General features: G+C 29.1%; 61 protein-coding genes (1 of these 61 cut by a window edge). 22 read left to right on the top strand and 39 right to left on the bottom strand.

The annotated features are described in order from the left end of the window. A protein-coding gene (locus SY27_RS12170; protein ID WP_045970662.1) for a hypothetical protein crosses the window boundary here: on the top strand, positions 1-358 show its 3' end. It extends 422 nt beyond the left edge of the window; the window shows 358 of its 780 coding nt (coding positions 423-780); its start codon lies beyond the left edge, outside the window; it ends in the stop codon at positions 356-358. Between the two features lie 73 nt (positions 359-431). Here the strand turns inward: SY27_RS12170 and SY27_RS12165 are convergent, their stop codons facing one another. Continuing rightward, positions 432-1,577: a cystathionine gamma-synthase gene (locus SY27_RS12165; RefSeq protein ID WP_045970660.1), complete on the bottom strand. Its 1,146-nt coding sequence runs from the start codon at positions 1,575-1,577 to the stop codon at positions 432-434. A gap of 107 nt (positions 1,578-1,684) precedes the next feature. Between SY27_RS12165 and SY27_RS12160 the strand changes: the two genes are divergently transcribed. From SY27_RS12160 to SY27_RS12140, 5 genes are all read left to right on the top strand, one after another. Continuing rightward, positions 1,685-2,377, top strand: a complete 693-nt coding sequence (locus tag SY27_RS12160; protein ID WP_045970658.1) for a response regulator transcription factor — start codon at positions 1,685-1,687, stop codon at positions 2,375-2,377. 19 nt (positions 2,378-2,396) lie between these two features. Then, positions 2,397-3,773, top strand: coding sequence for a HAMP domain-containing sensor histidine kinase (locus tag SY27_RS12155; protein ID WP_045970656.1), 1,377 nt, complete (start codon positions 2,397-2,399; stop codon positions 3,771-3,773). Positions 3,774-3,941: 168 nt separating this feature from the next. Continuing rightward, positions 3,942-4,436 carry a hypothetical protein gene (locus SY27_RS12150; RefSeq protein WP_052705316.1) on the top strand — a complete coding sequence of 165 codons (495 nt, stop codon included), beginning with the start codon at positions 3,942-3,944 and terminating at the stop codon, positions 4,434-4,436. Between the two features lie 18 nt (positions 4,437-4,454). Continuing rightward, positions 4,455-4,916 carry a hypothetical protein gene (locus tag SY27_RS12145; RefSeq protein WP_045970654.1) on the top strand — a complete coding sequence of 154 codons (462 nt, stop codon included), beginning with the start codon at positions 4,455-4,457 and terminating at the stop codon, positions 4,914-4,916. 1 nt (position 4,917) lies between these two features. Continuing rightward, positions 4,918-5,676: a YoaK family protein gene (locus SY27_RS12140; RefSeq protein WP_045970652.1), complete on the top strand. Its 759-nt coding sequence runs from the start codon at positions 4,918-4,920 to the stop codon at positions 5,674-5,676. Between the two features lie 97 nt (positions 5,677-5,773). Here the strand turns inward: SY27_RS12140 and SY27_RS12135 are convergent, their stop codons facing one another. Beyond that, positions 5,774-6,229: a DinB family protein gene (locus tag SY27_RS12135; protein WP_045970650.1), complete on the bottom strand. Its 456-nt coding sequence runs from the start codon at positions 6,227-6,229 to the stop codon at positions 5,774-5,776. Between the two features lie 192 nt (positions 6,230-6,421). Here SY27_RS12135 and SY27_RS12130 point away from each other — a divergent pair, with 192 nt between their 5' ends. The 7 genes from SY27_RS12130 (at position 6,422) to SY27_RS12100 (ending at position 11,487) form a co-directional block, all read left to right on the top strand. Further along, on the top strand, positions 6,422-6,772 hold the full coding sequence (locus SY27_RS12130) for an arsenate reductase family protein (protein ID WP_045970648.1): 351 nt from the start codon (positions 6,422-6,424) through the stop codon (positions 6,770-6,772). Further along, positions 6,772-7,665, top strand: coding sequence for a DMT family transporter (locus tag SY27_RS12125; protein WP_045970646.1), 894 nt, complete (start codon positions 6,772-6,774; stop codon positions 7,663-7,665). Before SY27_RS12130 ends, SY27_RS12125 begins: the two co-directional genes overlap by 1 nt. A 66-nt stretch (positions 7,666-7,731) precedes the next feature. Next, positions 7,732-8,592 (top strand): YicC/YloC family endoribonuclease, encoded by an 861-nt coding sequence (locus SY27_RS12120; protein WP_045971137.1) that lies wholly within the window; start codon positions 7,732-7,734, stop codon positions 8,590-8,592. Positions 8,593-8,679: 87 nt separating this feature from the next. Then, positions 8,680-9,252: a guanylate kinase gene (gene gmk / locus SY27_RS12115; RefSeq protein ID WP_045970644.1), complete on the top strand. Its 573-nt coding sequence runs from the start codon at positions 8,680-8,682 to the stop codon at positions 9,250-9,252. A gap of 72 nt (positions 9,253-9,324) precedes the next feature. Further along, a complete protein-coding gene (locus SY27_RS12110; protein ID WP_045970642.1) occupies positions 9,325-9,690 on the top strand; it encodes a four helix bundle protein in 366 nt (121 codons plus the stop codon). A gap of 63 nt (positions 9,691-9,753) precedes the next feature. Continuing rightward, a complete protein-coding gene (nadD, locus tag SY27_RS12105; protein WP_045970640.1) occupies positions 9,754-10,335 on the top strand; it encodes a nicotinate (nicotinamide) nucleotide adenylyltransferase in 582 nt (193 codons plus the stop codon). 42 nt (positions 10,336-10,377) lie between these two features. Further along, the gene (locus tag SY27_RS12100) at positions 10,378-11,487 is read left to right on the top strand and encodes a hypothetical protein (protein ID WP_045970638.1); all 1,110 of its coding nucleotides are present in this window, start codon (positions 10,378-10,380) and stop codon (positions 11,485-11,487) included. An 85-nt stretch (positions 11,488-11,572) separates the two neighbouring features. On the opposite strand, the gene SY27_RS12095 is transcribed toward SY27_RS12100, so the two are convergent. The 15 genes from SY27_RS12095 to SY27_RS12025 all read right to left on the bottom strand — a co-directional run bounded on the left by SY27_RS12095 (position 11,573) and on the right by SY27_RS12025 (position 23,288). Continuing rightward, the gene (locus SY27_RS12095) at positions 11,573-13,021 is read right to left on the bottom strand and encodes a nicotinate phosphoribosyltransferase (RefSeq protein WP_082084356.1); all 1,449 of its coding nucleotides are present in this window, start codon (positions 13,019-13,021) and stop codon (positions 11,573-11,575) included. Between the two features lie 12 nt (positions 13,022-13,033). Further along, complete coding sequence (locus tag SY27_RS12090) at positions 13,034-14,104, bottom strand: adenylosuccinate synthetase (RefSeq protein WP_045970633.1); 1,071 nt, start codon at positions 14,102-14,104, stop codon at positions 13,034-13,036. Continuing rightward, positions 14,105-14,986 carry a hypothetical protein gene (locus tag SY27_RS12085; protein ID WP_045970631.1) on the bottom strand — a complete coding sequence of 294 codons (882 nt, stop codon included), beginning with the start codon at positions 14,984-14,986 and terminating at the stop codon, positions 14,105-14,107. A gap of 2 nt (positions 14,987-14,988) precedes the next feature. Beyond that, positions 14,989-15,324: a hypothetical protein gene (locus SY27_RS12080; RefSeq protein ID WP_045970629.1), complete on the bottom strand. Its 336-nt coding sequence runs from the start codon at positions 15,322-15,324 to the stop codon at positions 14,989-14,991. 126 nt (positions 15,325-15,450) lie between these two features. Further along, complete coding sequence (locus SY27_RS12075; protein ID WP_045970627.1) at positions 15,451-16,185, bottom strand: metallophosphoesterase; 735 nt, start codon at positions 16,183-16,185, stop codon at positions 15,451-15,453. A gap of 2 nt (positions 16,186-16,187) precedes the next feature. Beyond that, on the bottom strand, positions 16,188-16,730 hold the full coding sequence (locus tag SY27_RS12070; RefSeq protein WP_045971135.1) for an RNA 2'-phosphotransferase: 543 nt from the start codon (positions 16,728-16,730) through the stop codon (positions 16,188-16,190). 22 nt (positions 16,731-16,752) lie between these two features. Further along, positions 16,753-17,256, bottom strand: coding sequence for an O-acetyl-ADP-ribose deacetylase (locus SY27_RS12065; protein WP_082084360.1), 504 nt, complete (start codon positions 17,254-17,256; stop codon positions 16,753-16,755). Between the two features lie 77 nt (positions 17,257-17,333). Next, the gene (locus SY27_RS12060) at positions 17,334-18,023 is read right to left on the bottom strand and encodes an NAD-dependent deacylase (RefSeq protein WP_045970623.1); all 690 of its coding nucleotides are present in this window, start codon (positions 18,021-18,023) and stop codon (positions 17,334-17,336) included. Positions 18,024-18,037: 14 nt separating this feature from the next. Continuing rightward, positions 18,038-18,592 (bottom strand): 2OG-Fe(II) oxygenase, encoded by a 555-nt coding sequence (locus tag SY27_RS12055; protein ID WP_045970621.1) that lies wholly within the window; start codon positions 18,590-18,592, stop codon positions 18,038-18,040. A 2-nt stretch (positions 18,593-18,594) separates the two neighbouring features. Continuing rightward, positions 18,595-19,125, bottom strand: coding sequence for an NADAR family protein (locus tag SY27_RS12050; protein ID WP_045970619.1), 531 nt, complete (start codon positions 19,123-19,125; stop codon positions 18,595-18,597). Beyond that, the gene (locus SY27_RS12045; protein ID WP_045970617.1) at positions 19,109-20,083 is read right to left on the bottom strand and encodes an ADP-ribosylglycohydrolase family protein; all 975 of its coding nucleotides are present in this window, start codon (positions 20,081-20,083) and stop codon (positions 19,109-19,111) included. Before SY27_RS12045 ends, SY27_RS12050 begins: the two co-directional genes overlap by 17 nt. A 2-nt stretch (positions 20,084-20,085) precedes the next feature. After that, on the bottom strand, positions 20,086-20,733 hold the full coding sequence (locus tag SY27_RS12040) for a DUF4291 domain-containing protein (RefSeq protein WP_045970615.1): 648 nt from the start codon (positions 20,731-20,733) through the stop codon (positions 20,086-20,088). A 33-nt stretch (positions 20,734-20,766) separates the two neighbouring features. Beyond that, positions 20,767-21,612 carry an ADP-ribosylglycohydrolase family protein gene (locus SY27_RS12035; protein ID WP_045971133.1) on the bottom strand — a complete coding sequence of 282 codons (846 nt, stop codon included), beginning with the start codon at positions 21,610-21,612 and terminating at the stop codon, positions 20,767-20,769. Positions 21,613-21,689: 77 nt separating this feature from the next. After that, positions 21,690-22,520 (bottom strand): ribose-phosphate diphosphokinase, encoded by an 831-nt coding sequence (prs, locus tag SY27_RS12030; protein ID WP_045970613.1) that lies wholly within the window; start codon positions 22,518-22,520, stop codon positions 21,690-21,692. A gap of 72 nt (positions 22,521-22,592) precedes the next feature. Further along, positions 22,593-23,288, bottom strand: coding sequence for an NUDIX domain-containing protein (locus SY27_RS12025; RefSeq protein ID WP_045970611.1), 696 nt, complete (start codon positions 23,286-23,288; stop codon positions 22,593-22,595). Between the two features lie 647 nt (positions 23,289-23,935). Between SY27_RS12025 and SY27_RS19285 the strand changes: the two genes are divergently transcribed. Then, on the top strand, positions 23,936-24,151 hold the full coding sequence (locus SY27_RS19285) for an OmpA family protein (RefSeq protein WP_082084359.1): 216 nt from the start codon (positions 23,936-23,938) through the stop codon (positions 24,149-24,151). 62 nt (positions 24,152-24,213) lie between these two features. Here the strand turns inward: SY27_RS19285 and SY27_RS12015 are convergent, their stop codons facing one another. Both SY27_RS12015 and SY27_RS12010 read right to left on the bottom strand, forming a co-directional pair. Then, positions 24,214-24,738 (bottom strand): type II secretion system F family protein, encoded by a 525-nt coding sequence (locus SY27_RS12015; protein ID WP_082084355.1) that lies wholly within the window; start codon positions 24,736-24,738, stop codon positions 24,214-24,216. A 71-nt stretch (positions 24,739-24,809) separates the two neighbouring features. After that, complete coding sequence (locus tag SY27_RS12010) at positions 24,810-25,802, bottom strand: LysR family transcriptional regulator (RefSeq protein WP_235270970.1); 993 nt, start codon at positions 25,800-25,802, stop codon at positions 24,810-24,812. On the opposite strand from SY27_RS12010, the gene SY27_RS12005 reads away from it, so the two are divergent. The 6 genes from SY27_RS12005 to SY27_RS11980 all read left to right on the top strand — a co-directional run bounded on the left by SY27_RS12005 (position 25,801) and on the right by SY27_RS11980 (position 32,199). Next, on the top strand, positions 25,801-26,589 hold the full coding sequence (locus SY27_RS12005) for a type 1 glutamine amidotransferase domain-containing protein (RefSeq protein WP_045970607.1): 789 nt from the start codon (positions 25,801-25,803) through the stop codon (positions 26,587-26,589). The two genes, SY27_RS12010 and SY27_RS12005, sit on opposite strands and share 2 nt — an antisense overlap. A gap of 4 nt (positions 26,590-26,593) precedes the next feature. Next, complete coding sequence (locus tag SY27_RS12000; RefSeq protein ID WP_045970605.1) at positions 26,594-27,760, top strand: iron-containing alcohol dehydrogenase; 1,167 nt, start codon at positions 26,594-26,596, stop codon at positions 27,758-27,760. Between the two features lie 366 nt (positions 27,761-28,126). Continuing rightward, positions 28,127-29,119 (top strand): NAD(P)H-dependent glycerol-3-phosphate dehydrogenase, encoded by a 993-nt coding sequence (locus tag SY27_RS11995; protein ID WP_045970603.1) that lies wholly within the window; start codon positions 28,127-28,129, stop codon positions 29,117-29,119. 175 nt (positions 29,120-29,294) lie between these two features. Next, complete coding sequence (locus SY27_RS11990) at positions 29,295-30,272, top strand: TerC/Alx family metal homeostasis membrane protein (protein WP_045970601.1); 978 nt, start codon at positions 29,295-29,297, stop codon at positions 30,270-30,272. A gap of 186 nt (positions 30,273-30,458) precedes the next feature. Further along, the gene (locus SY27_RS11985) at positions 30,459-30,755 is read left to right on the top strand and encodes a hypothetical protein (RefSeq protein ID WP_045970599.1); all 297 of its coding nucleotides are present in this window, start codon (positions 30,459-30,461) and stop codon (positions 30,753-30,755) included. 112 nt (positions 30,756-30,867) lie between these two features. Next, complete coding sequence (locus tag SY27_RS11980) at positions 30,868-32,199, top strand: sigma-54 dependent transcriptional regulator (RefSeq protein ID WP_045970597.1); 1,332 nt, start codon at positions 30,868-30,870, stop codon at positions 32,197-32,199. On the opposite strand, the gene SY27_RS11975 is transcribed toward SY27_RS11980, so the two are convergent. The 6 genes from SY27_RS11975 to SY27_RS11950 form a co-directional block, all read right to left on the bottom strand. Next, positions 32,177-34,567, bottom strand: coding sequence for a hybrid sensor histidine kinase/response regulator (locus SY27_RS11975; RefSeq protein ID WP_045970595.1), 2,391 nt, complete (start codon positions 34,565-34,567; stop codon positions 32,177-32,179). The two genes, SY27_RS11980 and SY27_RS11975, sit on opposite strands and share 23 nt — an antisense overlap. Before the next feature lie 110 nt (positions 34,568-34,677). Beyond that, positions 34,678-37,455: a GH92 family glycosyl hydrolase gene (locus SY27_RS11970; protein ID WP_045970593.1), complete on the bottom strand. Its 2,778-nt coding sequence runs from the start codon at positions 37,453-37,455 to the stop codon at positions 34,678-34,680. Between the two features lie 55 nt (positions 37,456-37,510). Next, positions 37,511-37,918, bottom strand: a complete 408-nt coding sequence (locus SY27_RS11965) for a hypothetical protein (protein ID WP_045970591.1) — start codon at positions 37,916-37,918, stop codon at positions 37,511-37,513. Positions 37,919-37,991: 73 nt separating this feature from the next. Further along, a complete protein-coding gene (gene pheS / locus SY27_RS11960) occupies positions 37,992-39,011 on the bottom strand; it encodes a phenylalanine--tRNA ligase subunit alpha (protein WP_045970589.1) in 1,020 nt (339 codons plus the stop codon). A 98-nt stretch (positions 39,012-39,109) separates the two neighbouring features. After that, on the bottom strand, positions 39,110-40,072 hold the full coding sequence (locus SY27_RS11955) for a bile acid:sodium symporter family protein (RefSeq protein ID WP_045970587.1): 963 nt from the start codon (positions 40,070-40,072) through the stop codon (positions 39,110-39,112). A gap of 21 nt (positions 40,073-40,093) precedes the next feature. Next, positions 40,094-40,450: a hypothetical protein gene (locus SY27_RS11950; protein ID WP_045970585.1), complete on the bottom strand. Its 357-nt coding sequence runs from the start codon at positions 40,448-40,450 to the stop codon at positions 40,094-40,096. A 144-nt stretch (positions 40,451-40,594) separates the two neighbouring features. On the opposite strand from SY27_RS11950, the gene SY27_RS11945 reads away from it, so the two are divergent. Next, positions 40,595-41,128 carry a CvpA family protein gene (locus SY27_RS11945; protein ID WP_045970583.1) on the top strand — a complete coding sequence of 178 codons (534 nt, stop codon included), beginning with the start codon at positions 40,595-40,597 and terminating at the stop codon, positions 41,126-41,128. A gap of 19 nt (positions 41,129-41,147) precedes the next feature. On the opposite strand, the gene SY27_RS18270 is transcribed toward SY27_RS11945, so the two are convergent. The 10 genes from SY27_RS18270 to SY27_RS11895 form a co-directional block, all read right to left on the bottom strand. Then, entirely contained in the window at positions 41,148-42,518 is a 1,371-nt protein-coding gene (locus tag SY27_RS18270; protein WP_052705314.1) for a hypothetical protein, read from the bottom strand. Positions 42,519-42,558: 40 nt separating this feature from the next. Then, positions 42,559-43,320: a tetratricopeptide repeat protein gene (locus tag SY27_RS11935; RefSeq protein ID WP_045970581.1), complete on the bottom strand. Its 762-nt coding sequence runs from the start codon at positions 43,318-43,320 to the stop codon at positions 42,559-42,561. A 2-nt stretch (positions 43,321-43,322) separates the two neighbouring features. Beyond that, entirely contained in the window at positions 43,323-45,122 is a 1,800-nt protein-coding gene (locus SY27_RS11930; RefSeq protein ID WP_235270968.1) for a BatD family protein, read from the bottom strand. Continuing rightward, the gene (locus SY27_RS11925; RefSeq protein ID WP_045971122.1) at positions 45,106-45,921 is read right to left on the bottom strand and encodes a tetratricopeptide repeat protein; all 816 of its coding nucleotides are present in this window, start codon (positions 45,919-45,921) and stop codon (positions 45,106-45,108) included. Before SY27_RS11925 ends, SY27_RS11930 begins: the two co-directional genes overlap by 17 nt. Before the next feature lies 1 nt (position 45,922). Then, a complete protein-coding gene (locus SY27_RS11920) occupies positions 45,923-46,960 on the bottom strand; it encodes a VWA domain-containing protein (protein ID WP_045970579.1) in 1,038 nt (345 codons plus the stop codon). An 11-nt stretch (positions 46,961-46,971) separates the two neighbouring features. Then, positions 46,972-47,976, bottom strand: a complete 1,005-nt coding sequence (locus tag SY27_RS11915; RefSeq protein ID WP_045970577.1) for a VWA domain-containing protein — start codon at positions 47,974-47,976, stop codon at positions 46,972-46,974. Continuing rightward, a complete protein-coding gene (locus tag SY27_RS11910; protein WP_045970575.1) occupies positions 47,973-49,595 on the bottom strand; it encodes a BatD family protein in 1,623 nt (540 codons plus the stop codon). The genes SY27_RS11915 and SY27_RS11910 overlap by 4 nt, the downstream gene beginning before the upstream one ends. Position 49,596: 1 nt before the next feature. Further along, positions 49,597-50,463, bottom strand: coding sequence for a DUF58 domain-containing protein (locus tag SY27_RS11905; protein WP_045970573.1), 867 nt, complete (start codon positions 50,461-50,463; stop codon positions 49,597-49,599). Between the two features lie 83 nt (positions 50,464-50,546). Beyond that, the gene (locus SY27_RS11900) at positions 50,547-51,551 is read right to left on the bottom strand and encodes a MoxR family ATPase (protein WP_045970570.1); all 1,005 of its coding nucleotides are present in this window, start codon (positions 51,549-51,551) and stop codon (positions 50,547-50,549) included. Positions 51,552-51,829: 278 nt separating this feature from the next. Continuing rightward, the gene (locus tag SY27_RS11895; protein WP_045970568.1) at positions 51,830-52,924 is read right to left on the bottom strand and encodes a DUF3103 family protein; all 1,095 of its coding nucleotides are present in this window, start codon (positions 52,922-52,924) and stop codon (positions 51,830-51,832) included. Between the two features lie 235 nt (positions 52,925-53,159). Between SY27_RS11895 and SY27_RS11890 the strand changes: the two genes are divergently transcribed. Beyond that, the gene (locus tag SY27_RS11890; RefSeq protein WP_045970566.1) at positions 53,160-54,299 is read left to right on the top strand and encodes an ATP-binding protein; all 1,140 of its coding nucleotides are present in this window, start codon (positions 53,160-53,162) and stop codon (positions 54,297-54,299) included. On the opposite strand, the gene SY27_RS11885 is transcribed toward SY27_RS11890, so the two are convergent. From SY27_RS11885 to SY27_RS18890, 4 genes are all read right to left on the bottom strand, one after another. Next, positions 54,296-54,550, bottom strand: a complete 255-nt coding sequence (locus SY27_RS11885; RefSeq protein WP_045970564.1) for a hypothetical protein — start codon at positions 54,548-54,550, stop codon at positions 54,296-54,298. The two genes, SY27_RS11890 and SY27_RS11885, sit on opposite strands and share 4 nt — an antisense overlap. A gap of 86 nt (positions 54,551-54,636) precedes the next feature. Next, the gene (locus tag SY27_RS11880) at positions 54,637-55,314 is read right to left on the bottom strand and encodes a response regulator (protein WP_045970562.1); all 678 of its coding nucleotides are present in this window, start codon (positions 55,312-55,314) and stop codon (positions 54,637-54,639) included. A gap of 10 nt (positions 55,315-55,324) precedes the next feature. Continuing rightward, entirely contained in the window at positions 55,325-57,343 is a 2,019-nt protein-coding gene (locus SY27_RS11875; protein ID WP_052705312.1) for a sensor histidine kinase, read from the bottom strand. Between the two features lie 148 nt (positions 57,344-57,491). After that, positions 57,492-57,671: hypothetical protein (locus SY27_RS18890; RefSeq protein WP_161794155.1), on the bottom strand; the 180-nt coding region annotated here is incomplete at its 5' end.

Below are 57,671 nucleotides of genomic sequence, written 5' to 3'. Positions count from 1 at the left end.
ATTTACTAGTAGAAAAGGTGGCTGGGCTCCGTTTGTAGGTCTTGGTGCTCATTTTTCTTTTTTCCAAAATAATACTTATTCAGAATTAGGTCCTTTAGGAACTCCTGAAACTACATATTATAGATATTTACCTGATGGATATTCTTCTGAAGGAGGAAATACTTTTTCTGTTGTATCTAGTATAGGTACTCGTTACAAATTAACTGAATTATCAGATTTATTTGTAGAATTAAGGTGGCAATATTACTTTTCAGATTGGGTTGATGGTTTAAGAAAAAATCCTGATGTATGGCAAGAAAACAAATCTAATGATTGGAATGTTTGGTTAAACTTTGGATATATATATTACTTAGATTAATTATTATATTATTTAAAACATAAAAAAATGCCTCAATTAATATTGAGGCATTTTCATTTTTATATACTCACTATTATCTTAATGCTTGTTCTAAATCAGCTAATAAATCATCTATATCTTCTACTCCAACACTTAAACGAACTAAATCATCTGTAATTCCGATTTCAGCTCTTTTTTCTGCTGGTACAGAAGCGTGAGTCATTGTTGTTGGGTGATTTGCCAAAGATTCAACTCCACCAAGAGATTCAGCCAAAGTAAATACTTTAACCTTTTCCAAAAATTTCACAGCATCTTCCATTTTTCCAGAATTAAAAGTAAAAGTTACCATTCCTCCAAAACCACCAATCATTTGCTTTTTAGCAATATTATAATGTGGATGACTTTCCAAACCTGGATAATAAACTCTTTTAACTGCTGGATGAGTATTCAAATATTGTGCTACTTTTTCACCGTTTTCACAATGACGTTGTACTCTTAAATGTAAGGTTTTGATTCCTCTTAACACCAAATAACTGTCCATTGGACCTAAAGTTCCTCCTGTTGCAAATTGAGCAAAATGTAGTTTTTCACCCAATTCTTTATCTTTAACTATTAAAGCACCAGCAATAACATCACTATGTCCACCTAAATATTTTGTAGCCGAATGCATAACAATATCTGCCCCTAAATCTAATGGTTTTTGTAAATAAGGTGTTGCAAAAGTATTATCAACTGCAAAAAGTAGGTTGTGTTTTTTAGTAATTTTTGAAATTTCAGCAATATCAGCTAATTTCATTAATGGATTTGTTGGAGTTTCAACCCAAACTAATTTTGTATTTTCATTAATTAGAGATTCTAATTTTTGCAAATCAGTCATGTCCACAAAATGAAATTTAATCCCAAAATCTTGATAAATTCGAGCAAACATTCTATAAGTGCCGCCATACAAATCATCCATTGCAATAACTTCATCATTTGGCTTAAGCAACTTCATTACAGAATCTGTAGCTGCTAAACCAGAAGCAAAAGCTAATCCTCTTGTACCATTTTCTATACTTGCCAAAGCATCTTCTAAGGCCGTTCTTGTTGGATTTGCTGCTCTTGAATACTCGTATTCTCCAACAGGTTTTCCAGGACTTGTTTGTGCGTAAGTTGATGTTTGAAAAACAGGTGGCATAACAGAACCTGTTACTTTTTCATGATGTTGACCTCCGTGTATAGTTTTTGTATTGAATTTCATTTTTCTTAATTTTAAGTTACAAAGGTATTAAGTTTAAAGGATTTTTTTTAATTTGCAACAAAAGTTTAGTGCCAAAATTTTCCTAAAGTTTATTATCCCTTACTTATATGAAAAAAATTCTTGTTGTAGAAGATGAAGTATCTGTAGTTTCGTTTATTAAAAAAGGACTCACTGAAGAAGGGTTTGAAATAAGTATCGCTTTTGATGGAAAATCTGGTCTTCAGTTGGCTTTAGACAATAGTTTTGATTTGATTATATTAGACATCATGTTACCCGAAATAAATGGATTAGATGTATGTAAATTTATTCGTCAGGAAAACCAAGAAGTTCCTATTCTATTTTTAACCGCTCTTGGAACTCCAGAAAATATCGTTCTAGGCCTAGAAAATGGTGCTGATGATTATTTGGTTAAACCTTTTAAATTTATAGAATTAGTTGCCCGAATAAAATCTTTATTGAGACGCTCAAAAGGAAATCCGAAAAAAGATAAAAACAACGATTACACCTATTCTTTTAATGACTTGATTTTAGATGATTATACCAAAAGCGTTACTCGCAATGGTGAAGAAATATCACTAACCTCAACGGAATACAAATTACTTTTTTTCTTTATGAAAAACAAAAACAAAGTATTGTCTAGGTTTGAAATTCTCGAGGCTGTTTGGGGAATAGATTATAATTTAGGAACAAACGTTGTAGATGTTTATGTCAATTATCTTAGAAAAAAAATTGACACTAATCAAAACGAAAAAATAATCCATACCGTTATTGGAATGGGTTATGTTTTAAAAGAAAGCTAAAAACCTTCAAAAAACATCAATGAAAAGACAATCTAAAAATATACTATTATTACTCATTCCCTTTCTAATAGTAATTTTTCTTTTTAGCATTTTTATATACAATTCAGTATCTAAATATTCAGAAGATTATTTATTTAAATTATTAGAAGCTAGAGCTTTTAAAGTTGCTAAGGAGCAATTAGACAAGGAGAATGATGAAATCACTAGTGCTGTTTATGATTTGAGCACTGCTGAAAAACTCCCACATCAAAAAGATTTTTTTATTCCTATTAAAGAAAACAATGATTTCATTAACGAATCAAAGAAGATTGGTATTCCTATTTCTTTTTTTAAAACTGTTGTAGATAAAGGAAATGCCAAATTTGTTGATAAAAAATTCTTATACAAAGGCATTCGTTATGAATCAAATGCTGAAAATTTTATCGTAATCACGGCAGCTGAAAATTATTTTGAAATGAATCAAGCTCAAAACTTAATTCAGACGTTGCTTTTTGCTATTGGTGCTGCATTTTTACTTTTACTTTATATTTCTTTCTACTATTCTAAAAACATTTTTAAACCAATCACTATAATTACTGAAAAAGTGAAAGAAATTAGTTCTGAAAATCTTTACTTGAGACTAAATGATAATAATACCAATGATGAATTAAACGAATTAGCCAGAACATTCAACCAAATGTTAGACAGAATTGAAACTTCATTTGAAACACAAAATAATTTTATCAGCAATGCATCTCATGAACTTAGGACTCCTCTAACAGCTATTATTGGCGAAGCGGATGTTACACTTTCAAAGCCAAGAAATCGTGATGAATATATTGAATCCTTAAAAATTATATCGCAAGAAGCTGAAAAATTAGATAATAAGACTAAAGCTCTTTTATTTCTAGCCCAAACTGGATTTAATGGAAAGGTTCAGAAATTTGAAAAAATGCGAATTGATGAATTAATTTGGGATGTAAAAGAAAATCTAGAAACTCTAAATTCCAAAAATAAAATTTTTGTAAATATTGAACTTCTACCTGAAAATCCAATTAAATTAAAAGTCAATGGAAATAAACAATTGCTTCATCTTGCGTTGAGCAACATTATAAGCAATGGTTGTAAATATTCAAATTTTAATACTGTAACCATTTCAATTGGAGCTTCAGATGATTTTATTTATATAGTCATTAAAGATACTGGAATAGGTATTCCAATGAACGAAATAAAATACATTTACGATCCATTTTTCAGAGCTTCCAATACCAAAAACTACGAAGGATATGGAATTGGTCTTCCTTTATCACGAAACATCATACGAATGCACAAGGGAAAATTGATTGTAAACTCCATTGAGAATGAAGGCACTACAGTTCAAATAACATTACCTACATGGCAATCACTTGGACTTTAAAAAAACATAATTTCAGAAAAAATTAAGATTATTAACTAAATTTTATATTTTTCTAATTCTATTCTAATCTTAACATCTATATTTTAATTACATTCTAATCTTACCTTAAAACGGCTCTAACTTCGTACTTCTAAATTTGCAATATAAATTATTAACAACTTAGAAGTTATGAAAAAGACAATTTTAATTCCAACAGATTTTACAGTTCAATCACTAAATATTTTAAAATCAATTTTAAGTTCAAATCCATCAAATAATACATATAATATTATTCTTTTACATGGATTTAATTTAAGTGATTCAATTACGGATTTACTTTTCTTTTCTAAATTCCAACAGATAAATTCATTGTCTTCACCAGAATTTAAAGAAGCTTGTGAAGTGATTAAAAACAAATTTGCATCTCAAATAAATTCAATGACTATGGATTTATTTACAGGCTACACTATTTCTTCATTTAATAATTATATCGAAATAAATAAAATTGATGAAATTATTATGTCAGATATAGAGCCATCATTTAGTCATAAAAGCAGTTTCAATTTGTCGCGTTTTGTAAAAAAATGCAAAATGAGCCCTATTACAGTTAATTCTTCTATTAATGCAATTTCTCCTGAAAAAGGGAAAGTAGCAGAAGTATTTAGTCAGGTTTCTATTGGATAACCCAAAAAAATAAAAATCATGAAACTTGTATATAAATATTTAGCCTTTTTTAGCGTAGGTTTTATGTTGTTTTTAACATTAATAAGTATGGCTAAAAGTCCAGAACAAGTTATTGAAGGAAAATGGGAAGAATTAATTTGGGAATATGAAAAAGTAGATACAAATGAAAATTCGAATTTTGGTTTCAATAGCATTTCAAATTATGTAAAAAACATGATTAGCGAAAATCTAGTAATACATCAGGCAGAACAATGGAAATTTTTTCCAAACGGAAAATTAATTCTCGAAGGAAACGGTTATTCAAAACAAGTTTCTTGGTGTATGAAAGGTAGAGGAAACATTTTAGAGATTAAATATGACAATCAAAATGTAGAACACTATAATGTAACTGAACTTTCAAAAGACAAAATGATTTTAAATTTTGATACCGATGTTCATGCTCGAGGAATTGCTCGATTAACATTTAAAAAAATAAAATAAAATGCTTAGGAAATACAGTAACAGTAGATCACTTTCTGATAACATAAAACTAGGGACATTAACTGCTTTTACAGCTGGAATGGTAAATATTGGTTCATTGCTTTTATTTTTTTCATTTTCTTCAAATGTAACAGGTCATTATGCTATTTTAGCTTCTGAAATTGTAAAAGGCAATTATTATCAAATTGCTGTAGTTTTTTCTTGGGTTTTCCTGTTCTTTTTTGGAAGTTTTATTTCAAACTTAATCGTCATTCATTACAATCAAAAGAATCCTTACCTTGCTCATTCTCTTCCTTTAATTTTAGAAATAGCTTGTTTGCTTGCGGTTGGTTTTTATGGAGATTTTTTTTACAAAGAAACACTTACTGAAACTGAATTACTTTTAGCATTAATGCTTTTTGCAATGGGTTTACAAAATGGTTTAACTGCAAGTATTTCAAATTTTACAGTAAAAACAACTCACTTAACAGGAACAACAACAGATTTAGGGATTCTATTTTCAATGTTCACGAAAAAAGAATACAGAGACAACAAAGCCTTAAGAGGAAAAGCTAAATTATTACTTTCAATTGCTAGTTCATACCTTATTGGTGCTGTAATGGCTGGTTTTACCTATATGTCCTTAAGGTTTAAGATGTTCTATGTGGTAAGTATTTTACTTGTAATTATCATTTTTTATGATCTTTATAAGATACGTTTTAAACGTTTTATACATAAAAGAAAATATGTTAAAATAAATTGGATAACCGTAAAAACTTAATAACTATTAATATAAGGAAAAGAAGAATCAATTACTTCATAAAAATATGATTTGCTCAAAATTCTAAATCTCAATTTAATTAATTTTTTAGAACTTTTTATACAAACTTTTTAATTTGCATCATAATTCCAAGATGAATACCTTCATGGTAATTATTAAATTCAAATGCATTTTGAAGATTTGCTATATGAAATCCTGTTTTGGTTTGATAAGGATTAAAGGTATTAAAAATACCAGCATTAAAATCCAACATTGTTTTTTCTAAAGTCGAAAACAACATTTTTTTGATTTCTAATACTTCTTCATTTGAAACAAATTCTTGAGGTTTTGTACCATTCTGATACTTTTCAATCATTTGCTGAGAAATATTTACTGGCAATCCAGATAGTGTATAAACTAATTTTTGCTGAGAAACTATAACATGAGCAATATTCCATATTAAATTATTACTAAATCCTTCAGGAACTTTATTTAATTGTTCTAGTGAATATGTGTCTAAGAAATTTAAATAAATTCTTCTGCTTGTATCCCAAATTTGAAAAGTTGTCTCCATAAAAATTGTTTTTACGAAGATACTAAAATGATATATTAAAAAAATCCTAAAGTTTAGTTTTTAGCCCTGATGATAATGACATCCTTTTTCTTTTAAATACAAAGAAAAAGATAAAATGAACAGCAGGAACATGGAAAACAAATAAAAACAAAGTCATTCGCTTCTAATTTGTATTTTTGTAAAAAATTTAAAATGAATACTATTTACTATTTAGCTTCCTGTGATACTTGTAGAAAAATTATAAAATCTTTACCTAAAGATGCTAAGCTTAAGTATCATGACATAAAACAAGATCCTTTAACAGAAAAAGAAATTGATGAAATGTACAATCTTTGTGGAAGTTATGAAGCACTTTTTAGTAAAAGAGCCCAATTGTACAAACAACTAGGATTAAAAGATAAAAACTTAACAGAGGTTGATTTTAAAAAATATCTTTTAGAACATTATACTTTTTTAAGTCGACCTGTTTTTATCATTGATGATAAAATATACATTGGAAATAGTCAAAAAGTAATTAACGAAGTAATTTCTGCTTTAAGCTAATGTCTAAAAGAAATTGGGCATTAATAGGAGCTACTTTTGTTTCTATAATATATGGCGCTACTTTCACAGTTGCCAAAGACGTTATGCCTATTTATGTGGCTCCTTTTGGGCTAATTTTAATTAGGGTTTTAGGCGCTAGTATTTTATTTTGGATTATTTCAATTTTTGGACCAAATGAAAAAATCGCATTATCCGATTTCCCTAGAATAATGGCTGCTGCTTTTTTTGGAGTTGCTTTTAACCAACTTACTTTTTTTAAAGGGCTTAGTTATACGTCTCCTATTAGCGCTTCTGTTTTAATGGTTACAGCTCCAATAATAGTTTTAATACTATCTGCTATTATAATTAAAGAAAAAATTGAATTTAAAAAAGTCCTTGGAATTATAATAGGTCTTACAGGAGCAACAATTTTGATATTATACGGAAAATCGATTCATAATAATTCAAATGCGGGCTTTGGAAATTTTTTAGTATTTCTTAATGCATTTTCTTACGGAGTTTATCTTATTTTGATCAAGAAACTAATAACCAAATATGATGCACTTTCTTTTATAAAATGGATTTATACTTTTGGACTTCTCTATGTAATTCCTTTTGGTTATGAAGAATTTTCTCAAATTGAATGGCAAACTATTCCAACAACTATTTATTTTAAAATAGGCTATCTTGTTTTCTTCACAACTTTTTTAGCTTATTTAATAAACTTAATGGCAATGCGTCATTTGAAACCAACAACACTTTCTGTTTTTATTTATTTACAACCATTATTTGCAACTCTTTTTGCAATTAGCTTAGAAAAAGACGAATTAAACCCTGTTAAATTAATCTCAGCAGTATTGATTTTTATTGGTGTATATTTAGTAACCCAGAAAAAAAGGACTCCTACTTTGTAAACAATTTGCTTAAAACTTAGGACTAGAAACTTTTTCTTATCTTTGACTTCTTTTTTAAAGCAAAATATGATACTATCTATGACTGGCTTTGGTAAAGCAACTAAACAATTACCAAACAAAAAGATTAATGTTGAAATAAAATCATTAAACAGTAAAGGGCTCGATTTAAATGTTCGAATGCCTTCTGTTTATAGAGAAATGGAATTAGGATTGCGAAACGAAATTTCTCAAAAACTAGAAAGAGGTAAAATCGATTTTTCATTATATATAGAAGCTACTGGAGAAGAAACTTCTTCTAAAGTTAATGTTCCTATTGTTAAAGGATACATTAATCAAATGAAAGCTATTTTACCTGAAGCTGATGCAACAGAATTAATGAAAATGGCAGTAAGAATGCCTGACGCTTTAAAAACAGAACGTGAAGAGATTGACGAAAATGAATGGAAAGAAATCATGGTAATTATCAATGAAGCTTTAGAGAACATTCAAACGTTTAGAAAAGATGAAGGGTTATCACTCGAAAAAGAATTTCAACTTCGAATTTCAAATATTCGCAATTTCATGGAGCAAGCGCTTGCTTTAGATCCTGAACGAGTAAAAAACATAAAAGAACGTTTGCAAAATGCTATTGACGAATTAAAAGTTAATGTAGATGAAAATCGCTTTGAGCAAGAATTAATTTACTACTTAGAAAAACTAGACATTACAGAAGAAAAAGTTCGTTTAACTAATCATTTAGATTATTTTTTAGAAACACTGAATGGAAATGAAGCTAATGGTAGAAAACTAGGGTTCATTACTCAAGAAATGGGAAGAGAAATCAATACTATGGGTTCGAAATCGAATCATGCTGAAATGCAAAAATTAGTAGTGATGATGAAAGACGAATTGGAAAAGATAAAAGAACAGGTTTTGAATGTATTATAAAAGTAATTAGTAACTAGTGATTAGTACTTAGTCGATTTATGCAGGCTTTTGCTAATTACTACTTACCGATTACTAATAACTAAAAATATGAAGAAAGGTAAATTATTTGTGTTTTCTGCGCCTTCTGGTTCTGGTAAAACAACAATAGTACGACACTTATTAGGAAAAGAAGATTTAAATTTAGAATTCTCCATTTCATGTGCTACACGTGAGCCTAGAGGTCAAGAAATAGATGGAACAGATTATTATTTTATTTCTTGGGAAACATTTAAACAGCATATTAAAGACGAAGATTTTATTGAATGGGAAGAAGTTTATACCAATAATTTCTATGGCACCTTAAAATCCGAAGTAGAACGCATTTGGGCCTTAGGCAAACATGTTATTTTTGATATTGATGTTGTAGGCGGTTTGCGAATTAAGCATAAATTTCCTGAAGAAACGTTAGCCGTTTTTGTAAAACCACCAAGTGTAGACGAATTAAAACGCAGATTAAAATTACGATCTACTGAAAGCGAAGACAAAATCAATATGCGTATCGCTAAAGCTTCTGTCGAATTAGCCACTGCTCCTCAATTTGATAAAATTATTAAAAATTACGATTTAGATACTGCTAAAGAAGAAGCTTATCAGTTGGTGAAGGAGTTTATTGGGAAATAGTACTTAGTGGTTAGTCCTCAGTACTTAGTAAAAAGTGAATTTCTAGTAGTTAGTATTTAGATAAAATATTTTATGAGTGGCATTAAGTCTTATAAAGAATTACTTATTTGGCAAAAAGGCATTAGAATTGTTGTTCTAGTATATAAACTAACTCAGAATTTTCCCAAAGAAGAAGTTTATGCTTTGACAAGTCAGATAAAAAGGGCTAGTATTTCAATCCCTTCTAATATTTCGGAAGGATTCGGTCGTCAAACAGATAAATCATTTAATCATTTTTTGAATATTTCAAGAGGGTCTTTAAACGAATTAGAAACACAACTTATTCTTGCAAAAGAATTAGGATTTAATTTGGATGAAAAAATATTTAATGAAATTATGCTTTTGATTGAAGAAGAAAGTAAAATGATACATTCTTTTTCAAAAAAACTAAAAGAATAAAAACAGTAATTTAGCACTAAACATTAAAACTAAGTACTAACAACTAAGCACTATGTACTAAAAATGAAAATCGGATTGTATTTTGGAACTTTTAACCCTATTCACATTGGTCATTTAATTATTGCCAATCACATGGCTGAACATTCGGATTTGGACGAAATATGGATGGTTGTTACACCTCATAATCCTCATAAAAAGAAAAGTTCACTTTTAGATGATTATCATCGTCTACACATGGTTCATTTGGCAACAGAAGAATATTCACATATAAAGCCTTCTGATATTGAATTTAAGTTACCGCAACCTAATTATACCGTTCATACTTTAGCCCATTTGCAAGAGAAATATCCTAATTATGAGTTCTCTTTGATTATGGGGGAAGACAATTTGAATTCGCTACACAAATGGAAAAACTACGAAGTAATCCTTCAAAATCATGACATTTATGTGTATCCAAGATTAAATTCAGGTGAAATGGATGACCAATTTGCCAATCATCCTAAAATTCATAGAATAGGTGCTCCAGTGATTGAATTGTCTTCTACTTTTATTAGAAATAGTATTAAAAATAATAAAAATGTGGTGCCAATGTTACCGAATAAAGTTTGGGAATATGTAGAGCATAATTTGTTTTATAAGAAGTAATAAAGTTTTCTTACTTTTATAATTATTTATAAAAAATATTAGATGAAAAATTATGTTAGTAAGTTAATTGATCGTAATCTTCAAAAGAAAAGAGAGTCAGGAATAACTTCTTATGTTCTTTATTCTGTTTTAATTTTAGTTCTTTATAAAATAACTCAACTTTATCCAGAAATACCATTCAAAAAAAATTTTTGGGATGTTTTAAAAATTATTACACCTACTTTTAATATCTGTTTAGGATTGTTTTTTATCCTTTCAATTTACTTTGAAACAACAAAACATATTTCTTCAATTAGAGTAAAGTTAAATACTAATAAAAGAAATTTACTTGATGAATTTTTAATTATACTAGTTATCTTATTGCCTCTTGGATTTTCTATTTTATTAGCATATCACGAGTATTTTCATTTAAAAACATATAATTGGTATTCAATTATTATATCTGTACTTGAAGGTTTGTTTTTCATAATAACATTTCTTTTCTTATTATATGGACAAAAACAAATAAATAAAATAGAGATAACTGAAGGTTCTTCAAAAATAAATGACGACAGAGATTCATTTTCAATAATTATATATTTACTTAGTTTTTTTATAATTACTTACTCAATTATAAGTTTGTTTGGAATAAATTCAAATATTCCTAAACTAAGTGTTTTTATTTTTAGTATTTTATTTTATTCTGTATTTTTTATAATTCTAAAAATATTTCAATTGAAAGAAGGTGATAATTTAATAAAAGCTCTTGAAAATTTTGAATATGAAATTAATGTAAAAAATATTTCAGAAAACGATATAAAAATAGGTCTACAAAAAAATTATTTTGGCTTTTTAATAAATGATTGGATTACTTATAATTACCAATTAATTAGTTCTTTTGAAACGGGAATTGATAAAGAAATTGCAAATTTAGAAATACGTAAGGAAAAATTATCTAAAAAGAATAATACCCGAGCTGAAGAGTTAGACATAAAAAAACTTGAAATAGATGTTATTAGAAAAAAATCAGATTTTTATGTCAGTAAAATTAAAGAAGTAGATAGTTTTTGCTATAATTCTGAAATAGAAAGGAAAGATCAAATTGAATTATTAGATTTAAGAGAAACATTAGTTAAAAAGTTGAGAAAAAATAAATTATATTTTGACAATTAAAATCAAAATCCCACTAAGTTTTATAACCTAATGGGATTTTTTCCTTTAGCCAAAATGACAATATGATCTGAAATTTGTCTTAAAACTACCTCACTCTCTTTCGAATATCTTCCAAAGTATGATCTATCAATAATTTTCCATCTCTGAAGACTTCTTTCATTTCACCTTCTTGTTCTTCTTTCCAAGTAACATTATCCGTTAAGGTATAATTTCCATCTATTAAATCGATTTTCATTAAGCCTTTCGCTGATTTTTTGGTTCCGTCATCTGTAATGGGATCTTTAAAAATAGCTCTTCCTTCTCCGTTTACTTCTCCATAAGTCGCTTTCATGGCAAAGCCAAAGGTATCACGTGTGTTGTATTGATACGTAAACGAACCAATTCCTAAAACGACATTGGTAGACGCAAATCCTTTTTTCTTTAACTCTTCACAAATTTGAGTAGCTCTCTCAATTGTAATACTATCGCCATAAATCGCTCCAATTTGCGGAATCAATTCTTTATAGCCTTTTTCATTTGTGGTTCCTCCAAATGTATCCCAAAGCAATTCTACTACACCTTTTCGTTCTTGTTCGGTTGTTCCGTTTGGATTTCCGCATAAAATTAGAATTGGGTCACCACTATCTGGGCGAACGACTACTTTTCCTTCTCTGCTTATGATTTCTTCTTTTAGTTTTGGTAAATAATCCGTCAAAACTTTCCATAAATCCCAAGTATCGGAAACGATAGAAACAATTCCTTTTGGATAGACTTCACAAATTAATCTTTTGAAAGTATCGTATTCTCCTTCGGTTGTTCCCATACACATTACGGAATGTTCGGTTGCTGCTACTGAACCACCAATTAGTTGGTTATCTGAATTGGCATTATAGTATTCTTCTAGAAAATCAATTGCTGGAATCGTATCGGTTCCTGTAAAACTCAATAAATGTCCTGCTGCTGAAATTACGGCTGCTTCAATTCCTGCCATTCCTCTCATAGAGAAATCATGTGCTTGCCAATCCACAAATTCGGTAATCGAAGACGTTTCATGCGCAAATTTGTCCAATACTTTTCGGTATTGTTTCGCAATAGTAGCCGAATTACATGGCATCCAAACCACTGCTGATAATAAAGTTTCAAAATAGTTGGTTAACCAAAAGAATTCTGGTTTTGTATTGTACATCGTGAACATAGGTGTACGAATAGGCACAGAAACTCCTTCCGGCAAAGCTTTAAATACCATTGGAATATAACCTAAATCGTGTAAATCTTCAATATGTTGAATTCCAACTTGGTTTTCACCTAAATAATTATTGATTCTACGGGCATATTTTTTAGCTACTTCTTCTTTTGGTTTATTAAAGAAATGCGTTTGAAAATCTTCTAGTATGTATTTTTTGATAAAATATTGTAAACCGAAGAAAACAACCTCATCAATACCTTCAATCCTTGATTTTCTTGGTGTCCAGTTGGAATAAACTAAGGTTGTTCCAACTGGATATTGTCTTCTGTGATCTACTTTGTAACCGTCGGTTAATAGTAATGGGTTCATAATAATTATGTTTTACTTTATTATTTTAAAAAATTTAGATTCTGGTGCGTAAGAACCATAAATCGCGTCAAATTTAGTCTTTAATTTGTCAAAATCAACTTCTTGTTTATATTGATCCAAACACGTTAGCACTAAATTATTTTTTGTTGCATTTGAATATATTTGGTCTATTCGCAAGGCGTGAAGTAACAACTCTTCGTCTAGTTTTCCAAATCGAAGTTCTTTTTGATATTCGTTGTACACACAGGTTTCTTCTTCATTATTTACCAATTGGATATTTTCTTCATTTGGCATCCAACCACTTCCATGTCTAGTAGTGTAACATCTTGATACATAAAACAATTCTATATCTTGAATATCTAATTGCTTACAAATTTCTATTGCGTTTTTAGAAGTTGTGTTCGCATACGTTACATTAGGAAACACACCATGATCCATATCTAGCAAAATGCCTTGACTGCCTTCAAAGATAAAGGTTTCATAATTATTTAAAACTTCATAAGTAGTTATTTTCCAGTCTATTTTTTCAATACACTCTAAGAAATAAACTACTTCATTTTGTAACTGATTATCATTAGAAATGCCATAATAAGAAGCTATATTTTTCAATTTTTCAATCAGAAAATCTTTCGGACCTATTAAATCTATGGCAAATAACTTATACGCGCCTTCATTGCGTTTCATAGTGGCTCCAATTCCTTTTCCACAAGAACCGTGCGTTAAATTTTTGGTGTTATTTTGATTTTGCCAAACATCGAAAGGCGTGGTTACTTTGGCTAACGGATGAATATATAGTGTTGTATTTCCTTCTTTTTCCTTTAATTCTAGAAATTCATTATACAAAAGTGATGGATGAATAGTACAATGTTCACTAAAATAAGATGGTAAACCACGTAAAGCACCACTAGCAAAACTAGAATGTATGTGTTTTTTTTCGTTTAACATTACTGTATGTGCGGCTTGTTGTCCACCTGAAAAACGTATTACTATAGCTTCTGGGTTTTGGCTACAAAGGAAATCGGTTGTGATACCTTTTCCTTCGTCTCCAAATCCTAAACCAATAACCACTTTTGCTTTTTTCATTTATAACATATCAATATGGTCAAATCCTGTTGTTCCAGGAGTACTTAAATCTCCTGTTGATTCAGTTGTTCTTCCTGATTTTATTTTATGCTTCTCACAAATGATATTTTTAATCACATCTGGAATAGTTTTATAATCTTCTACTGAAATACAATTTTCTCCTAGTACTTCTTTCCAACCAATTTCTGCCGATTGGGCTCTTGTAGAATGCAAAACGCTAATGTGATAGACTTCGTATCGTTTTTTGGCTTCAGCCAATAATTCTAAATCGCTATACGTTTGTTCTCCACTTCCCATAATCTCTTTGATAGCAGAAGCTGGTAACACTTTTAAATTAGGTTCATCTCCAATTGTGAACAATAGTCCTTTTTGACCTCTTTTTTCGAAGGCATCAATTTTTGTATGAAACGCTGCAAAGTACCAAGCTAATAAATAACTTTCTCCTGCATTTCCACCACCACCAGATTCAATGTAGGTTCTAGTTAACCACATGTCTAGTTCTTCATCACCCGATTCAAATTGGCCAACCTGCAACGGATAACCATCGCATTCGTGGTCTCCAATTCCTAAGAAAAGAAGTGCTGGATCTGGAACACCACCATCTATAATTCCTCCCATTAGTTTTGGTAAACCTTCTTTTACTAATTCGTGAGGAATATGTCCCATACTTCCTGTTACGTCTAATCCTAAAATGATTGGGTACGAATTAGGATTTGCTTCAGAATCTCTAGCTTCTCTAAAGGTTACTCCATTAGGATTCATGGACTCATGAGCCATTCTTAATTTGTTCTGTGTAAAAATTTCATTAGCTGCTTTTGAAGCATATCCTTCTTTTGCTGCTTTACTTAACCGTGCACTAAAGTTATATTTTGTTCCTCCCATGATTAAAATGTTTTACCAAATAAGTATTCGTATCTTGTTTTTGCTATTTCGAATTGGATTTTTAGGTTTCTGATATTCAAAGACAACTCAATGTCTCTTTGTACAAAAGTATCAGGATTGAAATCGGCAAAGGTTAAACTGTTTTTGTCTAATGGACTGATGTCGATACAACTTTCTTGTTCTCTTTCTAATCGTTTTATTTTTAATTCGATGTCTTCAATGCGTCTTTTATAAATGAGTTCTGAGTCTTCTGCTATGGCTTTGGCTCTGTCTTCTCTTATTTGGTCGTTGTTTCTTCGTAAAGCGTCAACGAATCTTGGTTTTAAATCGTCACTCATATTTTTAGTTTTTATAGTTTTGAAATATATGTGTTTTCTTGTTATTATTCTTTAGTTATTTCAACTCAAATATACGTTTGTAAAAGTTCTTTTACATCATCATAAATAATGATTTTCTTGTCTAATCTAATTTCTCCCTTTTTCATTTGGATATAATGTTTGCACTACATCGCTTTGCCAAAATTCTTTCGTTTCAATATCTAAACAAGTTAGTTTCCCCATGAAAGCTGCTCCAGTATCAATATTCCAAACGTTAGCTTTATTCATAGGGGTATCAATACCGTAGTTTATAGTTGGAGTATGTCCAATATAAATTTCGTTATAATGTTTTAATCGTTTTGGATATAATTCACTAGTTTTTTTAAGATGTTTATCCATAGCTACTGCTGTTTCCCATAAGGTTCTATCAAAATAATAATCAGACTCGTTTTGTTCTTTTTCAACACCATGAATAGACGTAAATCCTGCATGAAGGAACAGCTTACTGTTTTTATGTATATAATAATTTTTCAAGTTCTGAAAAAACACCTTGTGATTTTCGTTAATTATATAACCTGTTTTTAAATAACTCTCTTTGGTTGATTTCCCTCCATGTTCTTCCCAAACAGGATTTGATGCTCCTAATTCCAACCATCTTCCACACCACAAATCATGATTTCCTTTGATAAAAATACATTCTTGATTTTCAGCAGTTTTTATTAAAAACTGAACTGTTTCTGCTGATTCGTTCCAACCATCAACGTAATCTCCTAGAAAAATTAATCTATCATCAATAGTGATTTTAGCTCTTTCAAACAATTGTTGTAAAGCTCTTAATCCTCCATGAATGTCTCCGAAAACTAGTGTTCTTTTTTGTTTCATTGTTAAAATTCAATGTACGCTACTGGTACTTCATTAGTTAACCAAACTCCGTTTTCTGATATGTAAAATTTGAAACCGTCCTGGTACATTTTTGGTGCGTTGATACTCAAAATTACAGGTTTCCCTCTTCTGCTTCCCACTTTTATGGCTGTTTCTCTGTCTTGACTCAAATGGACGTGTTGTCGGCTCATTTTTTGTAAACCTTCTTTTCGAATAGCTTGTATGAATTTGTCCACTGTTCCATGATATAAAAAATGAATAGGTTCAACTTCTTTTAATTCTAATTCAACCGAAATGGAATGCCCTTGACTGGCTCTGATTTTAGTTTTATCCTCGTTAAAAGCGAATCGTTTTTTGTCATTGTTTTCTACTACGTAATCCAACAGCGTATAATCTAATTTCTTATGAAATTTATTACATTGTGTAATGAGTTCGTCTACATTTGCCCAACCGTTTTCGTCTAAAGTTAAGGCTATTTTTTCTGGTGCATGTCTTAGTACTAAACTAAGGAATTTGCTTATATCTTTTGTTATTTTTTCGTTCATATACATGTCGCTCCGCTGGAGTTTATAAAAGTTGTTCGTACAACTTGTAATTTTCTTCATCAAAACAGACAAAGGTTATCTCTTCTATGCTTTCTACTGGAAATTGCTTTACTGTTTCTATGGCAATTTTTGCTGCTTCGTTTTTAGGAAAGCGATAAATTCCTGTACTTATGTTTGGAAAAGCGATTGATTTTAATTGGTGCTTTTCGGCTAGTTGTAAGCAATTGTTATAACAAGTAGCTAATAACAGTTTTTTCTCTTCTTTATCTCCATTCCATACTGGACCAACGGTGTGAATGACATATTTTGAAGGTAAATTTCCTGCTGTTGTAATAACCGCTTCACCAACTGCGCAACCTCCTTGCTTATTTCGGATTGCCACGCATTCCTCTAAAACGGCTTTTCCACCAGCTCTATGAATCGCTCCATCCACTCCACCACCACCTAGTAAGGAAGTGTTGGCTGCGTTTACTATTGCGTCAACTGTTGTTTTTGTTATGTCGCCTTGTGTTAGTGTTAGTTTCATATACATGTCGCTCCTCTGGAGCTGTTTTTTCTTATTATAAATATTGAACTCCTCTGGAGTTTATAAAATCGATCTCCCTATTTTGTTTCTTTTACCAAAACATCAAATACTTTTTGCATGCCTATTGTTGCTTTTTCTTTTACATAAATGGCTCTTCCACCATAATTGCCTCCATCGTGATCTGGATTGATAATGATTAGTTGGGCATCATGCTTTATAAAGCTCAACAAATTAGCTGCTGGATAGACTTGTAAAGAAGTTCCAATTACCATAAAGATATCGGCTTGTTTAACCATTTCGATAGCTACTGGATATAAAGGCACGTCTTCTCCAAACCAAACAATATCTGGTCGTAATTGCGATTCGTCTTCTGCTTTATCTCCAATTTTTATGTCATCTAAACAATCGTACACTAATTTTCTATTGAGTGATGAACACATTTTATTTAGTTCTCCATGTATGTGTAAAATATTAGTTGAACCTGCTCTTTCATGTAAATCATCTATGTTTTGTGTGATAATTTGTACTTCGAAATATTCTTCCAATTGTTTTACTAAATGATGTGCTTGATTGGGTTCAACCTCTTTTAATTTTCTTCTTCTTTCGTTATAGAATTCTAATACAACTTCTCTGTTTTTTCTCCACCCTTCTGGTGAAGCCACATCTTCAACTTTGTGGTTGTGCCATAATCCGTCAGCATCTCTGAAGGTTTGGATGCCACTTTCTGCACTTATTCCTGCTCCGGTTAATATTGCTATTTTTTTCATTTTTGTGTTCTTTTTTAATCTTTCATTCGATACATAATATCACTTCGTAATGCGTATTTGTAACCACTTTCTATTATTTTTCCTTCATGTCTGTAAGGATGATAAAAAACCAATAAATCACCTGTTTTGGGTTGAATGGTAAACAAATCTTCAAATTCGGTTTCACCGCCTTCAAATTCTTCGTTGAGATAGATTAGAAAAGTGAAAAAACTTTCTTCTTTTTCATTCCTTTTAAAACTTCCATCTCTATGCATTTTAAATCGTTGTCCTGAACTGTATTTGTAAAAACGGAACATTTCGTTTAAACTATCCACTTCATACATTCCTACTTCGTTATTTAAAAATGGTTTGGCTCTTTGGAACAATTCTTTTGCTAAAGTTTCATCTGTGTACAGAATTCTGTCGTTGTTTCTAACGCCTTTTAAAATGGATTGTCTATTTCCACCCATTTGCACTTTAGCTTCTTCATAACCTAATTGTTCACTTTTTTCTATTAAAACCACACATTCTTCTTTGGAAAGGAAGTTTTCTAGTACAAATATGTCTTTGTTATAAATGATCTTTTTCATTGTTACTTTCTTAATTCATCCCTAACTTCCATTAAAGCAAAGCCTAACAAATTTAATCCTTTCCATTTTTCAGGATTGTTACAATCTTTATCATCACTTGCCATACCAATTCCCCAAATAGGGTCGACTGGACTTGCTTCTACAATAACTCTTTCATTGGTACTCAAAAGAAATTGTTTTAAATCTTGATCTTGACTGAACTTATAGAAGTTTCCTTCTTTTACTATTTGAAATCTATTGGCTAGCCAAGTTTCATTATCATAATTACGAACTTCTCTTCCTAGTTTTTTGGCTTCAGCTGGTGATTTACAAAGTAGTATTTTTTCTAACACTCCATTATCTCCAAATAATTCCGCTTTCTTTGCCATCATCCAATGTTCGGCTGTTTTGTATTCAATTCCTTCCACTGTAAAACTACTTTTCCACCATTGACTGAAACAAGTTTTTGTGATTGTTCCGTCTTTTGAAGGTTGGTGACCCCAAAAGAATAGGAATTTATTGTCTGTATTTATATTTTCAATTGTGTATTTCATATTTCTTACTTAATGTATCACATAGTTTTGTGATGTCGTTTTTTCTAGCTAGTACGTTAATCCATTCTTCAGGAATACTTTCGTATCCATATAGTAATCCTGCTAATCCTCCTGCGATGGCTGCTGTTGTATCGGTGTCACCTCCTAAGTTTACAGCTTTTAAAACTGTTTCTTCGTAGGTATTGGATTTTAACAAACACCATAAACTGGCTTCGAGGCTACTTAAAACATAACCGCTTGAACTTATTTCTTTTTCTTTTAATTCAGCTAACTTGACTAGTTCATAGTCTCCAATTTGGTTTTCTAATACTCTATGAAATTTATCTATTTCTACTTGCGAACAAATAGGATTATTTATTAGAAAATCATTTACCTTTTCTTTCATTCCTTCGAAAGCTTCCTCTTTATTTTTCCCTTCTAAAAGCAATAAAGCATATTCTATGTAGATAAAACAAGCTATGACTGATCTTATGTGAGCATGCGTAATTGATGAAACTTCTCTCACTGTATCAAATCTTTTAGTAATGCTAAAATCTTTCACATAGAATAGCAAGGGAAGAATTCGCATTAAAGAACCATTTCCGTTATCTCTTTCAGATGTGCCACCAGCTAATAATGGATTTGTTCCGTTTTCAATTGAATGTATAGCTAAATTTGTAGCAATTCCTATATCAAAAACACGTCCATGTGGTGTCCAAAGTTGTCCTTGTCTCCAAAGCACGAAATTATTAGCAATATCATTTACATTATATCCTTTGCATAAGCTTTCAGCCAAACAAAAAGTTAATGAACTATCGTCGCTCCAAGTTCCTCTTGGTTGTGCATGTGAGCCGTTTTCTCGCATATTAACAACTGGAAATCTTGCTAATAATTCCCTATCTTGAAATTCTACAGGAACTCCTAAAGCATCACCAACCGCAACTCCGAATAAAGCGCTATGTGCTTGGTTTATTTTCATTTTTAACTCTCTTTAGTTGCTATCTTCAATTTTTCATTCAATTCATTATCCTTGAAAACCAATGGTTTTTCCAATGGAATCATCAATTTTTCTAAGGTGTTGTTTTTTACATTTTCATATTCATGGGCTACAAAATTGCTGATGTTTTCTATTAACAAAATGTCTTCTTTTGCAAATGTTTTTATAAACTCGTTTCGCAAACCAATTTGTATGGCTCTTCGTTCTAATTTGGCTCCATAAGGATCGTGATCTGGATCCCATTGCAAACGCACATTAGAGGATTTCACTTCATTTTGCCATTCTTCATGTGTCATCCCTTCTACTTGATTGAAAGAGGAATAAACAGCGTTTTTTAAATAAGTTTCAAAAGCCTCTCTTTTTAAATGTATGGCCAAAACCACTTCTTGACCTTCTTTTGTTCCCCAACCGTTTCTGTACATCATCCAAAGAAAATTGGGCTTTATCCAAGTCATTCTTTCTAAACTGAATGCACCACCAAAGAATTGGTTTTTGACTGCAAATTCTCCAATTTCTTTTCTGTAAGACTGGTACACTATTATCTTTTCATCATCATATTGCGCCATGATGTGATAGCCTTCTTTTGGCCATTCTTGTATTTGTTCTGTATATTTTTTTAATTCTAATTTCATTTTTAAGTTGATTTATTCCTTTCAATCTGCATTTTACATTAAACCAAATTTCTCTTCTAGTTGTTGATCTAATTTCTTTAGATATTCTTTTCCAAAAGCTCCGTTTTCTAATTCTTCTAATAAGAATGCAGGTAAGATTTTATCACACGCTTTCTTCTGACTTAAAATTGCCATACATAATTCGGCCACAGTATCCGTATCACCTCCAAAATCGATACAATATTTTAAACAGTCTTTCATCGAAGTAGCTTCTGAAACTATTTTTATTACTGCTTTTGTTGTGGGATAACCGTGCATATCGATAGGAGAAGTAACTTCATATATTTCATTTTCACCTAAAGTTTCATTTATAAAAGAGATTAAGTCGTTATTTTTATCTAAATCATATCTATAAAAATGTACAGCTAGTGCAATTCTTTTGGCACATTGAATTCCCTCTATAGTATCATGTGATACTTTTGCTTGAATTTCACAAAAAGAAAGTAGTTTTTGAATATCTTTTATATACCCTATTGAGTAAGCTCGCATCGCTGAACCATTACCACCACTTTGATTATTTATTATCTGAATAAAATCAGAACCGCTTTTACTTGTATCCAAAGCATTATAAACTCTATTTGAATAACCTCTTCTTTTATCTCTGTGAAAAGCAATTACAAATTTATTGGCTACTTTTTCTGCTGTCCAGTTATCTTCTTCTAAAAGTAATTCGGCTATAGCGATTGCCATTTGCGTATCATCTGTATATCTTTTATAGATTTCTGTATACATTCCGTGTTTGTGATATTGAGTCAAATCATTATATTTTTCAATATAATTCATTTCTTGAAACTCAAAACCTGCTCCATAAGCGTCTCCTATTGCTGCTTCTAAAATCATTTTTTTCTTTTTTATGTGTTCTCGATACATTTTTTATTCCACTACATTCCATAAAAAACACTCGAACTGATGCATGACTATTCTATTTTTAACGTAATCACTTCTACATTCTCATTCTCAATATCTTTGAAAGAATTGGTTGTAAAAATCTTTTTAAATACGCTTAGACTTTCAAATCCTTTATTAAAAATACCGTGACTTACTGCCAAGTATAAGTTGCCTGCGCTTTTGTTTTTTAATTCTTCGGCTAAGCCAATAAATGTGCCTCCTCCATCGCAAATATCATCTACGATTAAGCAATCTTTGCCTTGTAAATCTTCTGAATAAACTTTGAAACCTGATAATTTTCCCGTTTTTACATCTCTACTTTTACTACATTCTATTACTTCAACACCTCCTAAATATTCCGATACTTTATAAATTTTCTTTAAAGCTCCTCCATCTGGTGAAATTAATAAAACTTCGTTTCCTATCTTTTTAATTACTTGTTGGATAAAATCGTAATTAGCTACTACTTCGCAGTTATTCAATAAAGCTGGTGTAACTTCAGAATGAGGATCGAATACTTGGATTTTATTCAAATTTAAACTATTAATAATGTTTGCATAGACTTTCACTGACAAAGGTTCGCCCAGAATCATTACACGATCTTGTCTTGCAGCTGGAAAGTAAGGAATAAAAGCATTAATGCTTTTTACACCCATTCTTCGTAAAGCATCGATAGCTAAACAGAACAACCCTAAATCGTTAAAAGAATTCAATCGATGCGTAACGGTCACCGTAGCTGTAGTATCAAAGTTTGCTGTGATCTTTATATGTGGTTCGCCTCCTGAAAAGATAAAACTCTGAAATTCAATTGCGTTTTCTTTTCCTAAAGGAATAAAATTTTTATCTAAATTAAGTATCATATTATGTTTGTGTTTATTTTACACAAATGTATGATTTAATTTTTTTCTGACAAAATATTTTTTGTGTATTTTTTACACTAACTTAATTTCGAAATAAATCCCTTCTTTTTCAAGACGCTTATATTCAGCTATATCAAAAGCATATAGTTTTGCTGGACGTCCTGTTTTTTTAGTTGCATATTCTTCTGTTTCTCTTATAAAACCGAAGCTCATCATTTTCTTTCTAAAATTTCTTCTATCAATTTCTTTACCTATAATTGTAGTGTATAAATTCTCCAAATGAGAAAACAAAAATTTATTTGGCAATAAATCAAATCCAATAGGTTGATAGGTTAGTTTATCTTTTAACCTTTTAATTGCTATTTGAATAATTTCGTTGTGATCAAATGCAAGATTTGGAATTTTATCAACTTCTACCCATGACACATTATCTGCATCTGTATTTGCTATTAAAGTTAGTTTTGAAGAATCGACTAGTGCAAAATAAGCAACAGAAACAACCCTATTTCTTGGATCTCTAGAGATATCATCTCCAAATGTATATAATTGTTCCAAGTAATTCACTGAGACATTAGTTTCTTCTTTCAACTCGCGTTTTACAGCTTCTATTAAAGCTTCATCTTCTTTTACTAAACCGCCAGGAAGTGCCCAATACGTATTTTGACTTCCAAATTTTTGTTGGATTAGCAATACATATAGTTTTGATTTTTGGTATCCAAAAACTACCGCATCTACTGCTATTTTAATATTTTGAGGATTTGAGGACATAGGAAAGTGTATATACTACGCAAATATAACTGTTTTTTGTTTTTATGATAAATGTTTGTTTATTCATTTCACCATTTTAGATGGTTTGACTTTTTTAATATCATCTTTTGTAAGATAATTCTCTTTATTTTGCAAATACAAGTCATGAAAAAAATTATATTATGTATTTATAGCACTACTGATTAGTGTTTTAATTTCTTGTAAAAATGAAACTAAAACAATAGGAACAATACTACTTTCGATATTAATCCAATACCTGTTTTCAAACGTAGATTTTTTTTAGTTTACCAAAAGGATTGCAAACTACAAATAAGCCTATAAAGAAAAACTTTGATATTATCTATTTTTCAATAGATAGCATAATGACTCTATTAGAAAGGAAGAATTTGAAAGAACTATATTCATCAAGAACACAATAGTGATGAAGGTTGGTCATTACACTATTTTTAAAAAAGTTATGATGAATATGAGCGTTATCATGACCAAACCACATATTTAGGCGAAGATAGTTCAATAAGGTATGCTGATTAAACTATAAAAGTTTATGTTATACGACGTTCAAATGGTAATGATATTTATATTAACCTGATGGTAAAGAAGCTGTTGCTGAAAATATCAAAGGAGCTACAAGCCAATCCTAATTTAAAATAAACATTAATGGTTATACTGATAATATCGGAAATGACACTTGTAATATACAACTTTCAAAGAATAGAGCTGAAACAGTTAAGAAAGCTATTATTACTTCTGGTATTGAATATGCTCTTTTATCATCAGATGGATTTGGCTCAAAAGATCCTATTTCAGATAATAATTCTAAAGAAGGTAGAGCTCAAAATAGAAGAGTGGAATTAAAAAAATAAGGCTATAATTAACAAACGACCCTTCATTTAGAACAATTTTAAGTGAGGAATTTTTAATATGATTAACTATTAATAATTTTACTTAAATCAAACATTGGAGCATACATAGACACCATGATAACTCCTACCACAATTCCTATTACAATAATAATCATAGGTTCTAATATTACTCCTATCATTTTTGTTTGATGACTTATTTCTTCGTTATATTGATCTGTTAAGCGCTCAAACATCGTATCAAGTTGATTAATTTGTTCTGCTACTTCTACCATTGAAACTAACTTATTTTCATAAATAGTGTGTTTACGTAAACTTTCGTGTAATGAAGCTCCTTTAGTAATATCTGATTTAATAGTATCTATTGATTTTTCAATAGGATAAAATCCAATCATTTTTGAGGTTAATGATAATGATGTAAGTAAAGTAGTTTTTGAAGTAATCAATAAGTTCATTGATTGGCAAAAACGAGAAATATAAATTTTCCGTATGAGATTACCAAAATAAGGAATTTTCAATATTAAGGTTGAAATAAATTTACGATAGTTATCTTTTTCTCTCAATACAAAATGTGCTACTACTAATCCCATAATTGTTAAGAAAACCAATAAAAATATTGTTCCTGAATGATTTGAGATTTTAATAGAAATAATAATTTAATTCATCCTAAATTAAACGAAGTTTTAATTTCTTCTACAACATTTTTCAAAACACTATTTAAAGTATCATTTTTTCGACATAATAAAAAAACTTGTGTTGAAGGCATTTTTGGACTATCCCAAACCAATTGTATTTTCTTTTCTTTTAAATGTTTTTCAACATTGATATCCCAAACTATTGAAATTCCTGTATTTTTTGATAGTGATTCCAACATTTCATATTCTGAAGGAATAATATAGTTTGAAATTATAGATGGTCTTTTTTTATCAAATACATAGAGCCAAAACAATTTTACATGCGGAATTCTAGCATCAAAATTATACCATTTTTGATGATTCAACCAATTTTCTACTTCTGTAAAATTTTCTTTTTTAATTTCTTCTTTAATTGTTTTTATTTCTAAATCAGGACTTGAAATCATGATTTGTTTGATTTTCCCTAATTCACTTTGAACAGTATCAAAGGTGTCATACTTCTTAGTGACTATAGCAAAATCAATTTTTTTATTATCAACTAAATTAAATAACTCATCGTTTTCAGCATAAGTAAAATCAATAAAATCAAATTTTGATATTAATTGATTTCCAATACTTGAAAACAAATGTTTTGAAATTCCTACGGAAACTAGTTTATTTGCGTTAAACGCTTTTGTCCTGAAACCATTTTCAACGTTTTCTAATCTATCTAATGCTTCAATTATAAGATTATTGAGCAACTTAGCGTATTCTGTTGGCTCAACTCCTTTTGATTTTCTATTAAACAATTTATAACCAACATGTGCTTCTAACATTGCTATTTGTTGACTAACTGCTGGTTGACTTATAAATAATTCCTTAGCAGCTAATGAGAAATTACCATTTTTATAAACTGATTTGAAGGTTCGATACCATTCTAAATTAACCATGATATAAATATATTTATTACAAACATAATTTAAATTATTTTTACTAATACCATTATAATTGTAATTTTGATAAAAATTAATTAAAAGCATGAAAAAAATTATAGCTGCATCTATTTTAATGGTAACATTAGGATGCAAAGAGAATAAAGAAAGTAAAGAACAGAAGCAAGAAGAACAAACAATAAAACAAGAATCAATGAAAAAAGTATTATTTGTAGTTACTAGTCATGATAAGTTAGGAGAAACTGAAGAAAAAACAGGATTTTGGATTGAAGAATTTGCAGCTCCTTACTATGAATTAGTCGATCAAGGTATTGAAGTAACAATTGCTTCTCCTCTTGGAGGTCAACCACCTATCGACCCAAGAAGTGCTGATCCATCCTCTGCAACTGAAGACACGAAAAGATTTGACAAGGATAAAATTTTACAAGAAAAATTAGCAAACACTGCTAAATTAGTAGACATTAACCAAACTGATTATGATGCTGTCTTTTATCCAGGAGGTCATGGCCCATTATGGGATTTGGCTTCTAGTGAAACCTCAAAAGATTTAATTACTTCTTTTTATACAAACAATAAACCTATTGCTTTTGTTTGTCATGCTCCAGCAGTATTAAAAGATGTTAAAGTAAACGGAGAATTTTTAGTAAAAGGTAAAAAAGTCACTGGCTTTTCAAATGCAGAAGAAGAAGCTATTGGTTTAACTAAAATAGTACCTTTCTTATTAGAAGATGCTTTACAAATTAATGGAGCTGAATATAGTAAAGGAGAAAATTGGACACCATATGCAGTAGAAGATGGATTACTAATTACGGGTCAAAATCCAGCTTCATCAAAATTAGTAGCTCAAAAATTAATACAACAATTAAAAAAATAAAAACATGTTAAACTTTGAATTATATAATCCTGTAAACTATGTTTTCGGGAAAGGACAAATAGAAAAACTAAACGATTTAGTCCCAAATAATGCTAAAATTCTAATTGCTTATGGAGGAGGAAGTATTTTTAAGAATGGGATATATGACCAAGTTAAAACCGCTTTACCAAACCATGACATTATTGAATTTGGAGGCATTGAACCAAATCCACGTTTTGAAACTTTGATGAAAGCAGTAGAAATTATTCGTGCTGAAAAAATTGATTTTATATTAGCAGTTGGTGGTGGAAGTGTTATTGATGGTGTAAAATTTATTTCAGCAGCCGTTAATTATGAAGGTGATACTGTTGATATTTTAAGAAAACGTATTTTATTTAAGGATGTTTCTAAAGTTATTCCTTTTGGAACGGTTTTAACCTTACCAGCAACAGGCTCTGAAATGAATTCTGGTGCAGTAGTAACTATTGATGCTACTCAAGAGAAATTAACGCTAGGAGGAAGCGCTTTATTTCCTGTTTTCTCTATAGTTGACCCAACGGTTATTATTTCATTACCAAAAAGACAATTACAAAATGGCGTAGTAGATGCTTTTACTCATGTAATGGAACAATATTTAACTTACACACACGATGCTTTTCTACAAGACAGAATAGCCGAAAGTATTTTACAAACCTTAATCGAAATAGGACCAGATGTTGTTGAAAACCCAAGTGATTACAAGTTGGCTTCAAATTTTGTTTGGAGTGCAACTATGGCTTTAAATGGATTAATTCAAAAAGGAGTTCCTTCGGATTGGGCAACACACATGATCGGCCACGAACTAACCGCTTTATACGAAATTGATCACGCTAGAACTTTGGCTATTATTGGTCCTAACTTATACAAAGTAATGTTTGAAACAAAAAAAGAAAAATTAGCACAATACGGAAAGCGCGTATGGAATATTTCAGAAGGTTCCACAGAAGAAATTGCAGAAAAAGCGATTGAAAAAACCATTTCATTCTTTCATACTATGGGAATGAAAACAAAATTATCCGAAAACACAGAAAATTATCAAAAAACTGCTGATTTTATTGTTAATCGTTTTGAAGAAAGAGGTTGGAAAGCTATGGGTGAAAAACAAAATATTACTCTTGAAAAAGTAAGAGCAATTGTTGAAATGAGTTACTAATTTTTAAGGATTATTTTAACTGTTGATTTCTCTCTAAGAAAATAAAATGCTTTCTCAAAATCTTAGGAAACTAATTTAAAACTCTTCTTGATAATAAACTTACACGTTTTAAAAACAAAGTAAAAAACAAAAAAAGCGTTCAAGATTTATTCTTGAACGCTTTTACTAACCAACCAAAACTAAATAGATTAACCCAAAACTATTTAAAAAATTATACTTAGAAAACGGATCATAGGATATTAAATTGCATTCAAAAAACTAAAAAAATGTTAAATTTACATTTCTTGATACTTCGTAATGAAAAAGTGTAATTTCTAATATTGAAACTATTTCTTTACCTTTGGATTTCCTAAAAATTTTTAAAAAATGGAAAAACCAAAGTTTGCCGTAATTGGTGGAGGAAGTTGGGCAACTGCTATCGCAAAAATGTTGTGTGAAAACCAAGAAAAAATTGCTTGGTATATGAGAAGTTCGTATGCTTTAGAGTGCATAAAACATCAAAAACACAACCCTAACTATTTAAGTTCTGTCCAATTTGACAATACTAAATTAATTCTTACTAATGATATTAATGAAGCTGTTGCATTTGCAGATTATATCATATTTGCAATTCCGTCTGCTTTTTTAAATTCTGAATTAGAAAAATTAACAGAAGATTTATCGAATAAAATAATATTCTCTGCAATTAAAGGTATTGTTCCTGAAACAAGCTTAATTGTTGGAGAACACTTTCATACAATTTATAACATTCCATACGATAATATTGGTGTTTTAACTGGCCCTTGCCATGCCGAAGAAGTTGCTATGGAACGTTTATCCTATTTAACTATAGCTTGTAGCGATAGAGAAAAAGCAAAATATGTTGCCAAAAATCTAAGTTCATATTATATAAAAGCAAAAACTACAGATGATATTATAGGAACTGAATATGCCGCTGTATTAAAAAATATTTATTCTATTGCTGCTGGAATCGCCCATGGCTTAGGATATGGTGATAATTTTCAGGCTGTTTTAATGAGTAATGCAATTCGTGAGATGAAAAAATTCATTAGAAAAGTACATAAAATGAAACGCAACATTAATAATTCTGCATATTTAGGTGACTTATTAGTTACGGGTTATTCCGTTTTTTCTAGAAATAGAATGTTTGGAAATATGATAGGAAAAGGTTACACCGTAAAATCGGCACAAATGGAAATGAGTATGATTGCAGAAGGATATTATGCAGCAAAAAGTGCTTATCACTTAAATGAAGAGCATAAAGCTGATACTCCAATCATTAACGCAGTTTATCGTATTTTATATGAAGGTAAAGAAGCAAAAGCAGAGTTTAAAAAGCTTACAGAAAAATTAAATTAAAAAACACATATTTTAACCGTTCTTTATAAAAAAAATCTAAAATATTGAATTTCAGTATTTTAGATTTTTTTTGCTTTACGCACAAAAAAAACAATGCGCTAAAAATCAGCAACATACAAACAATTCTCTTGGTGTAAAAAATAGATAGTACATTCGCAAAAAATTTGAACATATTATGGACTCATTAATTAATCATCCTGTTATTATAACCGTTTTTACCATTGTAATTATTGCAATGTTACTTCTCGATTTAGGTGTTTTAAATAAAAAAAGTCATGCTATAAGTAATAAAGAAGCTGCATTTTGGTCTGTTTTGTGGATTTCACTAGCCATGGGATTTAGTGCAATCATTTATAAATACATGGGTTTTGAAAAATTTGCTCAATTTCAAGGTGCTTATTGGATTGAAAAGGCTTTATCTGTAGACAACTTATTTGTTTTCATATTGGTCTTTGGTTATTTTAATGTAGCTAAAGAATCACAACATAAAGTTCTATTTTGGGGTGTTTTGGGTGCTTTAATCTTTAGAGCTATTTTCATCTTTTCAGGTGTTTGGATTTTAAATTACACTTATTTACCTGAAATGACACTCTTCGGATATGATGTAAAAATCAATTATTTACTTACTATTTTTGGTATTATTCTTATTGTTGCTGGATTTAAATCGTGGTTTAGTCATAGTGAAGATGATGGTGATAAGGATTTTTCTAAAAGCCCTGGATCAAAATTGGTTCATAAGTTTTTTAAAGTTAGTACAAAATTTGATGGTGATAAATTTTTCACTATTGAAAATGGTGTAAAAATGGCAACTCCATTATTAGTTGTAGTAACTATTATTGAATTTACTGATTTACTATTTGCCGTAGATAGTATTCCTGCTATTTTTGCTATTGCTCCTGATGATCCTTTTATTCTCTATACTTCAAATATCTTTGCCATTTTAGGATTGCGTTCGCTTTATTTCTTATTGGCTAATTTCATGTATATGTTTAGTCGCTTACATTATGGTTTAGCACTTATATTAGGATTCATAGGTGTAAAAATGATTATTGCGCCTTTTATCCATATCTCTTCTTTAACATCATTACTAGTTGTTGGCAGTGTTTTAGTTATTTCTGTAATTTGGTCTTTATTATTTCCAATAAAGAAATAAAAACATTTGTGTATAATATATACATTTTAACATTTATTTTAATGACTTTTACACATTACAGATCTATTGGAAAAAACATAAACCCCTACAAAACAAAGCATTAATAAAATTAGTGATTACTATTCTTTTTTGGCATATTTTTTTCAATTGTATATAACATTAGTAATCATTAAAAAAATTATTGTTATGAAAAAAGTAGTTTTATTGGCAGCTTTTGCATTTGCCACAGTTTCAACATTCGCTAAGACAGACGTTAATTCAACAGCTATTGAAGTTATCAAGCTTCAGGAAGGATATAAAGAAATTTCTGTTGATGAATTACCAGATGCAGTTAAAGAAGCTGTAAAGAAAGATTTTAAAGATGCAAAAGTTCTAAAAGCATTTGTTAATGAGAGTAAAGAATTTAAATTAGAGCTATTAGTAGGTGAAATTACACAAACTGTTTTTGTAGATGCAAACGGAAATTGGTTAGAAAAAGAGTAATTAAAAATTAATTTTCTTTACATAAAAATGCTATCTCAATGAGATAGCATTTTTTTATATTACTTTTATGTCATAATAAGTACAAAATAATTATTTTTAAAAAAAAATTCAAATGCCAAAGATATTAATCATTGAGGATGATAATACTTTCAACAACATGCTTTTACATTTTTTAAAACGAAATGATTACACTGTTGTACAAACTTTTACTGCGAAAGAAGCCATAGAACAATTAGAATTTCACTCTTTTGACATCATTCTCTCCGATTTGCGCTTACCAGATCAGGATGGTCTATCATTACTTCCTATCCTAAAAGAACGAAACATTGACACTCCTTTTATATTAATGACGGCTTATGCAGATGTTAAAACTGCTGTAAAAGCGATGAAAATGGGTGCTGCCGATTATATCTCAAAACCTTTTGTACCTGAAGAAGCTCTTTTGGTTTTACAAAAAATATTATCTTCTGGAAAAAAAGATTTTATTTCTAGAAAAAAAGAAAAAAAAGAACAACCAAAATCAGGTTTTTATTGGGGAAACGGTATTGCTTCTATAAAATTAAAGAAACATATTGATCTTGTAGCTCCAACTACTCTATCTGTATTAATTACAGGTGAAAATGGAACAGGGAAAGAAGTTGCCGCAAAAACAATTCACGAAAAAAGCAATCGATGTACAGGTCCTTTTATTGCTGTAGACTGTGGTGCTATTCCTAAAGACATTGCAGGAAGTGAATTTTTCGGACATATTAAAGGATCTTTTACAGGAGCTGTTAATGACAAAATAGGTTGTTTTGAAGCCGCAAATGGTGGTACTTTATTTTTAGATGAAATAGGAAATCTATCTTATGAAAATCAGGTTTTGCTACTTCGTGCTATTCAAGAACGAAAAATAAAAAAAATAGGTTCTAATATAGAAATCGATATTGATATTCGATTATTATCTGCTACAAATGAAAACTTAAAATCGGCGGTTGAAAATGGCTCTTTTAGAGAAGATTTATATCATCGATTAAATGAGTTTTCCATATTAATTCCTTCTCTTCGAGACAGAAAAGAAGATTTAGAGTCTTTTGCCTATTTATTTTTAGAAAAAGCAGCGTTACAACTGGAAAAAGATGTTACTAAAATTTCAGATGAAGCCTTACAAATTCTTTTTCAATATAATTGGCCAGGAAATTTAAGGGAATTACAAAATTACATTAAAAGAGCAACTCTCTTAAGTGCTGAAAACACTATTGAAGCTTCAAGTTTGCCCGAAGAATTAACTTTATCTAAATATCAGGAAAATAACTTTCAATTTGGATTAAAAGATGAAGCCGAAAAAGCTGCTATTTTAAATGCTTTATCAATTGCTAAAGGAAATAAATCAAGAGCAGCAGAGCTTTTAGGTGTTTCTAGAAAAACATTATACAATAAAATCAATCAGTATAAACTAACGTAAGGCTTTCTTTAAATTGGTTTAATTTAGTTAAAAGCAATTGAAAATCAGACTCTAATTGGTTTTGACTATTGGTATTTTCTTCTTTATGTTTTTCTTCCATTAAATTTAATAAAGAAAGTAATTCTTTTTTATCTAATTGACCAACCATAGTTTGCATTTTATGACATACTGATGTGATTTTATTTGCATCGTTGTTTTTTATTGCTTCTTCCAAAGAGGCAATATCTGATGTTAGTTCTTTTATATAGTTTTTTATAAAAAATCGTATATCTTCCTCATTATCTCCTAAATAAGCTTTTAAAATAGCATTATAAGAATCTCCATTTTCTACTATTTTAACTATTTTTTTTCCTGACAAAGTTGATATTGCGTTTAAAAGTTGATTTGGAGTAAATGGTTTTGCTAAAAAGGTATCAAAAGAAAAAGAAGACTCAATTGCTTCTTCATAAGGCAATTGTCCGCTTAAAACAATAACTTTTATATTTTGAGCAAAAGGAATCTTTCTAAGCTGAGTTAAAAAGGAATAACCACTCATTTTTGGCATGTGAATGTCTGTTAAAACAAATGTAGGCAGTTCTTCTTCACAGAAAGCTAATGCTTCATGTCCGTCAGAGAAAGTATAAATTTTTTCAAAATATGGTTGAAGTAATGATTTTGTAAGTTGAATTTGAGACATATCATCATCCAGAATAAGGCAACTCGTTAACACAATATCTTCTTTAAGATTTTCTTTTATTTTTTCTCTATAAGGCAAATTAACTGTAAATGTCGACCCTTCTCCTAATTCGCTTTCTAAATGAATTGTTCCTTCTAACAAATTTGACAATCTTTTACATATTGAAAGCCCTAAACCAGTTCCTCCATATAAAAGTTCAATTTCAGAGTTTTCTTGTGTAAATGAGTCGAATATTTTTTCGAAAGCATTTGATGCAATACCTATTCCTGTGTCTTTTATAGCAATTAAAAGACGATTATCTTCAATTTTAGTAATAATTGTTATACTCCCATTCTGTGTAAATTTATAAGCATTACTTATTAAATTGTATAAAATTTGTCTTATTTTATTATAATCTCCATAATAAACCAAATCTTCGGTTTCATCAATTTCAAATTTTAAATCTACCGTTTCTTTTTGATGTAAATCAGCAATATTCTGACCTGTCTCTTCTAAAAGTTCATTGAGTTCAAATTCTTGAAAAAGGACTTTTATTTTGCCTTTTTCCATTCTAACATAATCTAATAAATCTAATACTAATTGTTCAATATAGTGTGTTGCTGATTTTATTTTTAGCAGTTTTTCTCTATTCTCAAATAGGTTTTCTTTTTCTAGAAGTTGTGCACTATATCCTATTAATGACTGTAGAGGTGTTTTAATATCATGACTAACAGATGCCATTAACTGCTCTCTAGATTCTAAAAGAATTTCTGTTTTCTGCTTTTGTAACTCTAATTCTTGCCTATATTTTTTATTTTTAAGAAAATCTGTTGATAAAAGGATAAAGAAAAAAACAACAAGTATTAAACATATTATAGCCGCAATACTTAAAAGTCTTAAAGAATTTTCTTGATTTTCAATTTTTACTTTTTTTACTTTTTCTTGAGCAATAGCACTTGTTTCTCGAAGCTTTAATATTATATCTGATAATTTTTGAGTAATTACTAGTTCGTTTTTCAGTAATTCTACTTCTGTACTTTTTATTGCAATAGATTCCTGACTTCTTCTTTTTTGAGATTCTAATAGAATAATTTTTGAAGCTGTTAAAATAGAATCTGCTTCTTCATGAGAAATAGTATTAGTATCATCTTTTGGCACATTGCTATTTAAATAATCAACATATTCCTGAGCTACTTTTCTTTGATAAGGTGTTAAGTTTTTTGCATTCTTAAATAGACTTTCAATTTTTAATTTTCCTTTTATAGATTCTATATTCTCTATTTTTTTTACCACTTGATTAATAGGAACAGAAACGCTTCTTTTGTTTTGAAGATCTAATAATTTTAACACATTGTATTCTTTGTCTCTTAAATATCTCTTTAAGGAATCAACAATCGTTAATTCGTTTTTTAAAACACTAGTTTTTAGAGTGTCTAGTTTTAAGATTATTTTTTCATTTTCTTTTAAAAACGAAACGATATTCTTTTTTGTTTTTGTTTGTAAAGCAATTCTTGATAAGTTATCTGTTTGATAGATATCACGAATTAACTCTGTATAAGCCAATTGATTTTCATCAATCGTATCTGTTTTTAATAGTCTATTTAGCTTTGATTGTTGTTGAAATAAATACCAAACTGAAAAGGCCATTAATCCTAATAACAATAAATAACTCAATAATAATTTAAAGGAAGTGTATTTAGAAATAGCAGCCATTTAATGAATTTAGTAAATGAAATACAAATATACTATTTACAAAAAAATAAGAATCATAACATAATGAGAAAGAAAAAAATGTTATCCTATTCAATTGTAAATAAAGAATATTAATTTGTTATTATCTCATCTATAAAAATAAAAGCATCTCCGCCAAAACCTTGATGCCATTCTGGTAGTTTACCAAAATTAAAAGCTTTTACTTTTATATAACGTGCTTTTGTTTTCACTTTAGTAGAAAAGTTTTTTATAACCGTTTCATATTCTTTTGGATCAGTACTATTCTCTATTGAAGCTATTTTAGTAAATTTCTTATTGTCTTTTGAAATGAAAAATTCCACTTTTGTAGGCATTAAAATCCACGAACGTGTGTCTTGAAGAAAATTAGCACCTAGTTTTGTGATTTTTGTTTCTTTTTGCATATCAATTATAGCTTCGAAATCTTGACTTTGATATCCTTGCCATTCTCCTTTTCGCCAATTTTCATTTCCAAAAATTCCATCTATCAAGCCTTCTTCTCCACCAGCATGATACTGCGGATTATACTTTGATTTAATGTCGATAGTATAATTGTTTGGCTTTTTGAAAAATTGGGCTGAAACTGGATTGCTATATTCTGCACCTCTTTTAACATAAGCTTGAATTTTTTCAGATGATGAAATTTCTATGGAATTTGTATATTTCATCCAAGCAGGCTTTCCTGAGCTTGCATCTTGAAAAAGATAGAAAATTTCATCATTTGGATTTTGAGAAAATATCTCAATCATCATTTTTTCTTTAAACGATTTACTTTGTGCTTCAATAACTGGAACTGGAATTATTTTATTTATTTTTTCCTCTTCATATTTTGCCAACAATTCTTTCAAATAACCTTTCATTCCTTTTTTAGTAATTGTAAGCTGTTTCCCATTTTCAAAATTAACTTTTACCTTATCAAAATAAGGTGTTGTCTTACTCCATTCAGTATTTCCAGGAGTAACTGAATAAATTCCCATTGAACTTAAAACATACCAAGCACTCATTTGTCCACAATCTTCATTACCTATAAGTCCATCTGGAGTATTCTTATAGAATTCATTTAAAATATAATGGACTTTTTCTTTTGTTTTTTCTGGCTTACCAATATAATTATACAAATAAGCCATGTGGTGACTTGGTTCATTACCATGTGCATATTGTCCTATTAACCCTGTAACATCTACTTGCTCTCTTCCTGTAGTTTTACTTTCACTATTAAACATTTCGTCTAACTTGCTTTCAAATTTTTCATTTCCACCATACACTTCAATCATTCCTTTAATATCTTGTGGTACAAAAAACGTATATTGCCACGCATTGCCTTCCGTAAAATTATTATTAACTTCTCTTGGATCGAAAGGTTTATCCCAACCTCCGTTTTTCTTTGGTCGAATAAATCCAATCTCCGAGTCAAAAAGATTTTTCCATGATTGAGAACGTTTCATGAAATACTGATAATCTTGTTGTTTTCCTAAAAGCATTGCCATTTGAGCAATACACCAATCATCATAAGCATATTCAACCGTTTTAGATACACTTTCATGATCATCATCTATTGAAATAAATCCATTTTTCTTATAGGCTTCTAAACCTAATACGTCTCTCATAGCTGAAGCTTTACTAGCTTCAAAAGCTTTTTCATAGTCAAACCCTTTAATACCTTTAACCATAGCATCTGCAATTACTGAAACAGAATGATAACCTATCATACAATCGGTTTCGTTTGAGGCTAATTCCCAAACAGGTAATCGTCCTCCTTGTTCATATTGCTTAATGAATGTATTAATATAATCTGACGTTCGCTTTTTATCAATCAATGTATACAATGGATGTGCTCCTCTAAACGTATCCCAAAGCGAAAAAACAGTGTAATAATCAAATCCTTCTGCTGTATGAATTTTATTATCACGTCCTCTATATTTTCCATCTAAATCTTGAGCTATATTTGGTTGCATCATAGTATGATATAAGGCTGTATAAAAAATAGCTAATTTGTCTTTATCATTTGAAGTTACTTCAATTTTTGACAATTCTTTATTCCAAAATGACTCTGCTTCTTTTTTAATTTTTCCAAAATCCCAATGTTTAATTTCTGAACTATTTAGTTTTGCACCATCGTAACTTGTTGGTGAAAGTGATACTTTTACTAAAATCTTCTCTCCTTTTTTAACTTGTTTAGAAAAACTCAATGCTAATTCGACACCTTCATAAATTTTTTCTTCGCTTTTATAATTTGTCTTTTCTTTATTGATAACTAAAGGCACATTAAATTCAATTCTGGCATACACATATTGGTCGCGAGCCCAAGCTTCACTTCTTCTCAGAACTTCAATAGTTTTATCATCAATAATTCGTATTCTTCCTTCTAATAATTTATCACGATGATTCAAATCCAGAATAATATTAGCTTGACCATTCTCATTAAAAGTATATTCATGAAAACCTACACGCGTTGAAGCCGTTAAACGCACATCAATATTGTGTTTGTCTAATGTTACGCTATAAAATCCGGCAGAAGCTCTTTCGTTATCATGAGAAAAAGTAGAAGAATAGATTTTATTATCAAATGAAGGTTCACCCATAGTTGGCATTAACATGATATCACCATAATCAGAAACACCTGTTCCATTTAAATGTGTATGTGAAAATCCATATATTAAATTATCTGAATAATGATAACCACTACAACCATCCCAGCTACCATCTATTCGAGTATCGGGTGAAAGTTGTACCATTCCATAAGGAACTGTTGCGCCAGGAAATGTATGACCGTGTCCACCAGTTCCAATAAACGGATTTACATGTTTAGCAAAATCCTGCGAGAAAACAGTACTTGTAATAAAAAGTATAGAAAAAAGAAAAATCCTCATTTTATAGGTTTATTTAGACCTTAAAATTGAGGATTTTTTATGAATTATAAAAATTTTATATTGCCATTACACCACGTTTATTAATCGCAGGTAAGTCTGATTGTGCTTTTTCATTAATTCCGTTGACTTTAAAAATAAATTTCTTATCAAACATTTTATTGTTTAAAAAATACGATACTAAAAACTCATTGTTTAATTGTAACACATTATTTTCTAAGAATTCTATTTTAACAGCACTTTGTGGTTCTACTTTTGCAAAAGCATGTCTAAGTGATGATGTATTTCGGTTTTCCCCATTTATTAGCCCGTAAGCTCTAGAAACTATCATTGCCATTTCTAAAGGTTCGTTTGTTGCATTTAATAAATAAGCATACCAGCAATCTTCCTGAAAATCGTCATTCCACTCTCGTATAGCAACGATATGTACGTTTTCTACTTTTGGAATTTCTATGTCTTTTTTCATATTATTAATGTTAAAAGCCGAAAGCAAAACCATTATAGTGTTAACTTTCGACTTAAAATTATTTTTTTATTTATTATAAACTTGATTTAAATTGCTCTAGGAAACGCACATCATTTTCATAAAACATACGAATATCGCCAATTTGATATAACAACATTGCAATACGCTCTATTCCCATTCCGAAAGCAAAACCAGTATATTCGTCTGGATTAATATTACAATTTTTTAGAACATTTGGATCCACCATTCCGCAACCCATAATTTCTAACCAACCTGTTCCTTTTGTGATTCTATAATCGATTTCATTATTTAAACCCCAATAAATATCTACCTCAGCACTTGGCTCAGTAAATGGAAAATAAGAAGGTCTTAATCTAATTTTAGATTTTCCGAACATCTCTTTAGTGAAATACAACAACGTTTGTTTTAAATCGGCAAATGAAACATCTTTGTCAATATACAAGCCTTCTACTTGATGGAAAATACAATGTGAACGTGATGAAATATCTTCGTTACGAAAAACACGACCTGGAGAAATAGTTCTGATAGGTGGTTGATTATTTTCCATATAACGCACTTGTACTGATGAAGTATGTGTACGTAGTAAAATATCAGGATTAGTCTGAATAAAAAAAGTATCCTGCATATCTCTTGCCGGATGATATTCTGGTAAGTTTAATGCGGTAAAATTGTGCCAATCGTCTTCAATTTCTGGTCCTTCAGACACATTGAAACCTACATTCGAAAAAATATCGATAATTTGATTTTTTACAATAGAAATAGGATGACGAGAACCAATATTTATGGGCTCACCAGGACGTGTAACATCTCCATAAATTCCTTTTACTACTTCTTTACTCTCTAATTCTTCTTGAATAGTAGCTACTTTCTGTTCAGCAGTATCCCTTAATTGGTTTAAAATTTGTCCAAATTCTTTTTTCATTTCATTTGGAACATTTCTAAAATCAGCAAACAATTCTTTTAACAAGCCTTTGCTTCCTAAATATTTGATACGGAATTCTTCTAATTTCTCTTTGTTATCAGCATGAAAAGCTTTGGCTTCTTCAATATGATTTTTAATCTTGTCTATCATCGCAAATCTTAAAATGGACTGCAAATTTACAAATTAAATTTTTTTGTTTTGATTTAATTCTAAAGTTTGTCAGTTTCTATAGAAAATCTATAAAAAATCTAACTTTTTTCTCTTGTTCCTAATTTGGAGGCTATTACACTAATAATAAAAATTTGAGTCGCGTGAAATAACATTAAAGGCAAAAGAATAATTCCTGTAGAAATAGTTGAAGGGAATAAAATTTTTGAGAATACTGTTCCATGAACCAATGATTTTTTGGTTCCACAAAACTGTGCTGTTATTTGGTCTTCTTTGTTAAAATGGAGTTTTTTAGAAAAAAATCCAATTAAAGAATACACCACAAAAAAGAGCAATATATCTATCGTAAAAATCAATACTAAATCTACTATTTTAACCGATGTAAATACATTTTCCTCAAAAGATTCTGCAAAACTTTTATAAATAATTAATAAAATAATCGACTTATCAAACAAGGTCAATTGCTTGTTATATTTTGCAGCATATTTTCCGAAAAATCGTTGTAAACTAAGACCTAAGATAACTGGTAATAGAATTTCTGTTGCTAATTTGATATAGATTACACCTAAATCAAAATCGGTTGAAGCTTGTTGTAAAAACAATCCCATCCAAAGTGGTGTAATTACTATTCCAATTAATCCTGAAATACTAGCATTGAAAATTGCTGCTGGAATATTACCATTAGCCATTGAAACCATTACAACTGAAGAAGAAACGGTTGAAGGCAAAGCTGCTAAAAATAAAAAAGCTAGCCAAATTATTTCTTGATTTTCTGAAGTTATAAAGGGCTTATAAACCAATACTAGAATTGGGAACAATAAAAAAGTAGACAACTGAACCAAAACATGCAATTTCCAATTCTTTAGTCCACTTTTAATTTTATCAGGATGCAATTTTAATCCGTAAAAGAAGAAAATCAAAGCAATACCTATGCTTCCTATTAAATCTAAAGGAATCTCGCTGTCTTTTGCACCCAACTGTGGAAAAAGATAGGCTAAAAGAACTATTGCTATAATAGCCAATACAAACTTATCTATTTTCATTTTACAGTTTACAGTTACAAATTAGTCAATTAACTCGCTATCAAGGAAATAATTCACAATAGCATCTTTCATTAATACAGTTTGTTCTCCTGCTTTTAGTACTGGCAATTCTTCTTTTACTTTATAATGTGGCCAACCGTCGTTATCAAAATATTCAAATTCGTAATATCCGTAAGGTTCTAATAATCGACAAATAGCAATATGCATTAGATTTACTTTTTCATCTTTTTTAAATTCTTGTTTAAATTTACCTAGTTCTTGAATACCGATTAAATATATAATTCCATCTAAATCTAATTCTTCTCCGTCTGCAAATTTATCTGATAATATTTTGACAACGCTTTCCCAACGTTCTTTTAATTGTTCGTCTCTTGACATTTCTTTATATATAGATTAAAAAACAAAGATGAAAGATACAAGACTTTCACTTTGTGTTAATTTTAGTTTTGACAAAGATAAAGCTGAAATTTGGTTTTAAATAATTTCTATTATCTTTATTCTTTAATCTATTTTCTTTTTAGAATGAGTTTTATTGATATTATTTTTACTGTTTTATTGTGTTATGCTTTATATAAAGGGATTAAAAATGGCCTTTTTGTAGAGCTCGCTTCTTTGATTGCTTTAGTTACTGGAATATTTGCTGCTATTAAGTTTTCTTATTTAGTAAAAAATATTTTAGAAACCAAGGTAAGTTGGAATCCTAAATATATTGAAATAACCGCTTTTGCTTTAACTTTTATCTTAGTTGTAACACTAATTCATCTTTCTGCAAAGTTATTGACTAAAATAGCTGATTTTGCTTATCTAGGTTGGATTAATAAATTAGCAGGAGCTTTTTTTAGTGCTTTAAAAACCCTTTTATTGTTAAGTATTGTAATTTTATTATTTGAAAAAATCAACATTAATAATACATTGGTAAAACAAGAAACGTTAGATAAATCTATTTTTTATAATCCTACAAAAGAAATCTCTGCTTTTTTATATCCAAAGATAGAGGAATGGTATGAAGATTTTAGTTCAAAGTCGAAAGTTGAAAACACAGAAGAAAACAATTAATTTTCTTATTATTATAAAATCAACTTCCACAACCTCCACAACCTCCTCCGCAAGAGCTTCCACAACTTGAACCACAAGAACTTCCACAGCTAGAGCCACAACCAAAATTATTATTATTTCCAGAATATGTTTGAACAATAGGCATAAATGAAACAGATAACAAAGCTGTTCCAATTATAAAATAGTTCCATTCCCAGTTATTATAATTTGATTTATTTAAAGGAATAATCCTTTCCTTAAAATAATTTACAATTATTTTATTTATAGCTTTTTTAGAAAATGATCTTAAAAAGTATAATGCAAAAAACAAAAAAATTGCATTTAATATAACTATATAAATGACTTCTTTCCCTCTAATAAAACCAATGAATACTCTTGTTAATCCAAAAACCATTATACTAGAAAGGGCAATAAGATTAACTTTATATAAATCAAGTACTATTTTTGAATTTACAAACGTTTTTGTTATTGATGAAGCAGCTCTTGAAGCTTTATTAATAATGGGTTTATCAATCAACGTTTCTAAGAGTTCTTTATAAGATATGGTTTGTTTTCCTTTAAAGCAATCTAATACAGATTTAAAAATAGGGTTTGAATTATCTATGTTTGCGTTAATCAATTTAATGCTATCTTTAGTTTCTACTTTCAAATTTTTATTAACTACCAAATAGTTTACATAACCATGAACAATCATTTTTAATTGACCTGATTCAATGTAAATTAATTCACTTGGTGTTAAATTTTTCAATATTACATTTGGTGTATCACTCAATTTACGATACAACTTATCCGTATTATAAAAATGTAGCCCTAAAAATGTAGCAACACTTACTAAAATAAAAAACAACACAAAATAAGGATTATCGATAGACACGTATAAATCGTAAAGGAATAAACGAAACAATAGTACAAATATTAACACTAAGGGAATTGACAAAGAGGAATAAAAAGTAATATCTCGTTTTGATTTTTCAATTTCTAAAGCTTCAACAAAGGTATTATATTCCCAAAATTCTTTAGGCTGATCTCCAAAAACACTCTCATATAATTCTTTAGTGCGTTTTTTAGCAGCCAAGAATTTATCTATTTCTTCTCTATTATGAGTGGAAGGAATGTGTTCAATTTTTTTACCTAGGATATCTCCAAACTCTTTGTAAGATTGAGTAAAAATCAAATGTTGATGCCAAACAATATCTACAATTTCTGAAGGAGAAACCATTTGATTAGAAGTAGCAGCCAAATACATGAATTTCTTATATTCTTCAATAGCTTTTTGAGTGAAAAATGTTGTCCATTCATTTTCGTAAGCCAAACGAGTAGAAAAACCATATTCTGAAAGAGGAAAATCGAAATCGAATTTTTCAATTTCTTCCCAAAGTGCTATATTCATGTAAATCTATTTTCAATAGACTCAAAAATAGAAAATAATCCTAATCCTTCAATTCTTTAATCGCTTCTTTTTTTATCCAACCTTCTGTTTTGTCTGTTAATTCAATTCGTTTCCAATTGTCTAAGGTTTCTTTCACATAAACTTTTGTTCCTTCATGAAGTGTGAATACGTTTTCTGAACTATTTTTTGGTTCTGATTTTACATTTACAACTTCTTCAAAAATAATTGCTGGTCTAATCGTTTTTGTAAATCGTTTTTGCAAGAAAGCAGATGTTATGGAAAATAATAGTAATCCTAAACATACAAACATTCCAAGAAAAAATATTCTCTTAATCATTGTTGTTGAAGAAAAATAATATCCTAGAAACGAGATTAGGAATAATACTGATAGGCTAATTGAAATCCATGCCCAAATGTCATAATGAAACCATAATGTAACTTTATATACAAAATTTGAAAAACCAACGCTTGGTATTACTTTTATGTCATCAATTGCAGTTTTTTGAGCAAAAGACAAGTTTGTTTTAACACTTTCATCGTCTGGATTTAAAAGTAATGATTTTTCAAAATTATAAATTGATGGTGCTATTTCTCCTAACTTATAATAGCAATTTCCTAAATTAAAATATAATTCTGCTGATTCTACCTTGTTTTTTGTTAAAATGTTTTCATATTTCTTTATAGCTTCTGCATAATTTTCTTTTCTATAAAGCTCATTCGCAAGGTCAAACTGCTTTTTTACTTCTTCTTGAGCAAAAAGGAGATTGGATAATAAAATAATAATATAAACTATCTTTTTCATCTTTATGATAATTGCTTTTCTAAATCAGAGATTACTAATACTGCTTTTTCAAAATCTTGTTGCATTGTAACATTTGAAGAAGGTGCGTAGCGTGCAAATTCACAATCATTCATTAATGCAATAAATTGACTTATTGTTTCGTTACTTGCTGCTTTATTTTCTAATAATTCTTGAATGTTTTCTTTACTCATTTCCGATGTTTCAATGTGTAATTTTGCCTTCAAGAAATTATGCAATGCTTTTTCCATAGCCATATAAAATGGCACTTTATTTCCTTTCTGTTTTTTAGCTTCTGAAAGGTATTTTTTTGCTAGTCTATTATTTCTTCTTATTTTATTTCCAAATTCATCTGCGTCAATTGCTTCTTTTTTCTTTCTAACCAAAATTATTATTGGCACTATTAAAAAAGGTGCAAATAAAAGAGCGTAAAATAGTTTTGTTCCTAAAAAATCTTTTTTGCTAACTTCTGCAAATTCTGATTTCAGCTTTATAAATTGGAAATTTACGCTTTTTACAACTTTTTGTTTGCCTGTATCTGTTGGATTATTTTGAGTAGATGTAAAATTTGGATTATCCAATACGTTAATTGTAACTTCTTCGGAAGTAACTGTTTTATATGAATTTGTTTTTAAATCAAAATATGAAAATTCAATTGGTTTTATTGTGTATTTTCCTTTAAATTGAGGAATAATTGTATAATTATCAGAGATACTTCCATTCATTCCTGAAAGTGGAACATTTACTTGCTCTTTATGTTCTGGATCAAACACTTCAAAAACACTAGGAAACTCTGGTTTTGGTAAGTTAAATAATTTTAAATTTCCATTACCTGATACGCTTATTTCTAAATTTAATGATTCTCCGCTTTTTAATTCTTCTTTTGATGGTTTTACTGAAAAATCAAATTTTCCAACAGCACCTGTGAAACTAAGAGGTTTTCCTTCTTCTGGAAATCCTTTAACTTTTATTTTCTTTACCCCTGTGGAAACATTTTTAGTAGTTGGAACGTAAATAGAACGTACAAAAGAGCCTATTTGTTCTCTTTTTGGCACGTTTACTTCTAATGAAATGGTTAATGGTTCTATTTCTTTATCTCCTTGTTCTAAAGGATATAAAACTGCTCTTTTTAGAACAATCATTCCATATTGTTGTCCATTATAAGTAACTAATTCTGGCTGTAAATCTTTAACTTCAATATTTTGACTCCAAAATCCTTTATATTTTGGTGATTCTCTTTCTTCAAAGTTACGCAATCTGAAATTTGGATCGAAATATAGCTTATAAACGATTGTGACAGGCTCGTTTATATAAGGATTAGATTTTGAAACTTCAGACACAAGATGAATTCCTTCTCCTGCTATATAATCAGGGCTATTTGGATCTTTAGGAACTTCTCGTGCTTCGGTTATTGTAAATGTTATCGGATTTGATTTAAATATTTTTCCTTCATATTCTATTGAGGCTGGAGCAATTGTAAATTTTCCTTGATTTAATGGTGTTAAATAGTAAATTATTTGTGTTTGTATAACTCGTCTTGTTACAGCTTGTCCATTAGTAATCACGATAGATGTTTCTCCTCCTTTATTAATTATAGGTCCTTGTGCTCTAAAATTTTCGAAAGAAGGTGGAACAAAATTATCTCCTTCGTTATTTATTGAAAATATTATACGAATCTTTTCGTTTAAGGCATAAGATGTTTTATGAGAACTAGCTTCAAACTTAACTTCTTGAGAAAGAAGCATTGTTTGAATAAAAAGTACGATTATTACAAAAAGGTTTTTCATCTTACCAATCTTTTTCATTTGTTGATGGTCTGGCTTTTACTTTTTTTGCATTTAACTTGTCCTGAATTTTTTTCTCAGCATTATCAACCGCATTAAGTAGGTTTTCTATTTGCTGTTTATTTACTCCAGATGGTTTAGGGTTTCCGTTTTGGTCTTCTTTTTTATCGCCATCTTGTTTATCATTCTTATCGTCTCCTTCTTTTTTCTTATCGTCTTTATCTCCTTTATCAGAATCTTTTTTGTCTTTGTCTTTCCCGTTATCTTCTTTGTCTTTTTTATCCTGATTATTTCCTTTATCTTCTTTTTTGTCTTTATCTTGTTGATTCTGATCTTTGTTTTGATCTTTATCTTTGTCCTTATCTTTATTTTTATCGTTCTTTTTAGGTGGATTTTCTTTTTGTTTTTTCTTTGCTAAAGCATAGTTATAACGTGTTTCTTCATCATTAGGATTATTTCGTAAAGCATTTTTATAAGCTTCAGCAGCAGCAGCATAGTTTTCTTCTAACATAAAAGTATTCCCCAGATTATGAAATGCTTTGTGTTTTTCTTCTTTAGTTTTTGAAGTTTCAATAGCATTTAAGTATTTATACTTTGCCTCACTTGGTTGATTTTGTCTATAAATACTGTTTCCTAAATTATAATTTGCTACTGCTTTTTTTTCTTCATTATTTGATTGAGAAACTCTAAAGTTACTCTCAGCTTTTGTATAACTTTTCCCATCAAATGATTCTGTTCCATTAAATAAGTTTTTGTCTTTATTCTGACCAAAAAACAAAGTTGATGTAAATAAAACTATTGTTATAATTATCCTTTTCATATTACCTTTCATTAAATAAATTTAATCTTTGCAACCATGATGTTTTTCTTTCTAAAAAGAAAATATCTAGAAACAATAAGAAAAATGCAATTCCAATAAACCATTGATATTGTGTTTGATACTCTGCTATTTCTTGCGATTCAAATTCTGTTTTTTCAATATTATCTAATACATTTTTAACCTGTTCTACTACTTGTTTTGTATTACTATTTTCTATATAAACTGCATTAGTATTTTTTGCAATGTTTTCTAATATTGTTGGATTTAGTTTTGTAATAACTACTTCCCCATTATTATCTTTTTTATATTCTGTTATAACTCCATTATCTGCTTTTATTGGAATTGTACCTCCATTAACTGTTCCAACTCCTATTGTTATAATTTTAATTCCTTTTTCTTTAGCAATTTCACTTGCTTCATTTGCTCCATCTCCATGATCTTCTCCATCAGAAACTAATATAATTAATTTACTAGTATCGACAGCATCAAAGTATGTTGTTGCTAAATTAATTGCATCGTTCAATGCTGTTCCTTGAGACGATAACATATTAGTATTCATATTTTGAAGATACATTTTAGCTATGCTATAATCGGTAGTCATTGGTAAAACAGGATATGCACTTCCCGCATAACCTACAATTCCAATTCTATCGTTACCAAGACTATTAATTATTTGACTAATTAATTGTTTTGATTTTTCTAATCTACTTGGGGCTATATCTTCTGATAGCATACTTTTAGAAATATCTAGAGCGAAAACAATATCAATTCCTTGTCTTTTGACTGTTTCCATTTTAGTTCCAATTTTTGGATTAACCAAAGCCAAAATAAGTCCTGTTAGTGCTAAAAGTATGGTTACAAATTTTAAAACAGGTTTGAAACGAGATTTTGTTGGGCTTAATTGCTTTATTAATTCTAAATCTCCAAATTCTTTTTGCTTTTTCTTTTTCCAATATACCTGAAACAAGAACAATGCTATTAATAATGGAATCAATAACAACAAGTATAACAATATAGGTTCTTCTAACTTATGATACATTTTTATTTTTTTTAAACAAATCCTCTAAAAACAGTGTTTCGTAAGATAATCTCAATTAATAATAATCCGAAAGCAAACCAAATAAAAGGTTTGAATTTTTCATCATAATTAAAGTATTTTTTTTCCTCTACTTCGGTTGTTTCTAGTTTATTGATTTCAGAATAAATTTCTTCTAATTTTTTATTACTTGTGGCTCTAAAATACTTTCCATCAGTTGTTTTTGCAATTTCTTTCATTAGTCCTTCATCAATTTCTACTTGCATATTTCTAAATAAAAATCGTCCATTTGCATCTTTTGCGTAAGGAAAAGGAGCCATTCCGTTTGTGCCAATACCTATTGTATATACTTTTATTCCATATTGCTTTGCTATATCGGCTGCCATTCTTGGATCTATTGTTCCTGAATTATTAACTCCGTCTGTTAAAAGAATAATAATTCTACTTTTTGCTTTACTATCTTTTAATCTATTAATTGCTGTTGCTAATCCTACGCCAATTCCTGTTCCATCTGCAATAATAGAATCGTCATATTCTACTGTTTTTAATGATTGCAAAACAACTGTTTTGTCTGAAGTTACAGGTGTTCTGGTATAGCTTTCTCCTGCATAAACAACTAATCCAATTCTATCATTAACCCTATCTTCAATAAATGTTGATGCTACTCTTTTTAACGCATCAAGTCTATTTGGCTTTAAGTCTTTTGCCAACATACTTCCCGAAACATCAAGAGCCATTACAATATCAATTCCTCTCGTTGTTCTTGATTTTGCTGTTACATCTACACTTCTTGGTCTTGCCAAAGCAACTATAATTGTTGACAGCCCTAATATTCTTAATACAAAAAGCAATGGTTTTAATCTTGAAAGTAGTGTTCTATTATTCTTAAATGGTGCTAACGTACTCATTTTAATAGTAGCTGTTTGCTTTTTTTTAGAATATATAAACCAACCTATTGCTAATGGTAATAGCAAAAACAGCCAAAAAAACTCAGGATGTAAGAATGTTACATTTTTCATTTTTCTGTAGTTTTTCTAAGTTCAACTGAATTTATTACTCTTTCCATAATTTGTTGTGCATATTCATCATCATTTTTATAGATTAGTAAAAGTTCTTGTGCTCCTCCTGGTTGTGAAAAAACTAATACTTCATAATTCATTTGTTGATCTTCTTTTTCTATAAGATTCATTGCAGTAAATGTACCATATGCTTTTTTACCTGTTAACCCTTTAGCATCTTCATAATCTTCATTCTTAACGGTAATGTTTTTTGCACCTAACAATTCCATTTGTTTTAATTTAACCTCAACAATTCTATCTAAATCTACTGAAGTAGTATCTTTAAATGCAGTTGTTGCTAATGCAATAGAAAAATTATCTAATAAACTTCCATAAGTGAAGTTTGCAATAGCTTTCACATGTGAAGGAAGGTTATTTTGGATACGTTCATCATTAATTCGGTTTAAAACTTTTGGTGTTGAAATTATAATTGCTGGATCTCCATATTCAGAAGTTACCCATTCTTCATTTAACAATGATTTTGCATTATGCCCAAGCCAATTTTCTCTTACGTAATCTGTTCCTTTTGTTATACCTATAAAAACCGCTCCTAATAGCAACAAAAACAAAACTAAGGATATTGGAATAAATAATCGTTTTAGCTTTTGAGAATGTTCTTTTTTTCGTTTTAATTCTTCTGTAAATAAATTTTCTGTTTCTTCTTCAGTTCTTGGAATTGCTTTATCTAATGACATTAAGAAAGCATCAACCATTTTTTTATCATTCTCAATTTCAAAATCCAATGGTTTTGATTTAGCAAATTTTACTAAATCAGCATTAGACATTACTCTTTTAAATTTATCTAAAATATCTTGACTTAATTTAATTTTTCTCCTTTTAACTGTATTTTTAAGTGTTTCAAATAATTCATTTGAAGTACTTTCCATCGCTGGAATTTCAACAGCTTCTTCAAGGTAATATCTGGTAATGTCTGTCAATTCTGAATAATATGCTTTCGTTTCTCCTTTTTGCCACAATTCTTTTCCTTCTAAACTTTGTAATTGTGCTAGTGCTTTTTCTATAGGTGAAGCGTAAAGAATAGCTTCTTCCTCATTTTTTTTTACTTGTTTCTTCTTAATTAATAAATATGCAATATATCCTATAGCAAGTATTAATATAATTCCAAATATAACATATAACCAAAAATAATCTGTTGGTTTATCAACATGTATAATTGACTTAATATCATACATTTGTTGCTTTGTTGTATCTACTACTACATTATTAACAACTATAGCAAAAGAATCTGTACGTGTTGTTTTATTATTAATAATAACTTGAAGTGGTGGAATTACATATCGACCAGAATCGAATTGAGTTAATCCATATTTTTTTATTAATTCAAGCTTATCGTTGTTTTTAATTGAATCTACAGGATATGACTCTAAAACTTCCAATTGTCCAAAAAATGGACTTTCTGGAAAGATTACTTTATCATTTTTAGAAACATTCGCTTTTATTGTTAAATTAAATTGTGATCCAATCTTAATTTGAGTAGAATCGACTGTTGACTGTATCGATTGCGAAAAAGCAAACGAACTAATTAATAGATAAAAAATTATATTTATTTTTTTCAACATCTTAATTTCTTGCTTTAAAGTAACCTAAAAGTTTTTTTACATAATTTTCATCGACTCTTGAACTTACTGTTCCTGAACCACATTTTGAGAAAGTTTCAGTAAAATACTTTACATTTTCTTTATAATATTTTTCATAATTCATTCGAACAGTCTTAGCACTTGTATCTACTAAAAATGTTTCTCCTGTTTCCGCATCTAACATATTTACAATTCCCAAGTTTGGAATTACTTCTTCTCTTTTATCAAAAACTCTAATACCTGTTACATCATGCTTTTTAGAAGCAATTTTCAATGTTTGCTCGTATTCTTTTACCATGAAATCTGAGATTAAAAAAACAATTGCTTTTTTCTTCATGATGCTAGATAAAAATTTTAGAGCTTGTGCTAAATCTGTCTTTTTACTCTTGGGCTTAAACTCAATTAGTTCACGAATAATTCGCAAAACATGAGATTTTCCTTTTTTAGGTGGAATATATAGTTCTATTCCATCAGAAAATAAAATTAACCCTACTTTATCGTTATTTTGAGTTGATGAAAAAGCTAGTGTGGCTGCAATTTCTGTAACAATTTCACTTTTAAATTGATTTGTTGTTCCAAAACTTTCAGAACCGCTACAATCTACCATGAGCATCATTGTTAATTCTCTTTCTTCTTCAAAAACTTTTATATAAGGTTCATTATAACGTGCTGTAACGTTCCAATCAATTGCTCTCACATCATCTCCATATTGATATTGACGAACTTCCGAAAAGGTCATTCCTCTTCCTTTAAAGGATGTGTGATATTCACCCGAAAAGATATGATTACTTAATCTTCGGGTTTTGATTTCAATTTTTCGAACTTTTTTTAGAATTTCCTTTGTATCCATTTGTTTTAGTATTCAGTCTTCAGTTAAAAGTGTTCAGTATTATTGCAAAACTGCATACTGTTACTGTTTACTGCCTACTAATATTAAGGCACTTCCACTTCATTAACAATCTTATTGATGATGTCTATTGAAGTAATGTTTTCTGCTTCTGCTTCATACGTAATACCTATTCTATGACGTAAAACATCGTGAACTACAGCGCGAACATCTTCAGGAACGACATATCCTCTCCTTTTTATAAAGGCATAACATTTTGCTGCAACAGCTAAATTGATACTTCCACGAGGAGATGCTCCAAAGCTAATTAAAGGTTTTAAATTTTCCAATTTATATTTCTCTGGATAACGTGTTGCAAAAATAATATCTAAAATATATTTTTCAATTTTTTCATCCATATATACTTCACGTACGGCTTGCTGTGCTCTAATAATCTGTTCAACAGACACAACTGGATTTACTTTTGCATATTCTCCAGCTAAATTTTGACGAATAACTAGTCTTTCGTCTTCCATTTTTGGATAATCTATCACTGTTTTTAGCATGAAACGATCCATTTGTGCTTCTGGAAGTGGGTAAGTTCCTTCTTGTTCAACCGGATTCTGAGTTGCCATTACTAAGAATGGCTTATCTAATTTAAATGTTTCGTCTCCAATTGTAACTTGTTTTTCTTGCATAGCTTCTAACAAAGCTGATTGTACTTTTGCTGGGGCACGGTTAATTTCATCGGCTAATACAAAGTTTGCAAAAACAGGTCCTTTTTTAATTGTAAAGTCATTTGCCTTTACGTTATAAATCATTGTACCTACAACATCCGCAGGTAAAAGATCTGGTGTAAATTGAATTCTACTGAAAGAACCTTGAACAGCTTGAGAAAGAGTATTAATTGCTAATGTTTTAGCTAAACCAGGAACACCTTCTAACAAGATATGTCCTTGTCCTAAAAGACCTATAAGCAATCTTTCAATCATATACTTTTGTCCAACAATCACCTTATTCATTTCCATTGTGAGTAAATCTACAAAGGCACTTTCTCTTTCGATTTTTTCATTAATTGCGCGAATGTCTAAAGTAGCGGTATTTTCTTCCATTATCATATAATTTTGCTTCAAATTTTCAAAAAAAATTTAACAATTCAAAATTGAAAATTAATTTAGGACTACGATGTTAATATAGCGTTAAAAAAAAGTAGTAAATAATCGTTTTTGGTGTTATTTATGATTTTGTTTTTATTTTTTTAAGAAATTAAGCCATAATAGTCTCTTTTCAAAAGCAAACAAAGATATAATTAGCAACTAATCAATATTTTACATAAAAAGAAAAACACATCTTTTACAATGTGTTTTTAAAATAATTTTGATTGTTATTTTTATAATGTTTCAAAAGAATAAGTGATTGAGGCATTATTACTTGCTCCTTTTTTTAATTGTGTTACATTTTCTTTTCTAATAATATAATATTGATCTATTTCATCGTCTGAATCTTGCGACCAACTACCTTTTATTGCATCTAAAACAGATGTTACTGTATTTACCACAAATGGTGTCCAAACTACATCTCCTGTTCCAAGTGTTACTCCTGTTCCGATTGCTTGAACAACAATATTAATAACCGCTGCATAATCAAAACCTGAATCTTCTTCCATGATAATCATAGTTGCAGCATTTCTTGTATGTTCATTCCAAAAAACAAAGGGTTGTTCTGGTGTGTATAAAACATCTTTTTTCTTGATATATGGCATTTGTAAAACTCTAAGAGGTGGAACTGAAGGATCGTTAAAGTTTTTATCAAAATTAAAAACAATAGCATAAATTTCTGGATTTCCTTTAAACCACGGTTCTTCTACATCAGATAGTTTTATTGAATCAATTTTATTGAAGTCTACAGCTGTAGATTGACTAGAAACATTATTTGTTAATTTATAATCTAAGCCTCTTTTCTTTAACTCTTCATTGAATAATTTCATGTTTTTTTGAAATTCAAATTTACCATGTTGATCAATAAAAAGCATTGGTTTATCACTTGGTGTTAGTGCATTAACTGTTATTTTATTTCCATTAATATCTACACCTTCAAGTTTTTCAACATTATCATCTATTGGTACGAAAAGAATTTGCAAATCATTTAAAAAGTTTAAATTCATCTTTTCTTGATTATAAACAAAGCATTCTAAAATTCCTTCTTTTTTTATTTCTGGAGAAATAAACTCCTCACTATTTTTAATGTTTAAAGAATTGAATACTTCTGTAAGCAACACCTCGTTTTGATCTTTAAATTTATTGTCTTTAAACAAACTGATTCCATTAGAACTTTTTATCGAGTTAGCAATATACTTTCCAAATTCAATTTTATCAGACGTTAAATAACTCAATTCATTATTTTCAATTACAGGATCATTACTACAAGAGAAAAGAAAAGTTGAGATTACAACAAGCGAAGCAATCTTTCTAAAGTTTGTTTTCATAATTTTTAATGTTTAGTTAAATTAATACTATTGCTTTTTGACTTCAGTCTTGTAAATCTACAACAGTAGCGCAATAATTTGAATATAGATTTCTTGCCTTTGTTGTTAAAGTTTGACGTTTTTATTTATTATTTAAAATTCATAACCAAAAGATAATCAACAATATAATTTATAATCAAAACATTTTGAATCCCCTAAAATAAAACAGTAAATTAGTGCCAAATTATTTCTAGAGATGCTAAATAAAAGATTATTGATAAAAAATTTATTGGCTCACAATGATGAGAATAGTTTTTACGACAAAAAGAGACAGTTGAATTTACATAGTAAGGAAGGAAAGGCCAAATTTTTAAAACATATTTGTGCGCTATCTAATTCTAATCCGGCAAATAACTCTTATATTGTTGTAGGAGTTGAAGACGAAAATAATGAAATTGTAGGTGATGATTTTTTTGATGATAGTAAAATTCAAAATTTAGTTAATGCTTATTTAGAAAATCCTCCAAAAATTCAATATGAGAATATTCCTTTTCCTAATTTACCTGTAAATAAAGTAGTTGGGCTAGTTACTATAAATCCTAAAAACAAAATCTCTTCTTTTAAAAAAGGGATTCATACTATTGTGGCTAATACTATTTTTATAAGAAGAGGAAGCAATTCTATTCCAACTGAAGAGAAAGTTCCGTTTTCAAAAACGAATATTGAAACTATTATAAGTATTGAGAATAATTCTAGAAATAGTATAAAGCATACTTTAGATGGTGTTCTTGATTTTATAAATAATCGCCATAAAGATTTACATTCAAATTATAAGGTTTTCAAAGAATTATTCATCGTCTGTTGGGCTGGAATTAAGAAAAAAGTAAGAGATACGACTTACTATTCTAGAGTTGATATAGAGCTAATTAACGAACAAATTAAATTATTTTATTCTGCACAAGATGATGTTACAATAAATTACAATGAAAATTCTTTTATTATAACCGAACATATTACACTTGGCATTAATGATAGAACAAGTTACTATCCTTTAGAAAGAGTTACTATTACTTTCTTTGACAATGGCTATTATAAAATGGATACCGAAATGCTTTTTCAGCCACCTCAATATAATAAAAAAATGCTTCATCATATTTACAATGCTACTCTTAGTCTTTTAAAAAAACTAGAAAAGAGAATTTCTTTAAATGAAAGAGAACTAAAAGATGTAGACAACATCCCTTCAATTTTAATGATCTGTTATCTAAACGGTTTTAATGATGCAAAACAAAAACTTATTGATTCTAAGCTATATTTAAAACATCACGATAGTCCTGAAGTATATTTAGCTTTTAAAGAAGTAATGCGAGTTTTACGGAAAATGAAATATAATTAGTTGAATTTATGTTTGTTTTCATTTTTTGTTTTCATCAAGATTATAGTTGAATATGCAACTATAATAAACACTCCTAAAACATAAACTATTTTAAGTTGAATAGCATAATCTAAAAATAGTACTGGATTATCAATTTCCTGAAAAAACAAATTATATAACATTTCCATAACCACGAAAAACCAAACCAAACTTATTACTAGAAGTAACAGTAATAATTTTAGAAAACGAGAAGTCTTATTTAAAGTTTTCATAACATGTTATTTAGTACAACATAAAGTTATGAACTATTAATTAGATTGTTTTACAAGTTTATTATAGAATTTGTTAAAAAATTCATTTAAACAAATCCATGTTTTTTTGCTTCTCTAACAATGTCTTCATCTGAACCTCCTTTAACACAGAAATAATCTTTAATTTGTGCTTTACGTTTATCTATAGAGCTTTGGGCTAAATTTACATAGTTTGGTAAATTTTTAGACAAAACGCCTTGTGCTAACAATGAAATGATTGTTCTATTACTTTCATCTAAAAATACATTATTCCTTACAGCAAGCATCTCTTGAATACTTTCATTAACTGTTTTACTTACGTATTTTTCTTTGTTAATAATTACTTCAAACGCCTTCAAAAACTCATCGGCTGTAAAGTCACTTTTCACTAAAAGTCCGTCTGGATCAATTGTTTTTTGAATATCGAATAAAATAAATGCTTCTGCATGAGATGTAAGCATAACAATTTTTGTGAACGGATATTTTTTTCTTGCAAAAATAGCTAGATCTTGTCCTGATTGAATATTAGCTTCTTCATATGGAGGCAAACTTAAATCCAGAAATATCATGTCAAATTCATAAATATCTTCTGATTGTGACATTCTTTTATATGCCGTTTGACAATCAAAAGCAGAAGTAACATTTATTTTATATCCTAATTCGTTATAAGATAAAATACTTTTATACCCTTCAATCATTGAAGGATGGTCATCGACCATGAAAATATTAATTGTTTTAGAGCTCATAATTATTATTTTATTCTATTGGTATTTTAAAAAACAGGGTCGTTCCCTTTCCGATTTCAGATTCTATATTTAATTCTCCATTAACAGCACTTATCCTTTGAAGCATATTTTTAATGCCTATTCCTTTCTTGGCTTTATTAACATTAAATCCTTCTCCATCATCTCTTATTTGTAAAGTTACAATTTTTTCTTGTTTTACAATACTTACATTTATAGTTTTTGCTTTAGCATACTTATTACAGTTATTTAATGCTTCTTGCAAGATTCTATATAAGTGCATTTTTACTTCAACATCTACATTATCCCATTGAATTTTTTTATCAATTGTATATTCACAATCTGCATCATATAAATTCTGTTGTTCAATTAATAACTCGGATAAAATAGACTTAAAATTACTTTTTTCAGAAAAAACATTATTGCTTAATTCATGTGCAATTGCTCTTACTTCTTTTTCAATATTCTGAATTTCATTTATATGACCTATACACTTTTGTATAGTTTCTTCATCTGTTCGCTTAGTAAGTATATATAAATTTAGTCTTGTACTGGCAAGTTTATTCATTATTCCATCATGAAGTTCTCTTGCTATTCTATTCTTTTCATTGTTTTTTGCTTCATCTAATTTTACTTGTTGATCTAGCATTAATTGGTAAATTTCTTCATTTACTTTTTGCTGTTGTTGTGTAAAGAGTAATTCTTTTTGTTTTGATCTCTGAAATAAAATTATATATAACAATCCACCTATAAATGCTACAAGAATTGAAACACCTAGTATTACTTTTTTCTCACTAGAAATCTCTTCATTTTCATGTATTATTTCGTCTGTTTCAAATTCTATTCTTGCTAACTTATTCCTTGTTGCTCTTTCTAAATCATATAAACTATCGCTTAGTTTTATATATTTCTTAGCATAATAAAGTCCTGTTTTAGGATTTATCTTTGTATATAAATCTAAAGTAGTTAAAATCTCTTGATTATAACTCGATTTTTTTGCTAAAGAATTTGCCTCATTGTTAAACTGTAATGCTTTTGTTGTATCTAATTTTGATAAATAATATTCTGAAAGATGAATTTTACTTTTTATTATTCCTGGTATGTTACCAATACTATCTCTAATAAAAAGAGATCTATTGAGTTCTTCTAGTCCTTCTTCTTTATTAAGTTTAAATTTTGAATAAGCCAAATTATCTAAGAGAGCTGAATAAACAACAGGTTGCAATTGCAATAAATTTTTAACTTTCAGTCCTTTTGAAAAATTATCAATTGCTTCTTTATAAAGTTTGTTTTTCTGATATACTAATCCGATATTATTAAATGTTTGAGCTTTAAAAATATCATAAAAGAAACTCTTTTTTAATTTTTCAACTTGAATTAATGCTTTACTATGGTAATAAAGTGCTTTTTCGTAATTATCTAAGCCAAGCAAAGAACTTCCTAGGTTTACATAACATTCATAAATAAGCATATCATCATTTATCCCTTTTGAAATATCCAAAGCTCGGATAGTGGCTGTTTCACTCCCTAAAAAGTCTTTTTCATACAATAAAATGTATGCTTTGTATAATATTGTATTAACTAAATTAACTTGATCATCAATTTTCAAATATACCTTTTCGGCTTTATTATAATACCAGTAAGCACTATCGTTTCTCGCTTTTTCAAAATAATAATCTCCTAAATAATATAGCCCTTTTGCTATTGTTGTTGAATCTTTACTAGATTTCCCTAGTTGTAAAGCTTTAGCAGCAACATTCTTATATTTATCTAATTCATAAAGTGAAAAATACCTGTTTGCAACCTTAAAGTAATTTCTTCTTGTTGTTGAGTCATTTGTTTTAAACTGTAGTTCAAAATAGGCTGAATCACTATATTTAATACGATTTTCACTTGATATACTTTCATCTTGAGCAAATGAAAGATATTGATTAATTTTCTGATTAGGCTTATCTATTACTTCGAGAGATTTCTTCTTATCTGAACAACCAAGTAAAATAATAAACGCTATAAAAATAATTATTTGTTTCAACTTGTCTTTTTTTAAAATTAATCTGCCTGAAACAAATTTAATGATTTTTCTTACTCAAATTAATCTTTTTTTGGTTTAACTATTGAATCTATATTATCTAACTCATCTGAATTCGTTTAATCTAGGTTGTTTTTTGTTTTAAGGGTAATTAATCTCTTTTAGGTTTAACGATTGGGTCTGTTTCGTCCAACTCATCTGTGTCTGAATTTGTTGTGCTACCAGTTGTTCCGTCATCTCCATCTCTATTTAAAAATGAATTATCAATTTCATAAACACTTGTTTCTACTTGCTGATCATACTCGTCTGTTGTACACGATGTCATTAAAAT

Origin of the sequence: Flavobacterium sp. 316 (genome assembly GCF_000967805.1) — a bacterium.
GTDB lineage: Bacteria > Bacteroidota > Bacteroidia > Flavobacteriales > Flavobacteriaceae > Flavobacterium > Flavobacterium sediminilitoris.
This window is presented reverse-complemented; position numbering and strand designations above follow the sequence as displayed.

Excerpts from the sequence above, each read along its gene's own strand:
- SY27_RS11915 (WP_045970577.1), bottom strand. The coding sequence starts at position 47,976 with ATGAAAAATGTAACATTCTTACATCCTGAGTTTTTTTGGCTGTTTTTG.
- SY27_RS11905 (WP_045970573.1), bottom strand. The coding sequence starts at position 50,463 with ATGGATACAAAGGAAATTCTAAAAAAAGTTCGAAAAATTGAAATCAAA.
- SY27_RS12155 (WP_045970656.1), top strand. The coding sequence starts at position 2,397 with ATGAAAAGACAATCTAAAAATATACTATTATTACTCATTCCCTTTCTA.
- SY27_RS18270 (WP_052705314.1), bottom strand. The coding sequence starts at position 42,518 with ATGAATATAGCACTTTGGGAAGAAATTGAAAAATTCGATTTCGATTTT.
- SY27_RS11995 (WP_045970603.1), top strand. The coding sequence starts at position 28,127 with ATGGAAAAACCAAAGTTTGCCGTAATTGGTGGAGGAAGTTGGGCAACT.
- SY27_RS11970 (WP_045970593.1), bottom strand. The coding sequence starts at position 37,455 with ATGAGGATTTTTCTTTTTTCTATACTTTTTATTACAAGTACTGTTTTC.
- SY27_RS11945 (WP_045970583.1), top strand. The coding sequence starts at position 40,595 with ATGAGTTTTATTGATATTATTTTTACTGTTTTATTGTGTTATGCTTTA.
- SY27_RS12160 (WP_045970658.1), top strand. The coding sequence starts at position 1,685 with ATGAAAAAAATTCTTGTTGTAGAAGATGAAGTATCTGTAGTTTCGTTT.
- SY27_RS12055 (WP_045970621.1), bottom strand. The coding sequence starts at position 18,592 with ATGAAAAAGATCATTTATAACAAAGACATATTTGTACTAGAAAACTTC.
- SY27_RS12005 (WP_045970607.1), top strand. The coding sequence starts at position 25,801 with ATGAAAAAAATTATAGCTGCATCTATTTTAATGGTAACATTAGGATGC.
- SY27_RS12125 (WP_045970646.1), top strand. The coding sequence starts at position 6,772 with ATGTCTAAAAGAAATTGGGCATTAATAGGAGCTACTTTTGTTTCTATA.
- SY27_RS11990 (WP_045970601.1), top strand. The coding sequence starts at position 29,295 with ATGGACTCATTAATTAATCATCCTGTTATTATAACCGTTTTTACCATT.
- SY27_RS11880 (WP_045970562.1), bottom strand. The coding sequence starts at position 55,314 with ATGAGCTCTAAAACAATTAATATTTTCATGGTCGATGACCATCCTTCA.
- SY27_RS12070 (WP_045971135.1), bottom strand. The coding sequence starts at position 16,730 with ATGAACGAAAAAATAACAAAAGATATAAGCAAATTCCTTAGTTTAGTA.
- SY27_RS12085 (WP_045970631.1), bottom strand. The coding sequence starts at position 14,986 with ATGGGAGGAACAAAATATAACTTTAGTGCACGGTTAAGTAAAGCAGCA.
- SY27_RS12165 (WP_045970660.1), bottom strand. The coding sequence starts at position 1,577 with ATGAAATTCAATACAAAAACTATACACGGAGGTCAACATCATGAAAAA.
- SY27_RS11980 (WP_045970597.1), top strand. The coding sequence starts at position 30,868 with ATGCCAAAGATATTAATCATTGAGGATGATAATACTTTCAACAACATG.
- SY27_RS12050 (WP_045970619.1), bottom strand. The coding sequence starts at position 19,125 with ATGAAATACACAATTGAAAATATAAATACAGACAATAAATTCCTATTC.
- SY27_RS11890 (WP_045970566.1), top strand. The coding sequence starts at position 53,160 with ATGCTAAATAAAAGATTATTGATAAAAAATTTATTGGCTCACAATGAT.
- SY27_RS12135 (WP_045970650.1), bottom strand. The coding sequence starts at position 6,229 with ATGGAGACAACTTTTCAAATTTGGGATACAAGCAGAAGAATTTATTTA.
- SY27_RS12075 (WP_045970627.1), bottom strand. The coding sequence starts at position 16,185 with ATGAAACAAAAAAGAACACTAGTTTTCGGAGACATTCATGGAGGATTA.
- SY27_RS12035 (WP_045971133.1), bottom strand. The coding sequence starts at position 21,612 with ATGATTTTAGAAGCAGCAATAGGAGACGCTTATGGAGCAGGTTTTGAG.
- SY27_RS12000 (WP_045970605.1), top strand. The coding sequence starts at position 26,594 with ATGTTAAACTTTGAATTATATAATCCTGTAAACTATGTTTTCGGGAAA.
- pheS (WP_045970589.1), bottom strand. The coding sequence starts at position 39,011 with ATGATAGACAAGATTAAAAATCATATTGAAGAAGCCAAAGCTTTTCAT.
- SY27_RS11965 (WP_045970591.1), bottom strand. The coding sequence starts at position 37,918 with ATGAAAAAAGACATAGAAATTCCAAAAGTAGAAAACGTACATATCGTT.
- SY27_RS11955 (WP_045970587.1), bottom strand. The coding sequence starts at position 40,072 with ATGAAAATAGATAAGTTTGTATTGGCTATTATAGCAATAGTTCTTTTA.
- SY27_RS12120 (WP_045971137.1), top strand. The coding sequence starts at position 7,732 with ATGATACTATCTATGACTGGCTTTGGTAAAGCAACTAAACAATTACCA.
- SY27_RS12045 (WP_045970617.1), bottom strand. The coding sequence starts at position 20,083 with ATGAAAATAAACCAAGCACATAGCGCTTTATTCGGAGTTGCGGTTGGT.
- SY27_RS11885 (WP_045970564.1), bottom strand. The coding sequence starts at position 54,550 with ATGAAAACTTTAAATAAGACTTCTCGTTTTCTAAAATTATTACTGTTA.
- nadD (WP_045970640.1), top strand. The coding sequence starts at position 9,754 with ATGAAAATCGGATTGTATTTTGGAACTTTTAACCCTATTCACATTGGT.
- SY27_RS11900 (WP_045970570.1), bottom strand. The coding sequence starts at position 51,551 with ATGGAAGAAAATACCGCTACTTTAGACATTCGCGCAATTAATGAAAAA.
- prs (WP_045970613.1), bottom strand. The coding sequence starts at position 22,520 with ATGATACTTAATTTAGATAAAAATTTTATTCCTTTAGGAAAAGAAAAC.
- SY27_RS11935 (WP_045970581.1), bottom strand. The coding sequence starts at position 43,320 with ATGAAAAAGATAGTTTATATTATTATTTTATTATCCAATCTCCTTTTT.
- SY27_RS12015 (WP_082084355.1), bottom strand. The coding sequence starts at position 24,738 with ATGGGATTAGTAGTAGCACATTTTGTATTGAGAGAAAAAGATAACTAT.
- SY27_RS12110 (WP_045970642.1), top strand. The coding sequence starts at position 9,325 with ATGAGTGGCATTAAGTCTTATAAAGAATTACTTATTTGGCAAAAAGGC.
- SY27_RS12090 (WP_045970633.1), bottom strand. The coding sequence starts at position 14,104 with ATGAAAAAAGCAAAAGTGGTTATTGGTTTAGGATTTGGAGACGAAGGA.
- SY27_RS12080 (WP_045970629.1), bottom strand. The coding sequence starts at position 15,324 with ATGAGTGACGATTTAAAACCAAGATTCGTTGACGCTTTACGAAGAAAC.
- SY27_RS12060 (WP_045970623.1), bottom strand. The coding sequence starts at position 18,023 with ATGAAAAAAATAGCAATATTAACCGGAGCAGGAATAAGTGCAGAAAGT.
- SY27_RS12145 (WP_045970654.1), top strand. The coding sequence starts at position 4,455 with ATGAAACTTGTATATAAATATTTAGCCTTTTTTAGCGTAGGTTTTATG.
- SY27_RS12025 (WP_045970611.1), bottom strand. The coding sequence starts at position 23,288 with ATGTCCTCAAATCCTCAAAATATTAAAATAGCAGTAGATGCGGTAGTT.
- SY27_RS11975 (WP_045970595.1), bottom strand. The coding sequence starts at position 34,567 with ATGGCTGCTATTTCTAAATACACTTCCTTTAAATTATTATTGAGTTAT.
- SY27_RS12150 (WP_052705316.1), top strand. The coding sequence starts at position 3,942 with ATGAAAAAGACAATTTTAATTCCAACAGATTTTACAGTTCAATCACTA.
- SY27_RS12010 (WP_235270970.1), bottom strand. The coding sequence starts at position 25,802 with ATGCTTTTAATTAATTTTTATCAAAATTACAATTATAATGGTATTAGT.
- SY27_RS12065 (WP_082084360.1), bottom strand. The coding sequence starts at position 17,256 with ATGAAACTAACACTAACACAAGGCGACATAACAAAAACAACAGTTGAC.
- SY27_RS11920 (WP_045970579.1), bottom strand. The coding sequence starts at position 46,960 with ATGTATCATAAGTTAGAAGAACCTATATTGTTATACTTGTTGTTATTG.
- SY27_RS12095 (WP_082084356.1), bottom strand. The coding sequence starts at position 13,021 with ATGAACCCATTACTATTAACCGACGGTTACAAAGTAGATCACAGAAGA.
- SY27_RS11895 (WP_045970568.1), bottom strand. The coding sequence starts at position 52,924 with ATGAAAACAAACTTTAGAAAGATTGCTTCGCTTGTTGTAATCTCAACT.
- SY27_RS12140 (WP_045970652.1), top strand. The coding sequence starts at position 4,918 with ATGCTTAGGAAATACAGTAACAGTAGATCACTTTCTGATAACATAAAA.
- gmk (WP_045970644.1), top strand. The coding sequence starts at position 8,680 with ATGAAGAAAGGTAAATTATTTGTGTTTTCTGCGCCTTCTGGTTCTGGT.
- SY27_RS12100 (WP_045970638.1), top strand. The coding sequence starts at position 10,378 with ATGAAAAATTATGTTAGTAAGTTAATTGATCGTAATCTTCAAAAGAAA.
- SY27_RS12130 (WP_045970648.1), top strand. The coding sequence starts at position 6,422 with ATGAATACTATTTACTATTTAGCTTCCTGTGATACTTGTAGAAAAATT.
- SY27_RS11985 (WP_045970599.1), top strand. The coding sequence starts at position 30,459 with ATGAAAAAAGTAGTTTTATTGGCAGCTTTTGCATTTGCCACAGTTTCA.
- SY27_RS11910 (WP_045970575.1), bottom strand. The coding sequence starts at position 49,595 with ATGTTGAAAAAAATAAATATAATTTTTTATCTATTAATTAGTTCGTTT.
- SY27_RS12040 (WP_045970615.1), bottom strand. The coding sequence starts at position 20,733 with ATGAAATTAGAATTAAAAAAATATACAGAACAAATACAAGAATGGCCA.
- SY27_RS11925 (WP_045971122.1), bottom strand. The coding sequence starts at position 45,921 with ATGAAAAGGATAATTATAACAATAGTTTTATTTACATCAACTTTGTTT.
- SY27_RS11950 (WP_045970585.1), bottom strand. The coding sequence starts at position 40,450 with ATGTCAAGAGACGAACAATTAAAAGAACGTTGGGAAAGCGTTGTCAAA.
- SY27_RS11930 (WP_235270968.1), bottom strand. The coding sequence starts at position 45,122 with ATGAAAAAGATTGGTAAGATGAAAAACCTTTTTGTAATAATCGTACTT.